Raw genomic sequence first — 57,671 nt, 5'->3', positions numbered from 1 at the left:
GATCTCGGAGTACCGGCCGATTCCTGAGTTCGGATTCGACATGGGATATCCCGATTATACACCCACCGAGGAAGCGCGTAAGTTCATCCGCCGCGCCCGCGAGTTGGGGTTCCACGTCTCAGTGCATTTCAACACCACCGGCATAGACGTGCGCTTCAAGGACCTCATTGAGCGGTTCCGCCCGGGCCTGAAGCAGACGGGGTGGAGCGAACTGGGCGAGCCGCTGTACTGGGGACCGAAGTTCCGCAACGCCTACGGGCAGGTGAACTTCGCCTACTGTTCGACTGCCCACAAGCCCTGGCGAGAGCACTTGATCGCCCAGATGCGCGACGTGGTGGACTCGGGTGCGGACGTTATTTACCTGGACGAGAGCCACACACCTACCGGGGCCTTCCTGGTGGACGGTGAGACCGCGATCCAGGGCGTGATGGCGCTGCAGAGGGAGATCCTCGAAGCGTATCCTCACGTCGCGATCCAGACAGAACAGTTCAACCCGATGAACGCACGGCACGCGGCCTTCGCGCTCACATCAATGCAACTTGGGCACCCGCTGAGCGGCTACCTGTTCCGCCGGTTCGTGAAAGTGTGCTCGTGGTATGGCATGTACCAGCTCAGCGAAGAGGCCGCGCTGGACGGCTGGGAACGCTGGGGCTTTCTGGTGCCGGGTGCCGAGTCGGACCCCGCGTGGCTCGAGATCGCGCGAGCTTTCCAGGACTACGATCTGGAGCCGGACACGGCGCGCCAGTTGGGCGAACACGAACTCTCTGCTCTCCGCGGGGCGGCGGGCGTATCGGCGGCTTTCGTCAAGCAGGATGGGTGGAGGGGGTTGCTTTTGAAACATCCGGACGGAAACGAAAAGTGGTTCGGCAGACGCCAGACAGGGGGATGATCTGGACCAGTGCGGCTGTGAAGACCTGCTCACGTGTGCCGCGCTGCCTGAAGACCGGACTAGGTGCCCCGGCCGGCCGCTGGAGGGCTTGCCGCGTGCCCGAGCAAGATCATTGACCGCCAGTGCGCAGTGATGCGCCTCAGGACGGCCGAGCCTTCTCCTCCTGCCAGCACTGCCCAAATTGATAGAGCCGATGTTGACATCCCGCCGGCAGCCCGGACAATCTCTCTATGCACAGACAGACTCCCCGGGTGTGCCGTTACTCCCATGCAAAGCAGCCAGCACACCAGGCTGGGAAACCGGACCAGGGGGCGAGGAGTTACGTCAACTGTTTTCTGCAAATTGGGCCGTGAGATCCCGCCAACGTCCTTCGCTGGCCTGCGCACCAAGGTTCTTCGCTGCGAACTGGTGTGCGATGCATTGGGGATCCAGCGGCTGACGACCCCGGACTCGGCGACGCTGCATCGCATCTTCCGTCATCTGGATGTGGGAGCGTTTGAGCAGGTGCTGGGCGAGTGGCTGTGCGCGCGGGGCTTGAAGGAGGGCGAAGCGATTGCCCTCGATGGCAAGACGCTTCGTGGCATTCATGGGGATCAGGTGCCCGGAGTGCATCTGGTGGCGGCGTTCAGCCATTGCAGCGGGATCGTGCTGACCCAGGAGGCGGCGCCCGGCAAGGGACAGGAGTTGGCGGCGGTCAAGGCCGTACTGGCGCGTTTGGACCTGCAGGGGCACGTGGTGACCGGAGACGCGCTATTGGCGCAACGGAGCCTGTGTCGGCAAGTGGTGAAAAAAGGGGCACTACCTGTTGCGAGTGAAGGCGAACCAACCGACGCTGTATGAGGGGATTGCTGTGTTGTTTTCTTCGGGCGTGGAGACATCCGCGCCGGTGCGCCGCGTGAGCAAGCATGGCGGGCGAGTAGAAGTTCGGCAATTGGTGGCGTCGACGATGCTCAACGAATGGGCACAGTGGCCTCACCTGGCTCAGGTTGCGCAACTGACCAGTTGGCGTGCCGAGGGTGACCAGGCCACGCAAGAGACCCACTATCTCATCACCAGCCTGCCGCCCGAGCAGGCCGATCCGGGCCGCTTGCTGGAGTTGTCGCGGGGACACTGGGGGATCGAGAACCGGCTACACTGGGTGCGCGATGTGACCTTCGACGAAGACCGCTGTCAGGTGCGCAGCGGTGCGGCACCCCACGTGATGTCAGCCCTGCGCAACTTGGTGATCGGCGTGCTGCGCTGCGCCGGGGCGAGCAACATCGCGGCGGCCCTACGTACGTACGCTGCCCATCCAAATCGCGCATTGGCACTTGCTGCCGCTTGTCCATAGACAATGCAATGACCCTAGGGGGACCTCGCTTGGCCACCTTCATCGTCTCAACTGTCGGAACCTCAATGCTCACCAACCTGCGCCGGCAATTCGGCATCGATCCCGCGGACTACCCGGATGAGCAGAAAGCACTCGCGGCTCTGCGCCGGGTGGATTCCACGGACCGGCTGTGCGGCGCCGAGATCAACTCCATCGCACACTTGTTGGGGCAGAACCTCAGCGTCGGGACTGTCACCCAGCCCCTGCACCTGCATTTCCTCGGCTCAGACACGCAGGATGGCGAATGGACTGTCCACGTGCTGACGCGGTACTACGGAACACGCGGCGAAGTGGAATCCGTATCGTCCCAGTCGATCGCGGGGCTTTCCGGCGATGACTGCGACAAGTTCGCGCGCACCGGTCTGCGCAACCTGGTCAAGGCCTGCGCGCGCGCTCTGACGTCTGGTGTCGGCGGGACGCAGGGCATGACGCGCGTCATCAACGCAACCGGCGGCTATAAGGCCCAGATCAGCTTTGCGGGCCTCATCGGCCAAGTGTTGAAGGTGCCGGTGGTGTACCTGTTCGAGCAGTTCCCTCGGTGCATCGAGCTCCCGCCGCTACCTGTGGGCTTCGACCGCGCCCTCTGGATCGAGCACTACCCGCTGTTTGCGCGGCTGTCCGATGAACTCATGATCCCGGCCAATGAGTTCGCGTCGTGGTACATCGCGCCCGAGGTCGAGACGCTGCTCGACCGCGAGTGCATCGACGGCGTCGAGTACATCGCATTGAGCCCAATCCTCGAACTCCTGCACCAGGGCTTTGCGCTCATTTCGCCCCCAGACCTGACCGAACCGCCAAAGGCAGATACACCCGTTGATAGGCGCATCCGAGTGAGCACGAAGGAGCAGGGACATCCGCCGCGGGGTGTGAACCAGTGCCTGGAACGGCTTGCAGGGCTGCCGTGGGTCTGCCTTGCTTCGAGTGAGGGGTTCGTGAACACCGGGGAACGATGGCGGGTGAAGCCGGGCGGCACACCGCACACGAACGAGATACTGGTCCTGTGTGGCGACGGCAACAAGGCACAGCAGATCCGCCTCACCACCACGTGCACAACGCCCCAGGAGCGCCAGTGGTGTCTGGAGCAACTGAAGGGCATGTTCTGAGAGGCGGCTCATACACCGTGACGTGGCAAGCCGGTTGTCGAGGAACGATCGCTTGCCGGGGCGAATTCGGTCCTATCGCAGGCGCGATAGGCATTTGCACGCGGTCCGACCAAACGGGCCGTGCAGGAGTCCGGCCCGGATTCCCCACGTGTCACCACCACTCGGAGCGGCTCGCTGTTGGCCGCAGAGCAGCGCCCTACCCCCTTCTTTGCGCGGCTCTGGGAACGGTGTCGTGCGCACGAGTTGCGGTAGCGTACATTCGTCAGGATGCCCGATGAGCTGTTGGGCCTTCACCTCGTCGGGACGGCACTGTTGTCTCCAGACGAGGCTTTGCGCGGGGTTCCGCAGTACGGGCAGAAGTTGGCGCCCACGGGCAGACGCTTGCCGCAGCCTGTGCAGTTCGGATCCGCAACCTCAAGGCGCGATCCGCATTTGTGGCAGAACTTCGCCTGGGCCACAAGTTGTGCGTTGCAGTGCGGGCAAACGGCCATGAGCGGGATCGACGTGAGAGAGGCCTCGACCACCTTGCAGATGGCCTCTCGGCAGGCGCGCCCGGCTGCACTCTTGTCCGCTTCTCCCTCCAGCCAACCCCAATCTCGGGAAGTGCGCATCTGAAGGCCTACTGCTTCGCCGCGGCAGTCTGCGTCGCCGACCCTGATCCCGGTCGCGGCGTTGACGAAAGTGACGTGAACGTTCACGATCGCTCGCGTCTCGTCGAAGCTGATAGGGTATTTGACTCCCCAGTCGCCGGTATCGCGCCGGACGGTCTTCTCGGCAAACTCCGTAACCCGGCAGAATAACAGGTAGTCGGCGGCCGCCAGAGTGCCCAGAGTGCGCACTTCACCCGGGTTGCTCACCAGGCCCGAGAGATTGAACCCCTGTTCGGCAATGATGCGGTCTGTGTGAGTGCGGTCCACGAGATCGAACTGGGCGGCCTTGTACAGTTCCGCGGCGAGCAGGTCGGGCAAGGCGGCTTCGAGCCACGGTGGCGTGCGACCGTACTGGGCGCGGAAGTCGAAGGGCAAGATGGCCACCCGTGTCGGTTGCGGCCCCAATGCTTCCTGCTCCTTCGCCTTCGGCCCGCCCACGGTTTCCGCCACGCGGTTCACGAGATACGGGGCCACCAGACGCGCCGTGCTCTCGAGGGCAACTTTGCCTGCGATGATGCGACTCGGATCCGCTCCCCCACCATTGCGCCCATCCACGGCAATTATCTGAGGCGTCCCTCGCGTGACCACGGCGCGCGCCTCGACGCGTGCCCGGGCCGTGGTGGTGCCGCCGACCTGTCTGCCCTTCTCGCTGAAAGCTTGGCCAATCACGAGAATGTCGGCACCATAGATCGAGGTGAGCTGTCTGGCCTTGAGTCCCGTGGGATCCTTCATGGCTTCGGCAAATTCACTGCTGTATCTCTGGGCAGCGTATTGCTGCTGGTCGACAACGATGTAGCCGGCATCCGTGAAGGCCTTCGTGATCTCCTCCTCGGCTGCATTAGTCGGAAACGTGCGGTCGACATAGAAGTCCAGTGGTTGCCAGAAGAAGGGGAAAATGAACTTCTCGTAGTCCTTCTCTGGAATCACGACCATGATCTTGACATTGGGGTACCGAGGCATCTCCTGCGCGATGACACTGCCCAGCGAGCAAAGCACGACAAGTGCGGCAAGACAGGTCCGGCGCATCGGTCGTCCTCCTTCTATCTCAGCATGGAATCCCTCTGCTGCCAAAAGCCCTTTCCCTACCCAAACGCTGCAAAGCCGTCGGTCTGGAGAGACCGGAGCATGCGGATCGCCTTGCGGGCGGTGTGGGGCAGGCGGAACTGCAAGGCGCTAAGTGTCGCCAGCGTGCCGCTGCGTGATGCTTCGTCTGCCTGGATGGCCTGGGTAACCGACAAATCGTCCGGGCTGTCCGGATTGAAGCACCAGGCGAGTACATGGCGCAATGGAGCTTCCAGCCGGGCGCGGGAGCCGTTGAACTTGGGCAGCACTTTCATCAACACCGCTGCGTCGAAGGCCCCGGCTATGCCATCATGTGCGTCGAAGACCCCGTTGTCAGCCGCCCATGACAGGAACATGTGGATCTCGTCGAACACCCGGTAACCAAAGTGCAGGTCGTGGTCGCGAAGGCCCTCGTTCAGCTTCTGGAGCCAGCCTGCGTACGCCGGGTGAGCGGCGACGGTCTTGGCAATGCGCTGCTTGTCGATGACCGCGAAAGCGCCGTCGCCCGTGAACCGAGACAGGAGGTTCTTGCGCACATTGTCCGGCAGGTCCTCGGCCTCCCCCTCGTAGTCGCCGGGGTAATCGCTGAAGTCGACGTGGTTGAACTCGATGGTGAAGGCGCGGTCCAGCACCTTCGGGCTGAAGGCGTGGGTGGTCTCGTCCATATTCACCGTGCCAATGACGTAGAGGTTCGGCGGCAGGTGCAGATCAGTGGGCGGGATCTCCCCTTCGGCATCTTCAGGACAGTCCAGACGCAGGGCCTCTCGGGTCAGCCCGGTGTCGGGGTCCCGCCCGGACTCCATCACGCTTAGGAGGTCGGCGAAGTAGTACTCCACGTGTGCCAGGTTCATCTCATCCAGCAGCACGAACCACGCCAGACCGTCGCCCTTCTGGTGACTCTCCCGGGCGCGCACGAGGAACCGCAGGAACTCGGTCCAGTGGTACGAGTTGTCCAGCGGGTTGTAGTAGCCCAGCAGGTTCTTGCTGTCTCGCCAGTCCGGGCGTACGGGCAGGAAGAGATGATTGGAGCCTTCCTGAACCTCCGCCCCTGGACTGGAAGGGGCATCTGAGCCATCTCCATCCGAGAGACGAAAGCCCGTGATCTCGCCCGTGTCGCTTACCTCGGGTTCCAGGAACAACTGATCGCCTTCGGCGAAATGCGAATTGACCCAGGCCTTGGCCTTCCCGCGAAACAGTATCTGGACATACCGCGTGCTCTCGTAGGCAACGTGAGTCAGGCCGCAGTCTTGCTCTCCACCCGGGAAGCGCACCGTCACGTCACGGGTCTCACCCGGTGCCGGGGGCGTGAACAAACGCAGCGACTGCTTCGGGATGATAACCCGTTGGTACTTGAGCATGTAGGGTTTGACGGTCACAGCGATGGCGTCTTCGGACGCTCGCAACTCTTTTCGGGGCTGAGGCAGCATTTCGGCGAACAGTTGGGCCAGCTTTGTCTTCCCCGTGCCGCTGATGCCGCTGAGTAGCACGAAGCCCTTGGTCTGCAGGGCGGTATAGAAGCAGGCCACTTGCCAGTCGCTAAACTTGAACCCCTGCGCCTGCAGGCGGGACTGGAGGAGAGGCAGGATGTCGCAGGTCTGCTCAAAGGTACCATGGCCATCCGCCCACTCAGTCAAGCCGTAGACGCCGCCTCCGATGCTCACGAATCTCGGGTTTGTCGAGCGACGTATCTCCTTGTTTATGGTGTAGTTGACGGTGTTCTGCGGAGTACCGAGGCTTGAAAGGTCCTCGACCCCAGTTACCCGCTTGGCGATCTCTACGTAATGGAGTGGCTCCCCCGCTTCTTTCAGGACTCTGTAGATTCCGTCGGCCCACGGTTCCCTGGGTGGTTCTTGTTGTGCGGTATCCATCGAAGCCTCCGTTATTGTCCCGGCTGCATGGGAATCGCCCCGATGCCGCTGCAGCCGCCCAAGAGAATCTCGCGCAAGGTAACGTCATTCCGCCGGGATCCATCTGTTGAGCAGAAGAGCGCGGTGTCCCCGGGGTAGATCGCCACCGCGGCGCGCACCTTCAGCGCGTCGCGATAGGTGTGCATCTTGTAGAGGTCCTCGCGGGTCGCCACCGTTTGCCGCTGCAGGGACGGCCCTTCGTCGGTCTCGTCGGGGTCGGTTGCTGCGACCACGTCCGCCCAGCTCATTCGGAACTTGGCATCCAGGACCACCGTGGGCTTCCCCGCAAACAACCACGTGCAGTCGGGCCGCAGCGAGACAGAGTACGAACGCCCGCCGCCGCGGAAGGTCTGGTTGTAGCGCAACTCACCGCGCCCCCCAAAGAGAACGCGGGATGTCCACCCGAGTCCCTCCCTGTCCCCGGGCTCCAGTCTCAGGACCGGGTCCTGCTGTAGAATGTCACCTATCTCCTCGCACAGCCGGAAGAAGACCCAGAACTCGTACAGGGTCGCCACGTCGCGCAAGTCGATGGCTGACTGGAGTGGAGCAAAGAGGGGCCGCCGGGCCTGGTGGAAGAGCTGCCACAGGAGGCGCAGATCCCGGTACCCTTCGCGGCGCACCAGCACCTGCGACGATGCGGGGATGCTCGCCATCTCCCCCACCTCCTCCCACATCGGGTGCAGGCACCCGTGGTTCAGGACGTTGCGCACGTCTTGAATGCGACGCTTGCGATCCGGCGATACATTGCCCCACCAGCGCTGGGAGGGAAGTGCGTCCACGGCCGCCTGCACACTGCGCAGGAACGCCAGGACGAAGCGGTTTTCGGGAGTATCGAAGGACTGGCGCGGGAGACGCTGCCAGACGCGACTGGGTGCATACCCTCCAAGGGCGCGGGCCACAGGAAGGTGCGGCGCGCGCCCCAAGTCGCCGGTCTCGAACAGCAGCGCCTGGATTGTGTCGGCATCCACCTCGGTGGCCTGACCGATGGGCACGCGCCGGCGTTCATCCAGCAGCGCCCGATGGGGCGAAGCAAGGACGGTGCGCAGTGCCGTGTCCAGTGTGCGGGCGTGGTTGCACAGGAAGTGGAAGGTGAACAGCGGGCTGGGAGGCCGGAGTGACTCAGCCACCTGTCGGCTGGTTGCGGCGTCGAACTCGAAAGGCAGTCGCGCGGCGCGCAGGAACAGGTCATCCAGCAGTGCGGTCAGGAAGCTGAGGTGAGCAGCGGGGCTGGGGAACTTGGGCGAGACCACCTCAGCCCTGAGGTCCTCCTTGAGTTGGCGTCCATCCCGCAGGAACCGAATGCGGGTGAGGCCCAGGCGATTCTCCAGCCGGACCCGGAAGCAATCCGCGGTGATCCGCTCGGCGCTTTGGTGGCCGACGAGAAGCTCATCAGCACCCGGTCTGCGCATGGTGTAGTCGCACCATTCATTGAGCACCAGCGTCGCCGGCGCCAGGTCGCGGGCAAGCGCCTCAGGGACCGGGTGCACACGGTCACGCGGCGCGATCTCGGTCCCGAGATCGTCGATAACGACACCTTCAGGTAGGCTGCATTCACAGTGGGCAGGCGCGGGCAGGCCCACCCCCAGCGTCTCCTGTTGCGCCATGCTTCAATCGACCGCTCCCTGAAACATCGTGGGGGACTACCGCCGAGCAATTCGCGCAGCGACGGCGATGGACCTTCCCCACGCGAGGGTTCCCGGCTATGCGGGGGGTTATCCGAAGATGCGTCTGAGAGCGAGGAATGCTTCGAGGAAATCGTGCTTGGTCTGCAGCCATCTCCCACCACACTTGATGCGCAGCAGGGCTTCTACCCAGTCGGGCGTTACCTGGTCGGACCACTCGGGGTCGTCCAACAGTTCGTGCAGTCCAGTAAGGTTCGGCGCATCGCGCACAGCTTGTCATTGGGTAGCGGTAGTGCTAACTCCACGAAGGCGCCTCCTGGCTGGGCGTAGCGGCGTCTTCGGTACGAGATGAACTCTCCAGACAAGCCCTGGATCAGGAACTGATGCGCGCCGTTGCGGGAACGCACCGCGTAGGTCGCGTCTAACACACCGTCAGATGTGTACGGCTCCATGTCGCGCAGATCGCACTCCACTCCCAGTCTGCCCGCCCAGAGCTCCTAGCCGGCCAACGCTTCCTCTCGTGATATGAAGTCCAGGTCGGCGATGCGGTCCGCGTGCGCGCAGCCGGTGAACGACAGGAGCCCCCAACCAGGCCAGCGCGAACGCGCGGCCCGCAAGAGCGGCACCAGCCTTCCCAAGCGCAGCCGCCTCCGCGAACTTGTGGTGCCCCTTCTGCCGGGAATGGACGTGCGGCCGGCCTCTCGCACCGTTCCTCACCCATCAGATCCGATAGCCTCCTGGCAAAACTCGCTCACGCGCCCGGCGACGAAAAGACGGAGCAGACTGGAATCCAGTGAGTTGTAGGTCCCAATGCACCGCTGCAGCAGCGGCAGTTCGAAGGCTCCAGCGAACACGAGAGGCAGACCTCGTCTCGCCCAGGCAACATTGGCCGCAAGTTGAGCCAGCAACAACCCATCCTCCGGCGGCAAGTCAGTCCGCCCCACAAGCGCTGGGGCATGCGCGAACCAGGCTGTCTCAGGCTCAGCGTCCGGGTCCGTCTGGCGCAGTTCCCGCTCCACGTCGTCAATCCGTCTCGCCTGCGCCGGTGACATACCTCCACTGCGTTTCCCGGTCAGACGCCCGGCCACATCGCTGAACAACTCGCCCCAGCTTCCAGCCGCCGCAGCGAGGTCCGGCAAGTGGACCAGGACCTCATACAGGTTAGCGATCCGCAGATGCTCGGCCATGGTGAACCCGTCCACAACGCCGCCCCGCACCAGCACCGTTTCCACTACCGACCGGTCCACCGTCTCCCGCGGTCGCACGTAGTTGCGCACCACCTCCAGAACGCACTGGCGCCGATTGCGCTCAGCCCGAGCCCTGTCGGCTGTGGCCCAATCGCGAAATGCCGCGAGCGCCTCACTGGCCCGGCATTCGGCGGCGTGGACGATCTCCCGCGCGTCTTCCGGCAGGCGCACACCATCCGCCGTCGGCCCCACCGCCAACGCGACTGTTCTCCGCTCAAGCCCGGCAAGAGGATGCGCACCCACCGCGCGTCGCACGTCGTCCGTGGTGAGATGGCAGTACACATCCCCCGTCACCGCAACGCTCGAATGCCCGAGCATGCGACTGGTCGCCACCAGATCCCCGGAGTTACGCAGGACGAGAGTCGCGGCCGTGTGCCGAAGCCCGTGTGGCGTGATGTGCCGATCCGACAGGTCTGCTTCCTCAGCCAGACGCTCCAGCGTGCGGTACAGGCACTTCGTCGACAGCCCCTTGCCGGTACGCGTGGTCAGCAGGCGGTCGTGATCCACCACCGGACGCATCTGCAGCCAGGCGTCGATGTCGGCCGCTAGATCGCCCGGGATCGGCACCAGGCGGGACTTGCGCCCCTTGGACATGGCGACCGTGATTGCACGCCCCGACCGGTCATAGTCACAGACGCGGAGCGCAATGACCTCGCTCCGACGCAGTCCGACCACGCACATCAGCTTGACCAGCACCCGGTCACGGACGCGATAGAGACGATAGTGATTGTGCTCGCAGGCGTTGATGAGCGCCTGACATTCATCGGGAGACAAGACCGTGGGGATCCGGTGATCGGGCTTCGGCGCGCGCAGGGGAAGCGAAGCGTTGGTGCCGAGATCGTACGTCTCGACCACGAAACGCCAGAAACTGCGGATCGCATGCACGTGGCGCCCAACCGATGAGTTCGCTGCCCCAGCGACCTTCAGGGAACTGACAAACCGCCGGAGAGTGGCCGTCGTGACGTCCTCGAAGTCCGGCGCATCGCTCTCGCGATCGAGAAACTGTTGCAGCATGACGAGTGTGGAGCGATAGGCGGTCACCGTTGCTTCCGACGCCCCACGCTCCGTGCGCAGGTGATCGACGAACAGGTCGACGAGTTGGGGGATCTGCATCTCGAGCCTCCACGATAGTAATGAACACTACCGTGGTCAGTCTCGATGCCGGCACCGTCCGCGTAAGTTCCGTTACCGTCCGATAATGGATAACGCCCCGGACGCAAACGTGCGAAGAGTGGGCCTGTAAGCCGGATTATGCACTCAGGTTTTCAGCACCTGTGCGCGTAAGTCCGTAGGGCTTATGGGCTCAGTGTAACTCGGGTTATGTGCTCGTTCTGCGTCTCTGTGCCCCGGCCGTGGTCCTGGGAGGGGGACTTGAACCAAGTCCCCCCTGCGGGTTCGCCGGTCAACTCCCGTCGCTGTTGTCGCTGTGGTTCTCGAACAGTCTTCGGGCCTGTTCGCGGATACGGCTGCGCAGTGTCTGCGGCGCAAGGACCTCGACGCTTCCGCCCATGCTCAGGAGCCAGCCCTCGAACTCCTCGGTCAGCGCTACGTTGAGTTGCAGTTCCAGGGCGTCCTCCGTGCGGTTGAGGATCTGCTGGCTGGGGTGCACGCATGCCTGGGACATGCGCTGGGCAACCTTCCCGGTGAGGCGCAGTCTCACCGTTTGCTTGCGCCCGCCGACCATCTCCCACGCTCCGGCGAAATGCTCCTCGAGATCGTAGTCATCGTCGATCTCCGCCGCCTGCGGCAGCACCGCAAGTTCCCGAAAACGATCTAGGCGGAATGTCCTGACTGCCCGGCGCTCTTCGCAGTAGGCCACGATGTAGTGGGCCTGCGCCCGGTAGATGATCGCGTACGGGTGAAGAATGCGTTCCAGCGTGGTGTTGCTTTCCAGACTGCAGTAGATCCCCCGCAATTTGCGCCGCTCGCGACGCGCCTTCAGGGCAGTTTGCAGGTTCTTGGTCACCGCCGGCCCGTCAGTAAGCCGCGGCCAGATGCGCAGCCCCTCCGTACCCGCGCATATCTGCGCCTCGCGCGTGCCGCACACGGCCGCCAGTTTTCCCACAAGGGCGTCCGAATCGATCGCCAGCGCGTCAGGGAGAGCTTCCTCCAGCCAGTCCAGTGCATAATGGATCGCGCTGAGTTCCGTGGCGCTCAGCTGCACAGACAGTCCCGGGTTCGTGGGCGGCAGGTAGTAGCCTTCACCATCATTACGGACGGGGAACCCGGCCTCCGCGAGAAGCGCCATGTCCCGGTAGATCGTCCGCTCGCAGGCGCCCAACCTTTCCCCAAGGGCGGCAGCTGTGCTCTCTTCGTTCCCGCGAAGCCTCGGCAGTTCTTGCAGGATCCTGAGCAGGCGGAGCGCCTGGTTCATCGGAAATCCCTCCCCGTTTCGATAGCCGCTTAATTGGGTCAAGGACAAGGCCGTGCCTGATACGGTGCGAACTCGACGTCATATGGTGCGCGACTTGTGGGCGTCCCGCAGACAGCTCCCGACGGCAGGAGATCTTCGCCCCGCCAGTAAGAGATGCGAGCGGCCTCGGGAAATGCATTGCGGAGCTTCGCCCTGGCGCGAGAGTACTCCTGCCTGCAATACCCTTCGGTAATCCCCACGATCACCGCAGCCTCCGAATGCTCCAGCCGCTCCACGGCCACCAACCACACAACCTGACGCTGCCGGTCCGACAGCCCGGCAGCGGAGGAGCAGAGCAGCGCCCAAAGAAAGCGCAGGCCATGCTCCCCGCCACCAAAGGGCGTCCGCTGATCCGGCACATCCACGGGCTGCTCCTCAAGCGAATCGATGTCCTTCTGGGGCTTCACCCGGCGCCTGTAATAACCATTGAAGGCATTGTGTGCCACCTTGTATACCCAGGTCGTGAACTTGGACAGCCGCGGCTCGTAGGTGGGGAAGCCCTTGATCGCGCGGATGAGTGCCTCCGATGCCGCATCCTCTGCGTCATCGCGGGAGTTGAAGCGCTTCCTTGCCCAACTCAGGATCAGACTGCTGTCGAGAACTGCCTTCCACAGCGCCTGCCAGGCGGCAGGATCGCCGGCCGCCGCCTGCAGAGCGAGCGCCTGAAGGCGCCTCCGGAGGCTCAACGGTCTCGAAGCCGCCCGGGTAAGGCTGCCGCGCGATTCGCGGATGGGGCAATTGGCGACAGACACGATAGCGCTGACCTGCATGGCGTTCATTGTGTACCAACTCCTGGGTAGGCACGTCCCTTGCTCCCTGGCACGCAAGCCCAAGCCTGCTGGTGCGAGGCCACCGTCGTGAAGCCTTTTATCGCTTCGTTACGGCTTACGGTGACCCGGGAGCTATTTGTACACGTCATGGATGACACGACGTGACAGTCGACGCGCCTTTTCTCACCCGCAGGATGGCGGCAACACGCGGCCATGATGGAGTTATTTGGGCCAATCCACATCTTGCGAAAAAACGGGGCTTTCTTGTCTGAAGAGCCCCGGAATGGTGATAGGTGCCTTTTCTCTCTGTGTGGGGAACGGTTGGCACGAGGAGACGGAGCCAGAGTGACGCGCATCACGCTCAGCCAACCTGCGTCGTTTCCGTTGACCCAAGATACGGCGTGGCTCTCAATGCAGGTACTTCCTGGCTTCTGAATAGTCGAGCCCGATAATCACCACATGCCGGCGCCAGCGGCGCCCGTCCGGACGCACCCGGACCTCACACGCACGAGCACCTCGTCGCAGGCACCAGCCGTCGGCCTCGATACCTGCCTTCTCTGCGTAAGCGCGCAGGCGACGACCGGACAGTTCGGGGGGGACATCGGGGTTTTCGGGGGAAGCTACCCACAAAGTCACCCTGACAGTGGGCAAGTCGCTACTCATGTCGTAGATGCCCAGCTGCCTACCCCTCATCTTCAATTCCGTCTCGCAAACAACTTCGTAACCCTCTCCACTGATCTGGCTGGCGATCAGAGCTGCGGCCACCTCTGCGGAGGCTTCCAGCTCCGCCGGTACCTGCTTTTCCTCCTCAGCCGGACGAGAACAGGGAGTGGGGTTCCTGACTGCTTTCTCGGTCTGCGACGTCTTGGTCAGAAGCATCTCTTCATCCTCGGCCACCATCCCCCGGGGCATCATCTGTTCCCGATCCTCGATCCAGTCCTTCACTTCGTTGAACATCCGCTCCCAGTCCACGGCGCCGCCCTCTGCGGGAGCAGTGATCACCTCATACCTACCGTCCTCCAGAGCGCTCAGGCCCAACCTCACCACTGTGTCGCCGCGCCTGCTCACACGCCCGGGCATCTCGAAGAGCGCGCGTTCCGTGACCTGGGCGAGAATCCGCTTGAGAGCGCGCGCGCCCTGGCCGGAACCGAGCGCGTTGGTGACAATCCTGTCCACCAAATCGTCGGTCAACTCCAGGCTGAAACCCTCCTTGATGGCGTTGCGCTGGTAGATGGCCAGGGGGCCGCACTCCGGATGTAGCAGGATGTCTCGCATGGTGTCGGCGTCCAGGGGACGCAGAGGCACGATGTCGCGCAGGCGTCCCACCAGTTCGGTCATGAACCCGTACTGGACCAAGTCCTCAGGGGTGACCTCCTGCAGCAGATCGCCCTGGCGCCGAGCCCGGTCGTGGTCGAGGGGCTCGCGCCCAAAGCCGATGCTTGTCTTCCCTCGCCGCAGCCTGCGGGCGATGATCTCCTCCAGGCCTGAGAACGCGCCGGCAAGTGTGATGAACAAGCAGTCGGTGCCCAGGGCCACGTCGCGGTTCCGCTGACGTCCGTCGCTGGCGAAGCGGACCTCCGCCCCGTCGAGCAGAGCGAGCAGGCTGCGCTGGACCCCCTCCCCGGTAACATCCTTGCCGGCACTGTCTGGGCGGAAGCGCAGCTTGTCCACTTCGTCCAGGAACAGCAGCGCCGTCGAGGCCAGTGGTGCATATCCACCGGCCTCCAGGGTGATCGCCCGAGCTATGTCGCTGGTGTCGCGCCCGACGTAGCCAGTCTCGGTGAGGCTCGATGCGTCTTCGGAGTGGAAAACCAGAGAGGCCAGTTGGGCGAGAGCGCGCACCAGGTAGGTCTTGCCACATCCGGTCGGGCCCAGGAGCAGGACTCCGCCCAGGTCATCGGTGCTCCAGGGCGCGCGCCGCATGTAGCGGTAGTAATGCATCTCCCGGACCTTGAGCATATGCCGGCGCAGATGTACCGACAGCGCCCGGCATGCATCTTGCTGTCCCACCACGGTCCGGTTCAGTGCTGCAGCAATCTCCTCGGGCTTGAGGTCGAAACGCAGCACCTGGCAATACTGGCTCTGGAGTTGAGGCCGAACGTCGTCTTCCGAACGCACAAGGATAGCTTCGCCCATTTGATCACTCCCCGATTGGATGTGCACTGTCTGTGTGCCGGTCGCCTCTGAGTCGGCTGACTGAGGCAACAACAACTCATGATGGCGTCAGCCCCGGTTGGATATACACTGGATGTACGCCGGGCGCGGCGCCAGTGTGACATCGGCGGCGCAAATCAGCCGGACCAGGGGCCGTCTAGTGGGGAGGAAGGGAAACCATTAAAGGAAGGGTAGGAGGGGATGCGGGCACTCGCGCTATTTACCGGTTGATTGTGCGGAGGCGAGAGTGCTTATCGAACAGTCAATAAGCGCTCTCGTCAGGCGACTCCCGATTTTTCCAGTGGAAATGTCACACTCGTGCCTCAGCGGGTGTACTGTCTCTGGCAGATTCCAGGCGCGCTGCGCATCATACAAGCAGACCGAAGGAGCCAAGCAATATGCCTCACCTGTTCGAGTCTGGGTTCTCAGTGCGACAACCCATGTGGCACGGTCTCGGTGCGGTGCTCGAAGACCACCCCGTTGACGTGGCAGCCACTTGCCGGCTGTCAGGGCTGGACTGGCAGGTGGCGCGCAGGCCCCTCTACGCCGCTCTGGACCCGAGCGATCCTGCCCGAACCGTGGAAGTCCCGGGAAAAGCAATCATCGTCCGGCTGGACCGCGCGAACTCCCCGGAGGGCTTCCTGGGCATCACGACGGACCGTTACACGCCCGTGCAGAACGAGGAGGTCGTAGGCTTCTGCTTCGATCTCCTCAAGGCGGGCCGAGACGAAGGCCACCCGGTGCAGATCGAGACGGCGGGAGCGCTCGCGGGCGGGAAGATCGTCTGGGCACTGGCGCGCCTGCTGGATATGGACGTCACCATCCCAAGCACCGAAGACGTATCTCAGGGGTATCTGCTGATCACCGCAGGGCATGACGGAGAGCACGCCTTCAAGGCGGCGGTCACCTCGGTGCGTGTAGTGTGCTGGAACACCCTGAGCCTGGCTCTGCGCAGGAACAAAGCCAGTTACACCATCCGCCACGTGGGCAATCCGCTGCAACGCATCAAAGAGGCGGCCCAGGCCCTGGGCCTTGCCTGGGCCTGGGTCGAAGAGTTCCGGGAGCTGGCGGGGTGGCTCGCGGAACAGCAGATGAATACCCAGGGCTTTGCCGATTTCCTGGACGAACTCCTGCCCTTGCCGAAGATCCCCCCACGGCACGACGGCGAGTGCAGCGAGAAGGAACGGGATAAGCTGGAGCGGAAACGGGCGCAGGTGCAGGACGCGCGGCACTCCGTTACCGAGCTCTTTGAGAGCACGGGTACGCAGATGCCGGCGATTTCCGGGACGCGCTGGGCAGCCCTGCAGGCGGTGACGGAGTACTCGGACTGGGTCATTCCAGTGCGCAGCCGCGGAAACCTGACCCAGCACAGCCGCCGCTTCCTGCGTTCCATGGTGGACAACGAAGACACACTGAAGCAGAAGGCCCTGACAGTGTTAGGGCGGTAACGCGAAGGTTGACACGTCTGCAGAGACGGTACCCGCAAGAAGAGGGAGCGCGATGTCGGAACCCACCCGGAGCGACAGGGATCAGATCGACGAGGTATCAGAGCAGTTCTGGTAATGGTCTGCTGAGTATGGTGGCAAGGAAGGGGTCACCTACATCGTTCGCAAGGCGACTGAAGGCGATGCACTGGAAAAGGGGGCACCGTACTTCGGGGTGATCGGTGGATCTGAGCCGCCTTCTGGACCATACCAGGGGCTCTCCCTGGTCGTGTTCCCGGCCCTGGACGGCCCCTGGCTGGTTAGCCTCGTGGTTGGCACCGCCGGTTTCGGTGACGACTACGAGCTGGCCACACGGCCGGGAACCCAACGCATCTACCGCCGGCTGACCAGTCGCACGGTGGGATTCTGCTAGTCCAACTTCGCCGACGTCGAGACCAGGCTCCCGGCGGATCAGTCCGACCCATTGCCCCATCTGTCCACCACACTCGAGAAGTACGGCCAGCACATACTGGCGTGTGATGTTGTACGTGATCCCGGAAGCGCAGAGTATGAAGAGATCGTGAAGGGCTATCTTGCTGCCGACGCGCGACTGCGGAACTGGCCAAGGAACCAGCAGCACCGTCGAGCAGTGGAGAAGGCGATTCAGGCCCTTTCTGACCGTAACCGGGGCGACGAGGTCGACGACGAAGCGGAGGTCCTGAGGCTCCTGCGTGCGCGCAAGTACCTGGTTCTGCAGGGCGCGCCCGGAACAGGTAAGACCCATCTGGCCAAGCTGATGGCTGAGAGACTGGGCGTCACCGAGGATCACAGTGTATTCACCCAGTTCCACGCTGAGACCGGCTATTCCGACTTCGTCTGGGGCATCAGGCCCAGACTGGGACGGGATGACGTGGCATATGAGAAAACCGAGGGCCCCTTGCACCGTGCCATCTGCTTGGCCAGAGACCATCCGCAGAGCCCCGTGCTGCTGATCATCGACGAAATCAACCGCGCCAACCTGGCCACTGTGCTGGGGCCAGTATTCTACCTGTTCGAGTACCAGATGGCGGCATGCGGCACGGTGTCGCTCGAGGTCGGCCCCGGCCTATTCGTGGACAGGCTCCTAGACCTCGTGCAGCGGTCCCAACATTCGCATCCATCATGGGATAGGCGCAGCTACTCTGGGCTTTCGAACCACCAGCGCTTTTCGCTCTGATCTCGCTTATCATACCCGTACCGGCCGCGCGCCGTCTCGAGCATTTCCTCAGGGCACGTACCGTCCTGCGTTTCAGCGCCACCCAGCCCGCCCAAGGAATCCAGTGCTGCGGAGAACGCCTTTGCAAAGGGCGACCCGTCCGTCAGCTGCTCGAATCTGCAGCACTGCAACAGTATGTCATCGGCGTACTCCAAGCCACGCTTGCTGATGCGTTCGGCGACCTTTTCTCGTATCTGCTCGATCGACGTTGCTTCACCCTTCGGAATTGGGGGTGCGAGATACAAGAGTCCCGCCCCGGGCTGTCAGGACTACCGTGGCGCGTCAATTCGCTGTCAGGTAAGGCACGACCTGGTGGTCCAGGAACTCATATGCGTCCCCGCGTCGGAGCTGCTCGTGATACCGCTGGTTGCTGAAGGCGCGCAGGCAGCCGTAGCAGCTGGTCTCCGGTTGGCAGCCGCACTCCCCGCCGACACGGTCTCTCGCCGCCAGAAGTAGTGATTCAAGCGCGTTGTCCTCATTCACGATGCGCCAGGTGTGGCCGGCCCCCCCTGGCACATCGTCGTAGAGGATGATGCTGTGGCCTGCAGCCTCCCGGAAGAGGACCCCTCCAATGTCGTCTCGTGAGATGTCCAGAGCCACGGCACACCCTTCAACGAGAGCGTAGAGAAGTGACGGCCAGAACGAGTTGGCCCGGTCGCCTGCGGGGAAGTCGAGACCCGCAAGGGCGATCTGGCAGATGTCTGTCTTGAACTCGTACCCTAGTTGGCAGGGCGCCCTTTGGATGTGTCCACCGCAGGGCTTGCCCCACGGCGTTTCGTGTGCCTTAGGAGGCGTCTCCCATCCCGCGACCCCGTAGCCGCAGCGATCGCAGATCCTGAAACTGTCGCGGGTGATCACTGCCAGGTCCGCGTCGCGCCAGGCTGTGGCCGTGATCTTGCCGCCTGCAACGATTCGGGGGGCGCCCTGCGCGATAGCTTGGTCTTTTCCGGAGAAATACACCTCTGTCGTATGCGCACGTCGGGGTCTGCGCTCGCCCGGGCGGCCGGGCTTCTCATGATGTGTGCTAAAGCCGAACTCAGGCACGATGAACACCCCTCCGGACCCGCTACCTCTTCGGAGTCTTGTCTGACACACGTTGCAGTCGCCGAAGTCCGCTGTCTGTTCGCCCGGCAGGTAGACGCGTGAGAAGTATCGCCCGCACCCATCACACACTCGCCATTCCCGCCGCACCCACTGGCGGTCCGACGGACGATGGATGCCTCGCGATGTCCACACGCTGCCGCCGGCCACGATCTGGCAGCCGGGCGAATACTCAGCGAGAGCGATTCTCAAGTCGCGATCCAGGTCCAATTCGAGAGGATCTTCCGGATTGGTGTCGCCTCGTGGGATGTTCGTGTTGTTGATCTGCAAAGGAACGACGTCCACCGGGAAACCGTACTTAGGCAAGACACCCTTACTCGCGAGGTAGCCGATCAGCCTCCTCTTCCAGATTGTCTCCCGCACTCTTTCCAAGTGCCCATAGCGCCCTGTCCAATTGGGGGGCTTCTCGCTCTCGAGCTGGTCCATAAGGTCCTTGATGCTCATCAACTCTCCGGTATAGCCCTCGGATGCCTTGGTCAGCACCCCAGGCGTCTCGGAGTCGCCCTCGGCGAGCAGATCTTCTACCCACCGACCCCAATCCCTAACGCCGATATAGTCATGAAAGAAGAGGCCGGAACGGATCTCGAAATCTGGGACTATTCTCGTGAGAGCGTCTCTCACGTGTTCTGGCTTCTGGGCGATAAACCGCCGAAAAGCCTCCACGCCGTCTGCGCGATCACCAGACCCAAAGAACGCCCTGGCTCGTTCGGACGTGGTGCCCGCATCGTAGAAATACTGCGGGTGCTCTCGCCAGAAGGCTGCCAGCGCGACGGCATTCATGTGGCGCTTGATGATCTTATCGTTGGCCACCCGCACGCGGGGAGCACGCATCTGCCCGTTGACGATCCGCTCAGGGTGTTGGAAGAAGAATAGATCATGGGTGCGACGTTGGGCGTAGGTGAGTGCAAAGCCAACAGAATCGAGGCGCCGCCCTGCCCGGCCCGCTCTTTGCACGTAGTTCGCGGGCTTCGGCGGCATGTTGCGAAGCAATACGGACTGCAACTCACCGATGTCCACACCGAGTTCGAAGGTAGTTGAGCAACTCAGAACGTTCACGCGCCCGGCAACGAAGTCGGTTGCCAGCCGTGCAGCGCGCTCGTTCGAAAGCTGCGCTGTGTGTTCGCGCACTGACATCGGGATGATAGGTACGTCCTCGTGTGGCGTCGAGTATTGGCGACGGTAATGGTTGTCAGCTAGAGCCTCATTGGGGTGGCATGGGACCAAGACACCGTTGCAGCCTGTCTGAAAACACACGCCGCGAAGATTGTGAGTGGTCAACTGTTTGCACAGGTTGCACTGGAACCATTGCGCATTGCCGATCTCGGGGCCGGCTAGCAGGAGGCGTTCACGATCGATCTGGTAGTAGTACGCACCGCGCCTATCGCACCGAAAGCGCAGTACGGACGTGCGGGGTGATGTCAGGTCGTCCCAGATGGCATGGAGCGCTTCCTCGATCTGTTGGTGGCCGATCTCGGCTCTGCCTTCTGAGAGCCTTTCCAGCACGCGAAACCGGCCGTTCGTGCGCCCTTCGGACGGAAGCCACTTCACCACATCGCGACGGGCGCCTTCTACCTGGTAGACGAGGAACACCTCACGATTTCTTGGCGCGAAGCATTCATCGTTGGGCTGCAGCGTAGTGTTCGGGAACGTCACAGCCCCGTGTACGCGTGCCGTGTCGAGCAAAGTCTCATACAGTGCCCAGACTTCGTCATCTGTTAGCCCCCACGGATCATCTTTGAGCAGGGACGGCGCTGTCCAGCTTGCAGGCCGTCGATACCTGTATGCAATACAGCCTGTAGCCTCCAGGTCATTGTGGCGGTCGAAACGAAGACACTCAAGAAGCAGGTTACGCCACGTTTCGTTAATCAGTTCTTGCGGTCTTTCGGTCGCGTCCAGTAGGCCGAGCTCCACGGCGGATCGTTGCACCAAGGGCTGCAAGTCATCCAACACCCACTCCCCGTCACGCGCCATAGAGGAACTGCGCAGCAGTGTCTGGTAAATGATCCTGCGCCATTGGACGCGGTTGTGGGTACGCTCAAGATACGCAGCAAAGAATGCCGCGTCTTGACGGCTGTCTGCGAAGGAAAGAAACTGCCGTGCTCTCCGCTCCTCGGTCTCTTCTTGGCCCCCGAAGGTCGTCTCCGGCAGATGAGCGTACAGCGTGCTGGCCAAGACGGCGATCGGTGCGTCGCGCCCGAGTGTGAACCGCGAAATCATGGAGCGGCGCTGAGCAGTCTTCTTGCAGGCCGGACATTGGCGCACCATGTCATCCTTGGACTTGGCAGCCCTGATCAGTCTCACGAACTGTTGACTCGCGCCGCAAGTGCACACTAATGGGGTGGTCTCGCTCTGTGGTCGCACGTCCCCGCACGCAGTGCACAAAGCGAAGGACTCCGGGTCGACCGTCGCCAACGCATCACTCTCGCCTTCCAGGTCCTCATCCTCATCGTCCGCGTTGCCAGGGCACATTGCGTCCGGGGTCACCCAAAAGAGCTCCACATTGTCACCAATGTGGTCAGCGGCCTTGAGGGGTGCCTGACAGATCCTGCCACTTTGCCAGTCGCCTACGAGGAAGAGCGAGCCGCAGTTGGTGCAGACGGCAGCTTCGAACACTGGGACTTCTCGGCCCTCTACTTCCTCGGTCTCGCGCGGAGCGAGGTGAAGCCTCGCCCCTTTATAGAGCCGAACGAAGCCTCCCTCAAGAGCGCGAACGAACACATGGTATCTTGCAGGAAGCAGGCTGGTCTCTGACGACGATGGGCGAGCACGAGCAGCGAGGGCGACAAGCCCCACGAGGGCCTCTCGCCCCGTGTCCGGGTCAAGCTCACCAAAGACTTTTCGCCGGGCAGCTTCCAAGCTCTGGACACGGTGCTCATCCAGAGTGGCTCGCAGCTTCCACAGGTATTCCTCGCGTTTCAGAAGATCATAAAGGAAACGACTGATCCGCGCGCGAGTGTCGTCCGAGCTTTCTGTCATGGAGAGCTGTTCAGCATGCCCCTTCGCTTCGGCAACGATGTCTGCAGGCACGCCAAGATCAATTGCATGGACCGCGAGATCGGACAAGTCGCAGGGCTCTTTCTGGGCCGCCTCCGCCAGAGATGCAAATGCAGATGGTTTCATGGTCCACAGAGCCTGACCATCTTCGCACAATGCCTGTCTCTCACCCATGACCACATCGTCCGCACAGAACTCCTCGCTGAACAGCTCCCCTGCGAATTCGGCCACCTTGATGTCTGACCGTTCTTCGGTACCCAAAGTAGCGCTGGTTGCAATGTAGCGCAGTCGGTCTGGTTCGCTGCGCACAACCCGATCCTTCAGGCGGCGCAGCAACATTGCGACCTCGATACCTCGTGCACCGTCATAGGTATGAGCTTCGTCCAGAACAACAAACCGCCACTGATCGCGTCCGAAGAGTGGGGATGCCTCGGGACGGAGGAGCAGGTACTCCAGCATCGCATAGTTCGTCAACAATAGATGGGGAGGGCTTGCGTGCATCTCTTCTCTGGAGAGGAGCTCGTTCTTCAGGGGTTCGCGGAACCGACTTTCATTCCGGTGCTCCTCAATGTATTGCTGTCTGCCTTGGTCGCGTTGATTCTGCGTGTCGCCTGTGTAACGTCCGAAGGTGATCGTCGGCAGATGCTGCAACAACTCCCGCATTCGCTTGAGCTGGTCATTGGCCAGCGCGTTCATCGGGTACAGCAGCAGCGCACGTACACCCGGCCCAAGCTCCCCTTTTTCCTGTTGCCGCAACAGATAGTCGATGACCGGCACGAGAAAAGCTTCCGTCTTGCCGCTACCCGTTCCAGTGGCAACAACCAGGTTGCGGTTCCGCCGAATGACCTGTTCATATGCTAGGTACTGGTGTCGATAGGGGCGGCGCTCGGGGGGAAAATCGGGGCCAAAAACCGCCTTCCAGCCCTGGCACAGGAGGCCCTGCTCCACCAGCTCAGAGTAGGTCTGATCATGGTGAACGAAAGGAGGCGTCGCCTCCAGATAGGGGCCCTTGACGAAGGTATCGGGGCTGGCCAACTCACGGCGCAGGTCGTCCATTAGACCGTCATACCGGATCGGCAGCGTCGTCGTCACGTAGCTCTCATACTGTGAACGCAAGTCTAGAGTCACTTGGATCGGGTCGAACATGGCGAAGCGGACCTCCGGAGTCAGCAGCGCTGGAAACATCTGATGAGCACGCCCTGAAGTCGACGGCAGATCTCGCGGGTCCTCGGGCATGCGACCTGTCTGAGCTCATCGAGCCGATCGGTGAGCATTCCGAAGAGGTTGGGTGCGTGAGTGCACTGCCTAAGCAGCCTGACCGTCAGAAGCACCGCCCGCTCCCAGTACTGCGCAGACATGGCCTGCTTGCAGCGGACAGACTGGCTGCCCCAGTACACCATGAGCACCAATGTGTGGCGGAGATCGTCGGCTTTGAGACGCAAAGCGGGGTGCGTGCCCTGCGCTTCTCTGACGTACCGGGACATATCATGGTCCGCCCGGTCCGCGCTCTCCTCGTCCAGTTCCCATTGGCCGCCGCGCTGACGCCACGTTCCGTCCCAGATCTGCGCGGTCTTTCGAAGCAACGCCTCCCAACCATGTTGCTGCGCCTCGTCGTGGGTCAGCAGGTCCAAGCACTTCATGCCGTCGAGATCAGGGATGATGTCAGCCTGACTGCACGGGTCTCCCACGGGCTCGATCGCGTACGCCCCCGGGGCCATATTGGGCAGCTCGATCTCGCCTCTGTGCCGTCCGGGAACCTGGATCTCGATGGGTGACAGCCAAGGGTAAGAGGTGCTGACCAGGCGCAAATTCGCCGCAGGGCCGTGGGGATCGAATTCGTAGCGGAGAATTGCGCCTCGGCCACCTAGAACGAATTCAGCAGTGGCATTGACCAGTCGGCACTCCGATGATATGAGAGCGACAAGAGTTCCTTCAGCTATCTGCAGGTCGGCGCGATAGGCATCGACACGCAACTCGACAGCCCTGTTTGCCGCGAGAATGGCGTCTCTCCACATCGCGAGGTCGAACCTTATGCGCGCGCTGGAGGTCTGCCGGCCCGCCGGCTGCGTAACGGCGGCTTGGAGGGCATCCGCGCGCAGAGTCGCATTCCATCTAGTCGGATTAGGCTGCATCAAGAGGTCCAGGAAAACGCGGGGCGTGTTCTCAATTGACTGCTTCGGTATTCTCGCCACAGCCGGAAGCAAATTGGGCTCACCACCGGGCGTGGTCACTCCCACCAGTAGCCTGGGGACAACCACCGCCAGATCGAACTGGCGCGCTCCCCCCCCTGGCGGCAGGTGCACCAATTGCAGATTTAGCCGGCGCGCATCGGGACTAACTACCATCGGGTCATGGCCGGATACACCCGGGTGTGCAGACTGGGGGTTTCTGCGCACCTGGCAATGAGGCGCTGAGACGTCAACTACCGTGTGCCCATTGTGCCCGGGGAGTACGATGGGGGGAGTGAAGCGGACCTGCAAGCCGGGGATCAGGGCGACCGTGACTGGCGTTCCGCGTCGCCCCAGACGACCGCGAACACGGAACCGAAAGACCCCAGACCGTCCCTGCAAAACTGCCCGCAATTCTGACGCCTGAACGAACGCAGGAAGTGGCGGTCTCGCCATGCCGTCCAGCAGTTCGATCTCCACGACTACACCATTGTTGTCGCCAATACAGTCAACTTCGGGAACCTCTGCGCACACCGGCACTCCGGCGATCGACGCCCCCGGGACCTCCCCTACCAGCCTGAGTTGGGGCATCAAGTCCACTGGGATGTGTTCTTCGGCCGTCTTGCCGTCTGCCGGACTCATCTCAAGTACGAGGCCGGAGCAACGCATGGTATCAATGAGGCGTGCTGACATCCCGCTGATCCCATCCAACCCAAAGCTCTCTGGGCATTGGGCCGGCTCGACCACTCCGCCGTCTATTTGGACTGCCTTCACGCATGCATCTGTCGGGCACACCAGCCAGACTTCGCCCCGTGGCAGGTACTGCTGTCGGATCAATCTGTTCTCCGGGTCGTTGGCCGCGAATGCCGCCCAGCGGACTCCGTTACCCAGGAACCCCCGCACATGTTCGACGGTGGAGCATTCGTCGTCAGTTTTCCGCCATTCCACACGGTAGCGAGAAGCCAAAGTCTCGAGCGGCAGCTCGAGCCGCGACTCCGTCTGTCTCACGAACGGGTCGACCTCGACGCGTTGCGCGGCCACCAGAGTGGAATCATCGGGCCCGTTTTCGGCGTATACGTTCATCGTCCGTCCGGAACGCCACTCTGAGGGCAGTTGCGCGACCACCAGCGTAACCGCTGCACTGTCAAGAGATAGCCGAAGATGTATCTGCGGGCGTTCCGCATGGCCCTCCAACGGGATGCGGTGGGAGGGGTGCCCGTCTATCCATTCGCGAAAGGCATCCACAAGCCACTGCGGCAGGTCGAGACTGTCATCGCCGACAGACCCCTGTACCGATCTTCGATAAAGGGTCATGCAGCGTCCGAGCAGGTCATCCGCAACATGTCCCCCGTAGTTCAGGAAGTTCTCCTCAGGCCTATGCAGTTGAGGGTATGAGACTCCCAGTTCGCGAAGGATCTCTGCGGCTGTCCATTCGCCATCATCAAGACCACGCATGACCGCTGGACGCACTACGTGCTCGAAGAGCCGCCCGACCCCGTTTGCCGGGATAAGGGCGTGAATGCGCACATGCCTTAGAAACCTCTGCCCGTCTACGTGGTGAAAAGCGGGCAATCCAGTGCGCCTCAGGAAGCCCTCAAAGGCATCGCGCCATTCGGTCTCTTCTGCACCAGACAGCTGCAAGTACTGGTCCCTAAAATGTGGCCAGTACTTGTCGTCATAGAAATGGGAGAAAACTCCGGTGGTGAAACACGCAGCGCAGAAAGGGAACCGTCGCCAAATCGTAGCCGGCGAGTCCATAAGGCAGAAGAGCCTTCCCAGCTTGCAGACATCTTCGGCTTCTAGTGGCGCTTCTCCTAAGAGTGTCTTGCCGGATAACTGGCTCGCCAGCGCTTCTTCACACTGGGCCAGGTCCATGTATTGGTCGAGGATCAAGGCTGCTCCCCCCGTTTGTGCATCACGTTCAACTGCGAGCGATGCAGATATGACGGGTCGCAGAGGACGGCGGCGTCCAGCACCCGTGCAGATCGTGTTGCGGCTTCGCCCATGCCTGCCACGAGTCCTCCCGTGTGCTGCACATGCTGCCGCGCTTCATCTGCACTGATGCTGACGCTGCAGCTGTGATGCGGCTTACCTCTCAGACATGCCAAAGACCGACGCGTGGACAAGGTGGTCTCCAACGGTCAGGCATGCGCCGGTGATGCCCGGGCCGTCGATGCGGACTGTCTCCCCCACTCCCGGCGATGGATACTTCTCGCTCGCCGTTGAAGCGGCACTCTCGAGAAAATGCGCGACGGTGGAAGTGCTCAGTTCGCCAGGTTCTTTGCCACTCGTTCGGTCCAGCGCGCAGAGCGCGTAACCTCGTGCCAGCTTTGGCCAGAGCAGCTGCAAGGTCCGGGGGCGGTCGAACAGATCCGCCGCCTCGATCCTCCCCCGGCAGGTGACCACCACGCCGAGCGCATCTTCGGGCAAGCGGATTTCCTCCAGACGACCAGAGCGCGTCTCCTGCAGACGCCCCACGGCCTCGTGGACCCCTTCGTAGTCGCAGGTGGGTGAGACGGCGCCGAGGCGCGTCGCCACCCGGTCGACCTCCTGCCAGACCGCATGCTGGTCAGACCGGAAGCCCATGCGAACACGCAGGGAGCGGTTGACGCTGCGCGACTTCTGGCGGCGCATCTCCGGGTGCGAATAGTTCCTGCTGGGGCCGAAACCACGAGAGACGTAGTGCCAGCGGCCAGACTCGGTGCAGCTGACGGGGATGTTGACCGCCTGTCCTGCCCCCAGGAGAACCGAGGTATTGAGGGTGCGGTTCTGTTTGGCGCCGACCAGTTGCTCGCCCTCCACGATCAGAACGAGTGTTGCAGCCAGGTTTCTCGCGATCACCTCCCCCACGACGCCCGAAGCATCAACCTCCGATATCACCACGGCGTTCTGGGCCACCGCTTCGTCAAGGGTCAGGTAGTCCGGTCCGGGCTGCGGCGTTCCCAGTAGCGGGAATACCGCCAGATCTCCAGCGGAGATCGGTTCGCCAACTTGCAGCGTGGCGATGCGGTCCTTCAGTGCGTTCATCTGTGTAGCCTCCTGGGATGTGCGTCTCTTTCCTGTATATAGCTTGCGGGGGGCCGGAGTGTGACAACCCATCTTGTATCCGCAGATCGCCGGGCAATTATGGGGCCGCTACTGCCGGAGCTGAACCATCTCCGACTTGTTCCCGCCGTAGTGGCCCCAGCCGAACCGTCACTGAGTACCTCCTGCCATTCGTCACTCTCCTGCGGGTAGACTGGTGTGAGGCGTTCAACGAAATCTCTGAAACTCATTGTCGCTCCTCCAAACTCTCCTTGTCCTGAAATGGGTGCCGGTGTTCGAAACGGAGATTCACTTGCCGCGAAACCGCTGTTCCCAGAGCATCTGTTCCCGGGCATCCGCCTGGTCGCGAGCAGCCTGCGCCTGGCTCTCCGCAGCCTCCGCAGCGCGCTCGGCCGCCCGGGCTTGTTTCTTTGCCGCCTTCGCCGCCTGCACTGCTGCTTGAGCGCCCTCGTTGTAGTTGAGCTCCCAGTCCTCCCACCCGCAACTCAGGCACTTCAGCATCATCCCGCGACGGGTGCGATCGAGCTCCTGCACTTCCTCGGTCTCTTCTGCTCCGTCCGGAAGGGGCGCCTGCTTCGGGAGGGTCAGCTCGGTATAGGCGTACTTGCAGAGCACGTACGCTGCCCCGCCGAGTAGACAGTAGACCCCGACCTGCGTCAGGAAGCCCCCGCCGCCACTGACCCACATCAGAAACAGCCCAAGTGCTGCCAGCGAGCACCCGCAACCCCAGCCCGAATGGGCCGCCCGGTAATCGCGCACCTCCTTGGCATGGGCAGCCTCATGTTCGGCGCGTATCTCCTGGGCTCGCCGGGTGTACCGAGTCTCAGTTCTGAAGTAGTCTCGTTTCTCGGGAACTTTCACCAGCGCCGAATAGCAAGTCGGGCACACGCAGCCGGTTTTCCCGACGTCGCCTATGGGCGCCGGTGGCCGCCCGGCTCCGCAGTACGGGCAACGGTCCACCTTCGGCGGGAAACTGGCACCGCACGACTTGCAAAGCATACGGGTCCCTCCCGGCCCAAGCCGAGCGCTTCATCCTCTGGCATCCAGCAGACGCGCAACGGTCGGACGAACAATTGCTTTTACATTCTCCGAGAGCAGACTGTGACAGTAAGATGCACAGCTTTCGCGCACCGCAAGATACAGACCGACATCATGCAGCGAAACGCTTCAGACACGACGGCACCAACTGTCACACTTCGAACTGCCGGGGCGTAGAACACGGTGAAGCAAGACAGGCCAGTGGCGGTGCATGGGAATGCAGACCGCCATGCGGGCCCAGACATCACCTGAAAAGAGGAACACGCCGCATGTCCAACAACCAGATCGCCAGCCTTCAGAGCCGCAAGGCCAGCCTTTTGCAACGCAAAGCGAACCGCACCAGGGATCTCCTCCGCTATCGGCAGTTGACCGGGTGGGAGTACCAGGCGTCCGTGGCGGAGCGCGACATCGCAGACCTGGACCGCCAGATCGCCGACATCGAGCGACAGATTGCCAACGCAATGCGGTGAGCGCCCAGCACACGAACCGAGAACAACACGTAATGGGGAAACTCCAATGCTTGATCCCACGAGACCGTCCGAAGGCCAGCGTTCCGATGTCCGGCGCCGCGTGCTGGACCAGTTGCCCAGTCCGCGTGAGCTCGCCCTGGCGGTCCAGCGCAGCGTGGTCGGGCAGGATGCGGCTGTCCGCGACCTCGCAGCAGTGATGCGACAGCATCTTCTCCGGGTCAGGGCTTCGGAGCTTGATCTCCCCTGCGTGCCACGATGGCGCGACACCGTGCTCCTCATCGGTCCCACCGGCAGTGGGAAAACCCACATGGTGAGAACTTTCGCGCGGATCTGTGGGCTCCCGTTCCACGCCGAGGACTGCGGCCACCTCAGCGGCACCGGCTACGTAGGGCGTTCGGTTGTGGACGCCGTTCAGGACCTGATCTGCTCCGCTGGAGGAGATGTCGCCGATGCCCAGCGCGGTGTCCTCTTCCTGGACGAACTGGACAAGCTGCGCACCCAGGAGGGCGATGGCCGAGACATTCGAGGCGACGATGTTCAGGTGGAACTGCTCGCGTTGGTCGAAGGACGCAAGCTCAATCTGGCGAGCACCGGGTCGTCCCGCGAACGCCGCGCAGTCTACCAGGGCCAATTCGAAACACACGGACTGTGTATTATCGCCGCCGGTGCTTTCGAAGGGCTCGACGAGATCGTGCGAGAGCGACTACGGCCGAGGTCGGGCCGCATCGGGTTCGGGCCCGGCAGTGCGACACATGAGTTGTGCGAACTGTCTCGCACGAGCCTGCTGTCCGAGGTGACGCCGGATGACCTCATCGCTTACGGTATCCGCCCGGAACTGGCAGGGCGCCTGAATACCGTGATTCCCCTCCGCGAACTGGACGAGAGTGATCTGCAGAGGATCCTTGAACAGGAGGACGGCGGCCCCATCGCGCGCCTGCGTGAAGCCGCTTCTCTCGAAGGGCTGAGTCTCGATTTCACGCCGGATTTCGTGTCGCGTGCGGCGCAGATGGCCTCCGCCGCAGGGCTTGGAGCGCGCCCGTTGGACAGTCTGGTGTCGCGGGCAACTCGGCGGGCGATGTTCGAGGTCCCCGGCACAATGGAGACCGGCGCAACGCTTCGCTTCCGGGCCAATGCGCTGGATGACGGAGACTATGAGGTCGTTCCCTCGCGAGCGGGCGACGTTCTCGACAGCCCTGCGCCGGGGCAGTCGTATATTGAGGAGCCCACAGCGCCCCACTGGCTGGACCTGTTTCTCCGCGAGGATCTGCCGGAAGATGATTTCCCCGAGGACGAAGAGCTGGAGTTTGAGGCGGATGAGGAAGCGCAGACGGCCGACGCTGACGCCCCCGAACAACACTCGCTATGGGACGAGGATGATGACGAACTGGACTTCCTGGACGAGGATGACGAGGAGGCTCTGAGCGCGACGATTGAGGCCGATATGCGAGCATTGCGCTTTCTCGCAGCATTCGACACGCACCCATTGACTCCGGGTGACAGGCGAACCGAGACCGTCTTCTCAGCACTGGTTTCCCCGGACCTGCACGAAGTCGCGCGCATCGTGCTACTCCGTGCGGGAGTGTTCATTCTGCCCCGGATCCTCGGACTTACTGGACACCCAGACCCGCGCCGGCGCGAAGCCGCGGCCTGGATACTTGGGCGCATGGACAACCCGGTGGCCCGGGAGATGGTAAGCCACATGATCACCCACGATCCAGACCGATCCGTGCGCCTCTATGCCCGGGAGCAACTCGGCAAATACGCACAGGACGAAGACCCCGGCGAGGAAGAATGACGGGAAACCACCTCGGACAATGGACAAGTCGTCTTGCCCCCAGGCCGATCGGCAACTCGAGTTGACTCGCAAACTCGTCGCCTGCGTTCGCCGGGATCCCCAGCAGGCCAAGGTGCGGCACACGGTCGCGGAACTGCTCTCCCGGCCCGCCGAAATCCCCTCTGTCAGTGTCCCCGGAAGCCCATGATCTTGCGCCGAGTCGGCGCTCTTGGCCCCAAATCCTCAGCGCCACGCAGCCGCCCAGCTTCGCCGGCCTACTGCCTGACCCGGAAGGTCGATGGAGTCATGGCGTCGAAGAACCCTGGTAACGAATAAGGCGTCATTGCATGGGCGTGCCGCGCCCAAACTCGCCGCGCGTCGCACGTTGACGCCCAAATGACTTCCAAGCGCCGAGGCCACGGAGGACCGTTTCATGCCTGACGACCTGCGCAGCCAGCTCAAGAACATGATCGTCGAGCGTCTCTTCCTCAACGTCAGCCCTGATGAGATCGACGATGATGAGAACCTGATGGACGAGTACAACATCGACTCGGTGAACCTCTTCGAAATCATCGTGGGCCTCGAAGACGAGTTCGGTATCCAACTCGAAGAGGAAGACCTCAACGTGGAGACCTTCTCCACGGTGTCCAACATCGCGGGATTCGTGGAAAGCAAGCGCGGAAAGTAGCATTACCCATGGAGAGAATCGTCCAGTTCGACAGCGGAGGATTGCTCCTTCACGGCATCCTGCACGAGCCGGATGAGGGTTGCGACCGCTGCATACTCGTCTGCGACCCCTTTGCGGAAGAAAAGAAGTGCGCGCACAGGCCCTTGGTGGACATCGCCCGGGCACTGTGCGCAGGTGGTTATACGGTCCTGCGCTTCGACTACCGCGGCTGCGGTAACAGCCCAGGCGATTTCGTGGACTATGGCCCATCTGACTGGGAGGAAGACATACGCCGGGCGACCGTGTTCCTGCGCGCCGAGAGCGGGCGGGCATGGATCGGCCTGGCCGGCCTGCGACTGGGAGCCACTCTGGCATTGAGGGTCGCAACAAGCATGGCAGACATCGCCGCGGTGATTCTCTGGGAGCCGATCCTGGACGGGCAGACCTACGTGCGCCAGAATCTGCGACGCTCGATGATCAAGGCGATGCTCACCGACGGGCAGAAGTTCGACGCGGACGCGGTTGCTCAGAAGCACCGGTCGGAGGTCGTGGACTTCGACGGCTACGAAATCAGCGCACGGGCAATGGGCGAACTCCAGGCCCTGAAGCCGCCCGAAGCCCTCTTCCCCGGGCAGGCGCTGGTGCTCAACATTGGCCCCCGGGACGAACCACACCCGGACATGACCCGCCTGGCTGAGGCGCTCCCGGCGGGCAGCGCTCTTGGCATCCGCCTGGAGCCTTTCTGGAACCGAATCGGCCTGGTGGACATCCGGGCGCTGGCTGACCTGACCCTGGGCTGGCTGGGTTCCTGCCCGCCCGACGGGGGCGAACAGGCATGAACACTGAGCGCCACCTCTATTTTGAGGTCCAGGGAGACCGCTTGCTGGGGACCTTGAATGTCCCGGACGCTGCCGGCGATGCGCCAGTGGGTCTGATTCTTCTTCATGGCTGGGCCGGATACCGCGCCGGAGCCCACCAGATGTTCGTCAAGCTCGCCCGTGAGGCCGCTCGCCGAGGCATTCCGTGCCTGAGATTCGACTTCCGTGGGCGCGGTGACAGTGAAGGCGACATGAATGCTGCGAGCCTGTCCACCATGATTCAGGACGCGCGCGAGGCAGCCCGGGTCCTTTGCGCCGAGACCGGGGTTCAGCGCGTCGCGCTGGTCGGCGATTGTTCGGGCAGCGAGGTGGCCATCGGCGCTTGCAGGGACATCCCCGGTTGCGACCGCCTGATCCTGTGGTCGGCGCCTATCGTGGCCGGAGACCGCCAGACAGCCCAACAGGCCAAGAAGCGCTACATCATCCGCCAGTACCTGGGCAAGCTCTTCCGGCGCGAGACGTGGGCCAAGCTGGTGGGCGGGAAGCTGCAACTGGGCATGATCCGACGGGCCCTGGTCGGCGGCGGAAGGGGCAAAGGCGAAGAAGGCAGCGCATCCGATAAGGACATCGACTGGTACAAATGCTTCACCCGCTTCCAAGGCCGCGTGCTGTTTATCTTCGGCGCCCAGGACCCCACCACCGATCCGGCCGTCGCCCATTACCGGGACCTGTCCGATGACGCGCAGCGGGAATTCGAACTGCACCTTGTCGAAGGCGCAAATCACGCCTTCTACTCCGTTGCCTGGGAACGCGAGGTCATCCATACCACACTGAACTGGCTCACCGGGTCGGGGGAGACCGGCGGCGGTGGTGACTAAGACGCCGCTGAGGGTTCTGTTCGTCCACCATGCCGAGCTGATCGGCGGGGCTGCTGCCAGCCTGCGCTGCCTTCTCGATTACCTGCCTGCGGACCGTGTCACAGCAGCGCTGTTGAGCCCCACCGTGGGCCTCGCGGCACCCCTGAGCGCTCCGGCGCTGGAATCACACTTCCCCGCGCCATGGTGGGATGTCCGGTTGTCGCTGAACCCTGTCGCGCTCCTGGGCCAAGCGGCTTCGCTCGGCGACCTGACTCGCCGCATCCGGCATGCTGTCGCCGAGTTCCGGCCGGATTTCATCCATGCCAACACGTGGCCCGCGGCCATGGCCGCAACTCGGGCCCGGCTGCCTGTCCCTGTCATCTGGCATGTGCGCGATGTGCGGATCCGCCCGATGGTTACATGGGCGTTGAAGGGTCGCTGCGATAGGGAAATCGCTATTTCACAGTTCGTCGCCGATTTCTTGCACCAACGGGGCTTTCCCCCCGACCACGTTGATATTGTCTACAACGGTGTGGATGTGAAGCGTTTCGTCGCGAAGCGCCTCCCTGGCGAGGTCCGCGCCGAACTGGGCATTGCATCGGATGCGCCGCTAATCTGCAGCATTGCGCGGCCGGCCCCCTGGAAGGAACACGGGCTTCTCCTGGAGTCGGCGGCGCTGCTGCTGCGCCGTTTTCCCGACACGCGTTTTCTGTTTGTCGGAGCGTGGGGGCCGCGGGAAAGCCGGGCTGCTGATCGCCTTCGCACCCGGGCGCGGGACCTCGGTCTGGAACGCAATGTCACATTTTGGGGACACCGCGAAGACGTGCCGGACTTGCTGGCGGCCTGTGATGTCTTCTGGCACGCGGCGGCGGGCGAGCCACTGGGGCGCGTGGTGCTCGAAGCGATGTGGATGGCTCGGCCGGTGGTGGCTGCGAATGTCGGGGGGCCCGCTGAGCTGGTACAGCACGAGCGCACGGGGCTTCTGGTACCACCTCACGATGCCGGAGCGCTTGCCGAAGCCGTGGGCAGGATGCTTTCAGAACCGGGGCTCGCCCGATCATACGGGCTCGCGGGGAAGGAACGGGTATTGGAGCACTTCACGGCCGAGAAAACGGCACGGGAGATACTGGGGATCTACGACCGGGCCCTGAAGGGGGCCTTCCCATGAGAGTGGCTGTCGACGCCATGCTCCTGGGGGGCGCTCACTCGGGCGTTGAGGTGTCCATCGAGGGTCTCTGCGAGGGCCTGGCGGCGGTCTGCGAAGACCACCGATTTCTCATCACTCATCGGCCCGGATACACACCGGCCGACATAGAAGACGGGCCCTTCGACTTTCGGCTTGCACCCGGCTGGACGGCGGGGAAGGCGGGCCGCATAATCTGGGAGCGCATCTGCCTGCCCAAGGTGGCCCGGGAGTGGGGAGCCGAAGTGCTCCATGGGCCGGGCTACCTCCTGCCTTCCGGCTGGAGGGGCCCGTCAGTCGTCACTATTTACGACATCCTGGCCATCACCCACCCGGAGTGGTGCAGCCGAGCCAATGCCCTGCATTACCGCTTCGCCCTGCCCCGGACTGTTCGTCAGGCCCACGCGATCCTGGCGCCTTCGGAAGCCGTGCGCGCAGAACTCGTCGGGCACCTGGGTGCTGATCCACGAAGGGTTCACGTCGTCCATCTCGGCATCTCCGCAATCATGCAGCCGCCTGACAGGCAGGCTATGGACCGGGTCATGGACAGGTATCATGTCGAACGACCATATCTCCTGTGGGTCGGCAACATCGAACCCAAGAAGAACGTGGCCGGGATCGTACAAGCCTTCGAGCGGATCGCAAGGGCTATTCCACACCGGCTCATCCTCGTTGGTCGCGCGGCCTGGAAATCCGAGCCTGACCTGCGCGCCATCGAGACCAGTCCGGCAAGAGCGCGCATCATCCGGCTGGGCTACGTGCCCGCCGAAGACCTGCCGGCACTGTACGCGGGGGCCGATCTGCTGGTACACTGGTCCCTGTATGAGGGCGCGGGCCTGACACCCATCGAGGCCATGGCGTGCGGTACGCCAGCAATCGTGTCCGATTCAGGCGCACTGCCTGAGCTTGCCGGACAGGTGGCGCCGGTAGTTCCGCTGGGCGACCCTGACCAACTGGCCCATGCGATGACGTCATTGCTGGCAGACCGAGACCGCCTCGCACAGCTTCGCGAAGCTGGCATAGAATGGGCCCGGCAATTCACCTGGGCCCAGCACGCCCGGCAGGCGCTGGGGATCTACCGGGAGGCAATCGAGCTTGCGGCGAAGACGACGTAGAACGGGCAATCTCGGGGTAGTACTCGGAGAGTTCCCGTCTATCTCCGAGACGTTCATCCTGCGCGAGATGCTGGAACTCGAACGCCGGGGCTTCCGTCTCACCCTGCTCGCTCTTGAACAGCCCTCAGAGGAGCCCCATGCAGACACCGCTGCCTTCGAGGACCGGACATTCCACAGGCCCCGACCGCTGTCTTTCCGCAGCCTGATCTCCCAGGCCATAGCCTTCATGCGGTTTCCCGGCGGCTACATCAGCGCCCTTTCTTTCGTCACGAAGCATGGCCTGCGCCATCGGGGGGCTCTTCGTGAATTGGTGTCCTCCCTGCTGGCGGCCGGCTACTTTGCCACTCGCGTTCCCCGCTCCGAACGCCCGGTTCACGTACATGCGCAGTTCGCGAGTGCTCCGGCGACCACCGGACTGCTCCTGGCTGAGATTATCGGCGTTACCTTTAGCATGTCCGCCCACGCCCGGGATATATTCACAAACGAGTCAATCCTGCTGGGCGTGAAGCTTTCGGAGGCCGAGTTCACTGCAGTCTGCACCCAGCACGGTTTTGAACGCTTACAGCGCCAGAACCCGCTCACGGTCGGCGACAGGCTCCATCTGATCCACCACGGCGTCGATATCACCCGGTTCATTCCCCGACCCGAACCCCGCGAAAAACCGCCATTGGTGATCTCCGTGGGCCGCCTTGTGCCGAAGAAGGGCATGGATATCCTCCTGCGCGCCGCCGCAATCGCCCGCTCCAACGGCGCCGAATTCCGGCTGGAGATCGTTGGCGACGGTCCCGAGCGTGAAGACCTGGAGCGGCTCACGGCCGGCCTGGGCCTGCGCGATGTCGTCAAGTTCCACGGAACCTTGACCCAGGAGCAACTCGCGCCCGTCTTCGCCCGAGCCCACGCCTTCGCTCTTGCATGTATCGTCACGGAAGACGGCGACCGGGACGGCATACCCAACGCGCTCATCGAGGCCCTGGCCCTGGGCGTCCCAGCGGTGGCCACCAGTGTCGGCGGCATTCCTGAACTCATTGAGCATGAGCAGACCGGTCTTCTCGCCAGGCCCGGACATGTGGGCGAACTTGCGGCGTGCCTCGAACGGATCATCTACGACGACGAACTTCGCGCCACGGTCAGCAACCACGGCCGCGGCAAGGTTGAGCGCGAGTTCGATATTGCACGGAACATCGAAGACCTGGCGGCGTTATTGCGCAGGTACGTCGCCCCGCGCGAGGCACCCGACGCAGCACGGGAACAAGGCCGCAGCATAGAGCCCTGACCACGCGCATATGCGCTTACAGTCCTGCAGCCCTGCAAGCGCCCAGAACAAGAGTGGAGCACCCCATGCACGAAGATGACTTGAGAACCACCGAAGAGCTTCGCCAGGCCGACCAGCAGTCGGATGCCACCGCCGGGCGTCGTATGAGCATCGCGGCCCTGGTCATCACCGTGTTCCTCTCAGTGGGCAAGCTGATGGGCTACGTCAAGGAAATGCTCATTGCCAGTCTCGGCGCCAGCAGCAGCACTGATGCTTTCAAGGTCGCCTACAACAGCGTCATCTTCACCATCTATACCAAGGTGGAGAAGACACTGCGGCCCACATACCTGCCCCAGTTCGTCAAAGTGCGTCGGGAAGACGGAGAGCAGCCCGCGTGGGAACTGGCCAGCGCCATGACCGGTTTCCAGTTCCTGGTGCTGGGTGCACTCGCCCTCATCTGCGTGGTTTTCGCCGAGCCGATTCTTCTCTTCGTGGGCAAAGGGCTCGCGAACGATCCCGCCGCGTTGCACCGTGGTGTCGTCGTCCTGCGGATTATGGCCCCCGCGTTGCTCCTTTTCTCCCTGTCGGTAATGCCCGAACTCACCCTCCACGCCTACAAACGCTTCTCCCTCCCTGCAATCGCTGAAGCGTCCTTCCGGTTTGCAGTGGTAGTCATCTCCTTCATGCTGCTTTATCTCGTCTGGCCGTACCGGGTGGATGCCGACCCGCACCGTCCTGACGAGGCCATCTACGCCTTCGCGTTCGGGGTCATGGCCGGCGGTTGTCTGCGCTTGCTGGTGCAGATTCCCGGCCTGTGGAACCATCTGCACCGCTTCCGGCTGACAGCCAACGTGTTCCGCAACCCCAACGCGTGGAAAGTCATCACCCTGATGCCACCCGTACTGATCGGGGTGGCTTTCTCCACCCTTCGCACCTGGGCCGACAGCCGCTTCGGCACAGATATCGGCAGTGGCGTGTACACCTGCCTGGATTTCGGCCGGAAGATCACCGACTTGTTCTTGCAGACGCTCCCCCTGGCAGTCAGCTTCGTTGTCTACCCGTACCTTTCGGAATGGGCTCTGCGCGGCGAGAAGGACAAGATGGCCGACGCCCTGGTGGCCACCACACGCGCTATGGCTTTCGTTTACGTGCCGGTCAGCGTGGTATTGATGGTCGCTTCGCTGCCCATCATCCGCCTGGTGTTCCAGGCCGGAGAGTTCACCGCCGAGCATGCCCGGCTCTCTGCAATGGGCGTCTATTGGTACGCGCCGGGGATGTTTTTCTACTCGGTGGAGGGTTCAATCAACCACTGGTTCTTCGCATACCAGGACACGATGACCCCGAATATCGTGGGGGCTCTGTTTGCCATCCTCCACGTGGTCATCGGTTACCTCGGCGTGTACGTGTTCGGAGCCACTCCCGGCGCGAAGCTCTCCTGGGTGGCTGCCGCGCTGACCATCAGTAAGAGCACCAAGGTCATCGCCTTGTACGTCCTGATTCGCCGGCGCATCGGCCACATCGACGTGGCGAAACAGGTTCGCTTCACCCTGCAACTCGCCGTCTGCGTGGGGCTCATGGGGCTGGTTCTCTACCTGCTGGAACAGCAGATGGCGCCTGTGCTCGAGGGCTGGGACGGTGGACTGAAGATCAAGGCGGCAGCGCACATGGGCAGCAGTTTTGTGGTGGGCGCGCTGGTGTTCCTGGGCTGTGCCGCACTGCTACGGATCAACGAGATCAGTCTCGTCTGGGATGCGGCACGCAAGGTCGGGCGCAAGATCAATGCCAGACTCAAGAGCGGCCGTGGTCAGTAGGCGGGTGCGGGTCACACAGGTGCTCGAAGCCTGCGTGGGCGGGACGCGCAAGCACGTCCTGGACCTGTGCACCGGGCTGGACCCGGAGCGCTTCGAACTGTCCGCGGTGCTTTCGCCCCTGCGCGACCGAGACTTTGCGACAACCTCGCGCATTCTCAAGGACGCAGGCGTACGGGTCATCGAGTTCCCCGTTCACCGGTCCATGAACCCGGTATCGCTGGCAAGTGCCATCGCGGGCCTTGCCCCGATTCTGCGCGAACTCCGCCCGCATATCGTCCATGCCCACAGTGCCATCGCGGGATTCATTGGTCGGAACGCAGCCCGGCGAGTGGGAGTTAGCAGGGCCGTCTACACGCCCCACGGTTTCCCCTTCCTGATGGACGTTCCGGCCCCCGTGAAGACGCTTCTCGTTACTGCCGAACGCCGCCTGGGACGGGTAACCGACCGCATCATCTGCGTGTGTGAAAGCGAGCGCGATATCGCCCTGAAGTACCGCGTAACGCCGCCGGAGTCCTGCGTCTGCATCCCCAACGGAATCCGTCTCGGCCCCGTTCCGGAGGTGAACAGCTCCGAGGTTCGCGCACGCCTGGGGCTGCCGGAGCAGTGCAGGCTGGTTCTGTCCGTGGGTGACTTGCGCCGTCAGAAGGGGTACGACACGGCGGTGCGCGCCATCAAGCTCCTGCAGGGCGTAGTTCCTGATGCACACCTGCTAATCGCGGGCGAAGGCGACCAGCGACCGGCGCTGGAGCAACTCGTCACCCGGGAGGGTTTGGGCGATGTCGTCCACCTTCCGGGACACCGCTCCGATGTACCCGAGCTCCTGTGTTCCTGCGACGTCTATTGCCAGCCCTCACGCTGGGAGGGTTGCCCCTATGCCCTGATCGAGGCCGCATCCCACGGCTGCGCGCTGGTTGCCACGGCGATCCCCGGCAACATTGACGTCGTGCGCCACGGAGAAACGGGCTGGCTCTCCCCGGCGGACGATGCAACCGGCCTGGCGCTGGCTTTGCGGGATGCGCTGGGTGATGCGGGAGAACGGCTCAGGCGGGGAAGAGCGGCATCAGCTCTTGTGCGCGAGCGGCACGACATCATGTATATGCTTCAAGCTACTGCGGCACTTTACGAGGAACTGGCGACGGACCTGCAGGACTGATGTGACGCAATCAGTCAGCGCCGTTCCGTGCCTGTGGAAGAGCTCGATCCGCAGCCCCGGAAAGCTGCGCAACACGCTCTCGCAGCTCTTTCAGGGTCTCGGCAGATAAGTCGTCCACAGCCGTCTCACTGGCATCCAGCGCCTCTTCCAGAGCAGCCGCGATGCGAGCCTTCACCGGTTCCGTGAGCACCCAGGCAGGACTGCGCTGCATCTGGCGCAGGGCCTGCTCCACCAGCTCCAGGCTACGGTCCCAACCCCCGAAGCGAGCGGCGATCAAGGCCTGCGCGGCGTACCCGAAAATGCAGTCGAGGTCGTCTCCCACGCGTTGGACGGTGAACAGTCGGCGCGCCTGCTCCGGCTGATGCTCAGCCAGCAATGCCAGCGCGGCCACGCCGCCAACAAGGGCGCTCGTGCTGCGCTTCTCCAAGGCTTTCCGGGCCAACCCATCCGCCTCGGGCCAGTCTCCACGCACCGCTCGCACCCGGACGGCCTGCTCAAGCACCGCCCGCGAGGTCGGGGCGCGCTCAAGGGCGACCCGCAGGTGCTTCACTGCACCGGCAGCATCCCCACGCCTGAGTGAAACTTCGGCCCTCAGCATCGGAGCGAGGCACGAGCTGGGCTGGGCGATTTCGTGCTGTTTCAGGGCCCAGACTGCGGTGGTGTAGTCTGCCAGACTGATGGACTTACGCGCCATCATTTCGTAACCCCGCCGGGCCAGAGTCTCCGGCAGGCAGCGCAGAAGCTGGCGCGCCAGATCGTACTTGCTCTGTCCCGCAAGCTGGTGGGCGAAATCCAACACCATCGGCACCGCGCTGGCCCGCAGGCGCACAAGCTCCATGAGTCGGTCGCGCTGCACGAAACCGTGGACAATCGCCAGCGCCAGGACGCGGATCACCCGCAGTTCAGGTGACACAGCATGGCTCTCCTGGGCGCGATCGAACACATGCGAGACCTTCGGGGCTCTGCCCGATCGCAGGTACGACCAAGCGAGGCTCGTCCACACCTGGGCTTCGCCGGTGATGTCCGTCTCGCCCCGGAGCGCGCGTTCAAGGGTCTGGATCGCTTCCTCGTGCCTGCCTGCTGCGGACAGGTCCACGCCCAGACTCGCGATCACGAGGTCGTTGCCGGGCATGTGCGCCCCGGCTTCCCGCAACAGGGCTATCGAACGCTCGATATCGCCCTCGGAGCGTGCCGCCGAAGCCTCCAGCATACAGCGCCAGCCGCGGACTTCCGGCGAGCGCGGCGACAGCAGAACCGCGTGATCCAGAAGCCGCCGGGCAAGACGCACCCCCGGCCCCCCCAGTGCCGCGAGGAACTGGGCCGCGGATATCAGGACCCGGGTTGTAGGGCGGGTCTGCATTGGCGCTACCTGTCTGCGTTCGCTCGCGACCGGGAACCTCACGTTCTCAGTGGGACGTCACCGGGAAACACGCTTCCGCCAAAACAGTCGTAGGCCACGGTGATCGGGAACTCGCGCACCGTCAACCTGCGGACGGCCTCGGGCCCGAGGTCCTCGTATGCCACTACTTCTGAATAAACAACCGCTCCCGCCAGAAGGGCTCCCGCACCACCCACCGCCACGAAATAGACCGAACACGTTTCAACGCAGGCTTTGCGCACTTCCAACGTACGGTCGCCCTTGCCGATAGTGCCTTTCAGTCCCAGCCGATGCAGCTCCGGCGCGTAGGCATCCATGCGGTAGCTCGTCGTCGGACCTGCCGACCCGATGGCGTGCCCCGGAGGCGTTTCGGATGGGCCGCAGTAATAGATCACCTGCCCCACCAGGTCGAAGGGCAGACCATCTCCGGCAGCGAAGCCGTCCAGCATCCGCTTGTGCGCAGCATCCCGCGCGGTGTAGATCACCCCGGACAGAAGCACCCGGTCGCCCGCTCGAAGAGAGCGCACCATCGCTTCGTCCAGCGGGGTGCTGATTCGCTTTGCGTCAACGGTCATTCGCAGGTCATCCCTACTGGCAAGCGACTCCTGCCAAGAATGAGGCACTACAGTACCCGCGACACGTGCCGGGCCGCGTGACATTGCACATTCAGGGCCAGCGGCAGGCTAGCGATGTGACACGGGTAGCGTTCCACGTGCACCGCAAGCGCGGTGGTGCGCCCCCCCAGCCCCATGGGACCGATACCCGTAGCATTGACCGCCTCGAGTAGGCGGCCCTCCAGCGCGGCCACTTCCGGGATCGGGCTCGGTTGGCCCACGGGCCGCAGGAGGCTCTCCTTCGCCATGAGTGCTGCTTTCTCCAGGTTCCCGCCCAGTCCCACGCCCAGGACCAGCGGCGGGCAGGGCTTGCCGCCCGCTTGCTGGATGCGCTCGACAATCCTCTGCACAACACCGTCTTCGCCCTCGGAAGGGACCATCATCCACACCGCGCTCATATTCTCGCTCCCGCCGCCTTTGGGGGCGAGGGTGAGCGTGAGGCGGTCACCCTCCACCAGCTTGAGATGCACGATGGCCGGGGTGTTGTCGCCCGTATTCGTATCCCGGCGCAAAGGATCGAGCACCATGGACTTGCGCAGGTACGCATTGCGATAGCCCTCGCGCACACCCCGGTTGATGGCCTGATACAGGTCTCCGTCCAGGTGCACGTCCCGGCCCAGTTCGGCGAAGACCACCGCGATCCCGCAATCCTGACAGAGCGCTATCCTCTGTTCGTGGGCGATTCGGGCATTTTCGATGAGCTGACCGAGCACGTCTCTTGCCACGACGCTGGTCTCAGCATCTCGTGCAGCCCGCAGTGCTGCCAGCACATCCCCTGGCAACTCGAAGTTCGCTTCCGCCGACATGTCCGCCACCGCTGCGGCAATCGCTTCGACACTGATCTCCATGACCTTTCGGCGCGGAGCCATGCTTAGCCTTGCCCGCCTCTCATGGCATCGCGCAAGTCGCGGTAGCTGATGAGCTTGATGCCGAGTTCATCGATGAGCGCCCGGGTAGCCGGATTGATCAGCCACTCATAGTCCGCATGCCGCCGGGCATGGCTGCCACTGATGGATTGCATCTCCGGGCCGTCTATGGCCGGGTGCAGGTAGAACTCCGTCAGCCCGGGCTTCAGGTTCCGAAGGATATTATTGTAGGCTTCCGCGAGATCGGCCGGGTCTGGCGGAAGGGGTACGCCGTGGATCAGCACATCCGGCCCCAGCACGCCGGCCTCGCGCTCCCGCTTCTTCCGGTCGGGGGCGCCAAAGAGCGCGTACATCTCTGCGGAGGCCTGCCGCTGGGGAAGCCTGTACTCCTGAGAGAGCTTCAGGTAGACATCGGCGAATGCCGGGTTCAACTGCATAGTGCCCATGTGGGAATCAATGTGGGTGGGATCGATGCCCATTTTCTTGGCCAGCTCAATCTGCGCCCGGGACTCGATCTCAGCCTCCTCGGGCGTCGCATGCTCCCAGGCTGGCTCGCAGTCGGGCCACATGTATCCATCGGGCGAGACCAATCCCGGAACTTTCTCCCTTCCTGCAACCGGCCCCCACTTGTAGTTGCGCCACTCGCTGGTATGGGTCAGGTGGATGCCAACATTGGCCTGCGGGTGCGCGCGCACCCAGTCGGCGACTTCCTTGACCCATGCGGTGGGCATCATCACGGTCGCCGAAGTCAGAACTCCGCGTTCGAAAGCGTCGAAAACCGCGAGATTGGTGTTGTGACTCATGCCAAAATCATCGGCATTGATGATGAGCAGACGGGCGTCCGGCGGGTATCCGAGCATGGCGTTCACCGTACCGGGCTGGTCCTGGGCGCATACCCAGGTGCAGTGAACAGCGAGGGTCATTGTCAGGACAATCAGCACGGTCTTCATGGCGCATCTCTCCAAGAGCCACCGAGGGATGAGCAGCGCGGATAGTTGACCACGTTGGGCACGTTTTGTCAACGCCAGGACACCGATCGGCAGGTCGGCCCCATCCAGGGAAACTCACACTTGCACGGTGACCCGGCGCGCTGCATAATACAGTTGCGAACCAGCGCCACCCTCGCGACCTCGTACGGACGTCTGGGACGGTTCTTGCCCCCGGGAGGCTTCGCCGTTATGTCCGAGCTCATTGAATTCGTCAGCAACTATTCTGACCACAGCACGGACCAGGGATTTCAATTCGAATTCTTCTGCAATCGCTGCGGCTCCGGCTATCGCACGCCCTTCCGCGCCAGCGCCACCGGAACCGTCGCCAACGTACTGGATACCGCCGGCAGCATCTTCGGCGGCGTCCTTGGCCGGGCTGCAGACGTGAGCGAACGGGTACGTTCCGCGACCTGGGAGCGCGCCCACGATTCGGCGTTCAAGCAGGCCGTCGAGGAGATCAGGCCCCAGTTCGTGCAGTGCCCGCGATGCATGTCCTGGGTCTGTCGCAAGAGTTGCTGGAATAACAAGCGCGGCCTGTGCAAGGAATGCGCGCCCGACCTGGGTGTGGAGATGTCCGCCGCCCAGTCGAGCCGCTCCGTCGAAGAAATCTGGCGTCACGCGGCAATGGCTGAAGAAGACAAGAAGCTCGCCCGGGAGAACTGGCGCGAGACCATTCGCGCTTCCTGCCCAAAGTGCGAGCACCCGCTGGAAGTCAATGCCCGCTTCTGCCCCAACTGCGGCGAGAAGCTCAAGGCTGTGGCTTTCTGCACCGGTTGCGGCGAGAAGCTGCAGCCGGATGCCCGGTTCTGCGCGGGTTGCGGCAAGAAGGTCGAAGACGCCGAGTAGAGCCTGATAGTTGGTCACTCAGCCCGCTCATGGTCGTCGCGTGCACGGACCCGTCCGGGCGGGCCCCAGGCATCCCTCAGGGCCCTGCCCGAAGCGACGGGAAAGCTGCGGGTCATCCAGCGCAAAGCGGGCAGAACCCGTGCTGCCCCATAAGCTCGGTACTCAGAAGTCGAAGTCCGCGATGTTCTCCTTTGTGAATCGCATGGGCGCCCCGAGCAACACCTGGCCGTTGCGCACTTCCACTTCGCCCAGCCGTCCGGCCGACAGCGTCGTGCTGTCTGCGGTCAGCTTCCCCTCAGAGATCGCCTTCGCCGCCTGGATTGCGAGATAACCCAGATCCACCGGATTCCAGAGGATCACCGTTTTCACCGTGCCGCTCTCCACCCATTGCTTCATGGGCTTCGGCGTCGCGAGACCCACCACCGCCACCTTCCCCGATGCTCCTGCCTGCTGGATCGCATCCGCCGCGCCGGGTAGCGCCACCGATGATAGCGCGAAGATCCCCTTGAGTTCCGGGTAGGTTTTCAGCAGTTCCTGGGCCGCGCGGAAGGCCAGGGTCTGGTCTTCCTCGCTGGGCTTCGGCTCGCTGACCAGCTTCATCTTCGGGTACTTCTCGGCCATGTAGGCCTTCATCTCACGGATCCACGCGTTTTGGTTGGCAGCGGTGAGGGACGCCGTGATAATCGCCACGGGCGCGTCATCGCCGACCTGATCCGCCATCTCGTCCACCAGCGCCTTGCCTACAGCATCCTCGGAAGCCTGGTTGATGAAGAACTCCCGCCCCGACTTCTCGGGTGACGCGTCGGCGTCGAAGGTCAGAACATGGATGCCTTTGTCTCGCGCCTTTTTCAGCACCGGCGCGATGGAATCCGGGTCATTGGGCGAGACGATGATGACATCCGTGTCCTGGGCGATGTAGCCCTCGATGAGCTGGATCTGAGCGTCCACCTTGTCCTCTGTAGGGCCGTCGAAAACCAGGTCCACGCCGCCCAGCTCGTCGGCGGCTTCCTTCGCACCACGCTCGCAGGCATTGAAGTAATCTGTGCCCTTGATTTTCGGCACCATCAGGACACTGATGCTTTCGGTGCCCCCGCCGCCGGTGAGCTGTTCGGCGGGCGGCTGAGTGGCATCTGTCGCCTGGGTGTCGGTGGGGGATGTCTTTGTGCACCCTGTGAGGAGCGCAGTGACACAGATCGCGACCACGTAGGGGACGAGACGCAGGGACATGGTTCTCAACTCCTGATGTGTTGTTCGGGACAAGGCGGCAGAGGAACGGCCGCCTCGACCCCTCGGTCCCCCTCTCCCTCGCGACGACCGCAGGCGGTCGCTTTGGTCAGGATGAGGGGTAAGAACGGCCGTCGGACGAGACGTCCGACCCAGGCGATGCGGTAATGGATGCTCTCGCGCAGGCCGACCGTCCCGGTCGGCGGCTCGACCGTGTGCCGATGCTTTCCACGAGACGACGGCTTCCTGTCGCCAAGAGGAAGCAGTTTTCTCGATGCCTCACTGAGCGGGTTCGCTCTTCGCGGCGGGAGTCCTCGCCCTCGCAGCGCGCTGGGTTAGGAAATGCTGGGCCACTGCGGCGATGAGCAACACCGCACCCAGGATGATTTTCTGGTCCTCGAAGGGCACCCGGCCCAGGGTCAGCCCCCGGACCAGGCTGCTCACCACCAGCAACCCCAACACCGCGCCCAGGATGCTGCCCCTCCCGCCGTAGATACTCACCCCGCCCAGCACGCAAACGGTGATGACATCCAATTCCACGAGAGTCCCCGCGTCCGCCTTTGCAGTGGCGACCCGCGACAGGAACACCGCACCTGCAAGCGCGGACATGAGCCCGCTGAAAGTGTACAGCACCAGCCTCACCGTGGGAACAGGAACTCCCGCGAACCACGCCGCGCGCTCGCTGTGGCCGATCGCGTACACCCAGCGACCGAACACCGTCCGGTGCAGCACAATCGCCGCGAACACGCCAAGAACCACCAGCAACGGCAACTGCTGCGGGATCTGCACTGCTCCAAACACCGTGTAGTAGGCCTGCCCCAGTTCGTAGTACTCCGGCGGGAAGTCGCTAACCGGCGCCCTCGCTCCGAGGCCCAGTGCGACGCCCCGATACAGCGCCATCGTCGCCAGAGTCACGATGAGCGGCGGGATGCGCACTTTCGCGATGAACAGGCCGTTGATGAACCCCGCGAGACCGCCCGACACCAGTCCCAGCGCGATGTCCGGACCCGGCCCCAGACCGAGATGTCGCCAGCCCATGCCCATCACCACCACGCTCAGGCCCAGTATCGAGCCCACGGACAGGTCGATTCCGCCGGTGATGATGATCGGTGCCATCGCGAGGGCGATCAGCCCGGTTTCCACGAAGAAGCGGGACATCTCCAGCAGATTATTGGGCTCGAAGAAGCGCGGGTTCAGGGCACCCATCGCGCAGAAGGTGACCACCAGCAGCGCGAGCACCGCCGCTTCCTCCGGCCCAAGCAGTCCCCGCAGGCGCCACAGCATCATCGTCGCCTCCGGGCAGTCTGCACGGCGTCCACAACCACCGCACCGAGGATGAGCACGCCCTGGCAAGCCCGCTCCCAACTTGGGTCGATGCGCAGGTGCGTGAGCGACCCTGCAATCGCACCCAGCAAGAGCACGCCGATGACAGTCCCGGCAATGGTCCCCGATCCACCAAAGATATTGGCGCCGCCCACAACCACCGCCGTAATAACCACCATCTCCAGCCCGCCGCCGGCATTCGTCTGAACGGCGCTCAGGCGGGTGAGATACACGAAGGCCGCAAGCCCCGCCAGCAGGCCCATCACGAGATACACGTGCCCTCGCACCGCCTGCACTGCGATGCCCTGGTGACCGGCGGCGTCGGGGTTGCTTCCTACCGCGTACACGCTGCGCCCAAAAGCCGTCCACCGCGCAACCACAGCCGCCAGCGCAACCACCACCGCGGCGATCCAGACCGCCACGGGTACCCCCAGCGGTTCGCTCAGACCGAACTCGCGAAACCCGCCGGGCAGATTGATCCAGCGTCCGCCCGTGAAGTGGATCAGGGTATTGCGAAACAGCGTGAGTGTGGCGAGAGTGGCAATGATCGGCGGGATTCGCACCCGGGCCACCAGTCCGCCATTCACTGCCCCCAGCACGCCGCCTGACAGAAGCGCTGCAAGAAGCACACCGATCACTGGTGCGCCGCGTTCCGCCGAGAGCGCAGCGACAGTGGCGCTCACGGCAAGAATCGCTCCCACTGAGATGTCAATTCCTGCGGTGAGGATCACGAAAGTCATCCCCACCGAGGCCACCAGCAGGTAGGCGTTGTTGATGAGCATGTCCGCGAAGTTCTGCCTTGTGGCGAAACTCGGAGCAGCCAGGGAGACGCCCGCCAGGAACAGCACCAGCAGCACGCCAAGCCCCAGTTCCCGCTGCAGCACCGGTGTGCGTGGTGCCGTCTCGTGGCGCACTCCCTCCTGCGCGGTGCCCAGTGCCAGGTCCAGCACCGCCTGCTGGGTGGCCCCTTCGGCCGGGAACTCACCCACCATCCTCCCCCGGTGCATTACCAGAACCCTCGTGCTCAGGGCCAATAGCTCCGGCAGGTCAGACGACACCAGGATAATCGCCACACCGCGCTCCGCAAGCGCGCGCATGAGCCGGTGTATCTCGGCCCGCGCACCCACATCGACTCCCTGTGTGGGCTCCTCGAGCAGCAGCACACGCGGCTCCCCCAGAAGCCGCGAGGCCAGTGCCACCTTCTGCTGGTTTCCGCCCGAAAGCTGGGCGACCGGTTGCTCCAGCCCTGCCGACCGCACTCGCAGGTCTCGGGCGAGGGTTTCGATCCGCTCCTGCTCCTGTTGCCGTCGCACCAGTCCCAGCCGGCCGGCAAAGTCCCGCAGCCGAGGCAGGCTGATGTTCTCCCGCACCGTCATGGGCAAGACGAGCGCTTCGTGGTGGCGGTCGGCCGGGACGAGGGCCACGCCCAGGTCTCGCATCCGCGCCGGGCCCACGCCGCACGCATCCCGGCCCAGCACAGTCACATTCCCCGCACTCGCTTTCTGCACCCCGGCCAGCGTGTGCAGCAATTCGTTCCGCCCCGACCCGGCCACTCCCGCGATGCCCACGATCTCCCCGGGTCGGACGGCGAGGTGGATGCCCTCGAACTTTCCTGCGAGAGTGAGCCCGCAAGCCTCCAGATAAGGAGTATCTGCGTCCGTCCCGTCTCGGGAGGCGCCCGGCGTGAGGTCTTTCCTGCCCTGCGGCGCATCCGACGCCACCGAGTGTCCCACCATCAGCTCAATGAGGTCGTCGCGAGTCACCTCTGCGATCGGGCAGGTGCGAACCAGCCGGCCGTCCCGAAGGACGCTCACACGATGCGCCAGTTCAAACACCTCGGCCAGCCGGTGGCTGATGTAGATGACCGTGGCCCCGCGGGCATTGAGATTGCGCACGAGACCAAACAGCCGCTCGGTGTCGTCATGTCCCAGCGGAGCGGTAGGCTCGTCGAGGATCAGCACCTGCGCGTCCACCAGCATCGCCCGGGCGATCTGGAGGATTTGCCGGTCAGCCACGCTGAGGCTCTCCACCGGCACATCCAAATCGAGTTCCGTCTCCAGCCGGGACAGAACGTCTTGCGCCTGCCGTCGCATTTCGCGCCAGTCCAAGAGCCCGATCTTCGAACGCGGCCAGTCGCCCACGAACAGGTTCTCCAGGGCGGTCATGGAGTGGAACAGATCAGGGTGTTGGGGCACCATCGTGACGCCGATCTCACGAGCGGCGCGGGGTGAGAACTGGCTCACGCGCCGCCCGAAGACCATTAGCTCCCCCGAGTCGGGCGCGAACTGCCCCGCGATGATGCGCACCAAGGTGGACTTGCCGGCGCCGTTCTCGCCCACCAGCGCATGAATCTCCCCCGCTCTGATCTGGAGGGACACGTCGTCCAGTGCCAGCACGCCGGGATACTCCTTGCGCAGACGCGAGCACTTCAGCGCACAGGGGTCGCCGGGCGCGGGCTCAGACGGGAGGGGAATGCCGTTGGAGGACATTGGCCGAATCTACTGCCCTCCTTCGGGCTGTCGAGGCATGATTCGGTACACGTGAACATCGAAAGGCTCATACACGTCGCTGAACTCCAGACTGTCCTCAGACAATTCCAGCGGCTCGCGGTTCTCAAACAAAGGTGCCGCGCTCGCCAGGCCATCTTGGAACCGATACGTTGCGTCCAGGACCGCGTCGTCCAGGTTCACAGTGAGCAGCACGAAACCACCTTCGGGGTGAGGTTTCAGGACACACCGCAACGGGTCGCTGGTCACCGGTTCGCCTTTGAAGGTGACCCCGTACTTCACGCTCGCGGGAGCGGTCGGCGAGAGGAGTGACGGCGTCAGTTCCCGGATCTCGCTGTTGATCTGAGTCGCCGCCATCCACAGGGCTTTCGATTGGGCAAGCTGCATGGGCTTCGCCGGGGATGCCTTGGGTCTGCCGGGGCCCGGCTCAAGGTACGCGGGCCGGGGGTCGGGCGACATGCCGACTACCTTCCCGTCCCGGCAGACGTAGGTGTCCCAGCAGAAGTAGATAATCCCCGTTGCCCCATGCACCAGTGCCGCATACACCTGAGCGCGCAACTGTACCGGGGTCGCCATCCGGAAGGGGAACGCACCCCGTTCCTGGGTGGTGAATGCTCCCACGATGAACCACACCGGCTTGCGCTCCTCGTTGGCGGCCACCGCGAGGGACACCGTCTCGGAGATCCCGGTGGAAGGCGGGTCGGTGCCCAGCGTCCGTGCCCGGCGCTTGCGGTCCAGGAGAGGGTAGTTGTCGTGGCAGGCCACGTCCCCGGAAGTGTTCCACTTCACCCACCAGGTTGTCGCGGGTGGAGTGACCCACGGCACATCATTGATGAACACCGGGACGCCCGGCACGAGCTCGTTCATTTTCTTCTTGTAGGCAAGGAATTCGGCGAACTTGCCATCCATGTCCTTGCCCCAGAAGCCCCCGGTGGGTTCGTCATGCCAGCAGTTGCCCAGCCATGCCGGGTGGTCCTTGAAGGCAGCCACCGCGGCGAGATCGTGCTTCTGCATGGTGACCACCTGCAGGCCGCTCTTCAGCCCGGTCTCAAGCTGATCTTCCAGGCTTTTCGAGGGCCATGGCCACATTGTGTTGAAGCCCGAGTCGGTGAGAACCTTCAGGTCATAGTCATATCCGTAGGCCGTGCCGTATGGGTTGCCCCAAATGGCAATCTGGAAGAAGGAACGCTCCGGGTCATACTTCGTCAGCAAGCGTCCCCGTCTGTCCGTATGCGGCACACTGTTCCGGTAGATGACCTGCACCGCGTTGAATTCGCTCATCTTGCGTAGCAGTGCGTCGGGGTCCTCCACGGCAAAGGCGGTGGCGGCCAGCGCAGCAAGCAGCGAGGTCATCTGTAACACAGTGGATACGCGGTTCATCGGCGTGTCCCTTCAGCGTCCGTGGCTTCCCTCGCACAGCCTATTCGACAGACGGACGAACCAAACCTGTCTGCCTTTCGATTGCAGGAAAGTGCTGCTCCAAAGGCGAAGGCCACTGCGGCGCTGGATGTCTGGAACTTCGAGGGAGGGGCTGCCGGTGGCACGGCGGCTTGTTGTCCGCAACCCCGCAAGACTGCTCTGGACGCTGTTCGTTCTCATCCTGATCTTCGCCGGGCTCCTCGCCTGGCGCGCTCGGCCTCAGTACCCTCCCAGTTTCTCGGAAGATGGCACCGCCACATCATCGCTGTCCCCCGTGACGCCGCAGCCAACGCAGGCCCCCATCGAGACCGAAGCCGCGCGAAAGAAACGCATCGCGGAAGAGATCGCCCAGATCCGAGCTGTGAGGAAGGCGCTTGCTGCCGAGGACGAGACGGCTCTCGCGAAACTGCTGGACGAGGGCCTCCCTGCCGCTCTCCTCGTACCCGACGATCCGGAACAGGTCACGCGGCAGACTTCGCTCATCTACATGGCCGCCGACGCCGGGCGGGTGGACCTCGTGCGGCTTCTCCTGGACAGGGGAGCGGACGCCCAGCAGCTCAATTTCCCCACCATGGTCACGCCCTTGTTCTGCGCCGTGGAGAACCGGGACCTCGAACTGGCAAGGCTCTTGCTCAAGCACGGCGCCAACCCGTACTGGGAAGCCAAACAGGGGGTCAGCGCAATTGGCCGGGCACTGGGAAATGATGAGATGCTCAAGCTGCTGGTCACCGAGAGCAAGTACGAACCTGAGTCCAATCCATCCCACCCGCCTCTGCCGGAGGCCATCGAGAGGGGTCGGGAGTCCGCGGCGCGCATACTGATCGAGGCCGGCGTCGGCGTACAGGGGGAGAACTGGGAGGGTGATACCCCGCTGCATCTCGCAGCGGAGCGGAACATGACGGACATCTGCGAACTGCTCATCCGAAAGGGCGCAAAAGTCAATGAGCCAGATCGTGAGGGTCGCACTGCGCTTGATCGAGCCAACGCGCGCAAGGCTTACGGGGCCGCGCGCTTGCTCAAGAAGCACGGTGGCCGTACCGCGTATTCCGGGAGGGCGAACCGAACATCGCGGTGAAAATGCCCCACATTCAGTGAACCACCCGGCGCCTGCAAGCGCCCGCGAAAGATGGTGCTCCGGATGCCGAAAATCGCGTCTTTCACAGCTCTGCTGCTCGCAGCCGCAGTCCTCTGCCTCGCGCAAACGCAGAAGGGCATCACGACCGTGGTGCTTGACCCGCCGCTGGAGGTCGTGGAGCTGCAGCCCATTGAACTTACCATCCGGTACGCCGTGCCCGGAGCGATGGGCGTCGTTCCGCTGCGTGTGGAGCTGAAGAACCTTCAGAACATCGTGCTCAAGAGTGAGACGGCCAACGTTTCCGGTGAGGGCCAGCGGCACTTCACATTCACGGCTCCCGGGGTCACCGAGGAGAGCTTTATCACCTTTGCCATCTGGTACGGGACCGACTGGCGCACTCCGCTTGCGCCCATCATTCACACGGAGCGGATCAGGATCATGTCCGCCGGAGACGCCGCGAAGCTTGCGGTCCAGAAGGAGCTCGCCCAGGCGTGGCTCGCACGACACCCGCAGCTGTCGGCCGAGAGGAAGGCCACCGGAATCCTTCTGGATGACATCCCGGGCCTTGACTCTGAACGGGCGAACCGGATCATCGCCGCCCTCGCAGCACGGGGTATCGAGGCACTGCCGTTGACCGCCGAGGACATCTGTAACCGGCACATCCTCAATGCCGACAACTTCCAGACCCTCGTCCTCCCCAGCGCCCGCGTGTACCCCAATGACGGCGCCGATGCGCTGGGCATGTTCCTGCGAAGAGGCGGAAACCTCGTCGCACTGGAGACGCCGGCATTCACAAATCCCGTGGGCATGGTCGGCGGGAAATGGATGGACTCGGCCCAGGCCCAGGAGCTCATGAGCCAAACCCGGGCGCAGAAGATCCTCTGGGACATGGAATCGGGCACTGCGCAGGACTGGGGATACACGGGAGGGCCCGGACCCAACGCGGAGTGGGATCTGAACTCGCCCGGCGCGGACGGCACCGGCAGGGCGCTGCACTGTGTGGTGCCCAGCTTCCAGAGCTGGAACACCATCATCGCCCCCACCATTGAGCAACCTTTCGGGCCCGGCCAGACCCTCACCTGTTTCTGGGCCAAAGGCGGTCCCCAGACCCGGTACATCGCCATCGAATGGGTAGAGAAGGACGGGTCACGCTGGATCGGCACTGTTCCCCTGTCTCAGGAATGGCGTCATTACGCCATAACACCGAAGCAGTTCAAGTACTGGCACGACAGCCCCAGCCAGGGACGTGGAGGGGCCACCGACAGCTTCAACCCGCAGAACGCAGCAAGGTTCACCGTGGGCATCGCAATGACCCATACCGCCCTGCCAGGCGGCAGGCACGAGTTTTGGATCGACCAGATCGGCACCGCGCAGAGCCCCGTGGGTGACGTGACGCTGCCCGAGGGCTTCGACCTGGAACCGGTGGAGATGATCTGGCCCACGTACAAGTTCCACCCGGTCACCACCGCGCGCACAGTCAGGGTCAGCGACAAGCAATGCATCCTGCAGCCTGCTGACCTGCCCGTCTACCCCGGTCTCATGTCAGTTCAGCCGCGCCCGCAGGGCACCGGATATAACAAGAACCGCAAGTGGCGCTGGATCCCCCTCATCGAGGCATTCGACGAGTCAGGCGAAGTCTGCGGCACCCCCGCATGTCTCATTATCAACCGCACCGGGCCCTGCGCAGGCTCAATCACCGCATCTTTCGCCCTCCCCGCGCCGGCCTATGAGGATCCGAAGGTGCTGGATATGGTCGCGGAAGTCACCCGGCGCATGAACGCCGGCACCTTCTTGTTTGAAGGCGGGGCCGAGTACTACGCCTACTTCCAAGGTGAATCGGTAAGACTCGGAGCGCGAACCATCAACACCGAGACCGGAGCGGTACCCGACTGTACCGCGCGTGTCAGCCTCCAAGCGCCGGATGGCAGGGCCTTCGAAGCCACCATGGACGCAGGCACGGGCGAGTGTGAGACCCTGTGGGAACCTGGGACATTCACATCCCGGGATTACCAGGTCACCTGCGAACTCATCGCTGACAGTGGCGAGGTCATCGACCGCCTCACTCACCCCCTTGTGGTCTGGGAGCCTTCCCCGGAGCCGAAGTTCATGGAGATCCGCGACGGGGATTTCTATCTCGACGGCCGGAAGTGGTATGCCCACGGCACCAACTACATGCCCTCCAGCGAAATCGGCATCGAGGACGGCGAGTACTTCGAGTTCTGGATGGACAGCCAGCCTTACGATCCGGTGGTCACCGAGCGTGACCTGAAGCGCACAAAAGCAATGGGCATGAACATGGTCAGCATCTTCTGCTACTACCGGTCCATTAGCAGCCGCAATCTGCTGGACATCCTCGAACGCTGCCGGCGCCACGGGCTCATGGTCAACCTCAGCCTGCGCCCGGGAACCCCGCTGGACTTCCGCTGGGACGAGATGAAGGCCCTGATCGAGGCATACCGCCTCAAGGAGCATGACATCATCTTCGCCTACGATCTGGCCTGGGAGCCAGTTTTCGGCAACTACCCCATGCGAGCGCGGTGGGACAGGGAGTGGGAAAAATGGATCAATGAGCGCTACGGGAGTGTCGCCAATGCCGAAGAAAGCTGGGGCTTTCCCGTGCCCCGCGTGGACGGAAAAGTTGCCCAGCCCACAGACCAGCAACTATCCGAAGAGGGGCCGCACCGGATCATGGTCTGCGCCTACAGGCGATTCCTGGACGACCTGCTGGCGAAGAAGCACGCCATCGCCAATAGCCTCGTGAAGAGCATCGATCCCAACCACTTCACCAGCTTCCGCATGAGCGTTGCCGGCGACCCCACCGTGGGTGCGTCCTGGATCGCCTACGACTTCAGGGGCCTGGCGCGCAGTGTGGATATCATGGAACCCGAGGGCTACGGGCGCATCGGCGAATGGGATCGGGTGCGGCCGGGGATGTTCACCGCCGACTACTCGCGCTGCATGGCCCCGGGCAAGCCGGTGATGTGGGCCGAGTTCGGCTATTCCACCTGGAACCGCGACCTCATGGAACCCGACCCCAAGGCAGAAGAATGGGCCGGCGGTTTCTATGACCGATTCTTCCGCATGGCCCTGGAGTCCGGCGCGAACGGCACCATCAACTGGTATTACCCCGGCGGCTATCGAGTCAATGAGCGCAGCGACTACGGGATCATCACCCCGGATGGAAGTTGGAAGCCGGTGAGCCACTCCGTCCGCAACTGGACCCAGGTCATGACGACTCCCCGCGATCTGCCGCCTGTGGACGAGTGGATCCTGGTAGACCGCGATGAGAGCGTGAAGGGACTGACAGGCGTGTATGAAGCTGTTCAGGAGCGCTACTGGCAGCTGCGCGAAGCCGGAAAGCGACCCGCGCTTCGCACCGCCGGGCACGGAATGACCAGCGACACTGCTCCCCGGGTCGCCGTGGGCAATGTTCCATACTCACCCGGGCGCACGCCCCACAAGTACCTGAACGCGGAGTTCGATCGCATCGAGATCAAGAACGCCGCAGGCCAGTGGCAGGAGATCCTCGACGGCTCTGAAGTCCACGTCAAGCGCGGAGATCCGGTGCTGGTGCGGGCGACCATCGGCAATAACGGCGACGCAGCCTGGATCGCTCGGCAGGATTTCGGCGGTGTGGCCCTCACCTGCGGTGAAGCCAACTTCTTCCTTCCCCAGAATGTGCCCTCACTCGGGACCATCCGGATCGACGGCTTCCAGGTCTGCGAACTGCAGGAAGACATGGACCTGACCTTCGAGATGAGCGTCTGGCCGGACGTGCCTTTCGGGGAAAAGGTGGATTTCAGGCTGATCGCGGACTGACAGGAGCGCGCCATCGCGACCAATAGTTGAGACCGTCTCATGACCCAGCGCGCCATCATCATCGCCAATCCAGCAGCCCGCGGGATCGCTAACCGTCCTGGTGCCATCACCGAGGTTGCCGATCGCCTGCGGCGTGACGGAATCAGCGCCGACGTCCTCCTGACAAAGGGGCCTTCTCACGCGGCCTCCGCAGCCCGGGAAGCCGCTGAGAAGGGCCTTGATCTCGTGGTGGTCGCCGGCGGGGACGGCACCATCAACGAGGCCGTTCAGGGTCTCGCCGGCACCGACACCGCTCTGGGCATCGTTCCCCTGGGAACCGGCAACGTCCTGGCCTGGTACATGGGGCTCGAGCGTGAGGACATTCCGGGCGCCTGCCGCGTGATCACTCAGGGCGCACGGCGAGAGATCGATCTCGGGCGTCTGAACGGCCGCTATTTTATCAACATGGCGGGCATCGGCCTGGACGCCCAGGTCGCGGCGGATGTGGACCCCACGATCAAGCGGTCCATGGGCCGCCTGGGATTCATCTGGCAGTTCATAGTCACCCTGGTCGTCCGTCGGCCCTGGCCCTTCGATGTGCGCGTTGACAACCAGCATGTCTCCGGCAGACTCTGGTCGGTGATCATCTGCAATACCCCGGTGTACACGTGGCGCGTATCCATGGCTAAGACCGCACATCCGGCTGACGGCCTCCTGGACATCGTGCTTGTCCACAGGTGCACCCGCGGGCAACTGCTGGAAGACCTGTCGGCCATGTTTCTGCACAGCAACTCAGCCGCGGATTCTGAGCACATGCAGGTTATCCGTGGGCGGCATCTCGAAGTCCGCAGCCTCCCCGACGCCCCATGGCAGGTGGAAGGCGAAGTCGGTGGCTGGACGCCCGTGGTCTGCGATGTGGCGCCACTAGCATTGAGACTCGCGGTCCCGCCGGACCTGTGGGAGTAAGCCTTTATCGGCAGGAGAATCATGAAGAACACTCGGTACCTCGACCCCAAGCGCGGAGAACATGCTTTTGCGGCAGACCCCGACGCCCAGCGCCCCAACCTCTTCGTCATCACTGTGGACATGATCCCGCCCGAGGCATACCAGCCCGAAAACCCCTTGCGGGAATATCTACACACGCCGGCCATGGACCGGCTCATGCGTGACGGCGTGCGCTTCTCCAATGCCTTCACCGCATCTCCCCTGTGTGGCCCATCGCGCGCCTGCACCCTCACCGGCAGATACCCTTATCTCACGGTGAATGAAGAGCGGGCTCACGACGGCTGGGAGACTTCTCTGAGGCGCTCTGACGCCATTTTCCCGGAGTACCTGAGGGCAGCCGGCTACCTCACCAAACACGCAGGCAAGTGCCATGTGGGGGCAGCCAAGTTCCTGGATGCCTTCGGCGAGAACGATGCGCCCTGGGACCGCTGGGCCCCGCCTATGGCCGATGATGACGGGTACCTGCGCTACCTGGACGGCCTGGGAGTGCAGCCCCCGGTCTGGCCCGACCCGGTGCGCGGCCTGAGACCTGATCGCGCCACGCCCGGCAATAGCTACGGCGGCTGGATTACCCAGCCCGACGGCTCCGAGTTCCCGCTGGAGGCCACCTACTCCCGGTACCTTGCATGGCTCGCAGAACAGAAACTCGACGCGGCCATGCGCCAGGCGTCCCCCGGTCAGCCTATCTACTTGCAGCTCGACTTCTTCGCTCCGCACCAACCATTCTTCGTCCCCGAATGCTTCCGCGACAGGGCGCGGGAACTTGCGCCTCACATCGAGTTGCATGGCAGCTACCTGGAGGCCCTGGCCACGCTGGGCAGCGAATGGCCCCGGGTCTACGGTTTCTACCTGCGCAATTGGGGCCTGTACGAGGAAGAGACCGCCCGCCAGTACATGCTCATGAACCTGCTGCAGGTCGAGGCGCTGGACACCGCAATCGGCGCGTTCATCGACGCATTGGACCGGCGCGGCCTGTATGGGGAGTCGGCAATCATCTTTTCCGGCGACCACGGAGAGATGAACTGCGAGCGCGCCCTGGTGGACAAGGGCGTCTATGGCCACCCGAAGACCGCGCGCGTGCCCCTATCCCTCAAGTTCCCGGGCGGTGCGTCAGCGGGAACGAAGGTGGATGATCTGGTCTCGCTGGTGGATCTTGCCCCGACGATTTTCGAACTGGCCGGCGTCATGCCTCTGGACCGTCTGGACGGGGAAAGCCTGATCTCCGTGGCTCGAGGTGAGGGCTGGTGCGCGGAGCGTCCGATCCTCATGGAATGTGGCTGGCACGTCTGCCCCAATCCGGCGGTGGCGACCTTTGC

General features: G+C 63.4%; 42 protein-coding genes (2 of these 42 cut by a window edge). 22 read left to right on the top strand and 20 right to left on the bottom strand.

Annotated features, from left to right (window positions below):
- The 4 genes from HPY44_20115 to HPY44_20100 form a co-directional block, all read left to right on the top strand.
- On the top strand, positions 1 to 889 hold the end of the coding sequence (locus HPY44_20115; GenBank protein NSW58320.1) for a hypothetical protein. 944 nt of this gene lie to the left of the window's left edge; only the last 889 of its 1,833 coding nucleotides appear in the window; its start codon lies beyond the left edge, outside the window; its stop codon occupies positions 887 to 889.
- A gap of 342 nt (positions 890 to 1,231) precedes the next feature.
- Positions 1,232 to 1,729 carry an ISAs1 family transposase gene (locus HPY44_20110; GenBank protein ID NSW58319.1) on the top strand — a complete coding sequence of 166 codons (498 nt, stop codon included), beginning with the start codon at positions 1,232 to 1,234 and terminating at the stop codon, positions 1,727 to 1,729.
- On the top strand, positions 1,695 to 2,219 hold the full coding sequence (locus HPY44_20105; protein NSW58318.1) for an ISAs1 family transposase: 525 nt from the start codon (positions 1,695 to 1,697) through the stop codon (positions 2,217 to 2,219). Before HPY44_20110 ends, HPY44_20105 begins: the two co-directional genes overlap by 35 nt.
- Before the next feature lie 29 nt (positions 2,220 to 2,248).
- A complete protein-coding gene (locus HPY44_20100; GenBank protein NSW58317.1) occupies positions 2,249 to 3,361 on the top strand; it encodes a putative CRISPR-associated protein in 1,113 nt (370 codons plus the stop codon).
- 290 nt (positions 3,362 to 3,651) lie between these two features.
- Here the strand turns inward: HPY44_20100 and HPY44_20095 are convergent, their stop codons facing one another.
- The 8 genes from HPY44_20095 to HPY44_20060 form a co-directional block, all read right to left on the bottom strand.
- The gene (locus HPY44_20095; GenBank protein ID NSW58316.1) at positions 3,652 to 5,037 is read right to left on the bottom strand and encodes a zinc-ribbon domain-containing protein; all 1,386 of its coding nucleotides are present in this window, start codon (positions 5,035 to 5,037) and stop codon (positions 3,652 to 3,654) included.
- A gap of 56 nt (positions 5,038 to 5,093) precedes the next feature.
- Entirely contained in the window at positions 5,094 to 6,941 is a 1,848-nt protein-coding gene (locus HPY44_20090) for a hypothetical protein (GenBank protein ID NSW58315.1), read from the bottom strand.
- A gap of 11 nt (positions 6,942 to 6,952) precedes the next feature.
- Positions 6,953 to 8,584, bottom strand: a complete 1,632-nt coding sequence (locus HPY44_20085; GenBank protein NSW58314.1) for a DUF2357 domain-containing protein — start codon at positions 8,582 to 8,584, stop codon at positions 6,953 to 6,955.
- A gap of 108 nt (positions 8,585 to 8,692) precedes the next feature.
- Entirely contained in the window at positions 8,693 to 8,833 is a 141-nt protein-coding gene (locus HPY44_20080; GenBank protein ID NSW58313.1) for a hypothetical protein, read from the bottom strand.
- Between the two features lie 482 nt (positions 8,834 to 9,315).
- Complete coding sequence (locus tag HPY44_20075) at positions 9,316 to 10,962, bottom strand: tyrosine-type recombinase/integrase (protein NSW58312.1); 1,647 nt, start codon at positions 10,960 to 10,962, stop codon at positions 9,316 to 9,318.
- 289 nt (positions 10,963 to 11,251) lie between these two features.
- The gene (locus HPY44_20070; protein ID NSW58311.1) at positions 11,252 to 12,223 is read right to left on the bottom strand and encodes a WYL domain-containing protein; all 972 of its coding nucleotides are present in this window, start codon (positions 12,221 to 12,223) and stop codon (positions 11,252 to 11,254) included.
- A 38-nt stretch (positions 12,224 to 12,261) separates the two neighbouring features.
- Positions 12,262 to 13,041: a sigma-70 family RNA polymerase sigma factor gene (locus tag HPY44_20065; protein ID NSW58310.1), complete on the bottom strand. Its 780-nt coding sequence runs from the start codon at positions 13,039 to 13,041 to the stop codon at positions 12,262 to 12,264.
- A 399-nt stretch (positions 13,042 to 13,440) separates the two neighbouring features.
- Positions 13,441 to 15,168, bottom strand: coding sequence for an AAA family ATPase (locus tag HPY44_20060; protein ID NSW58309.1), 1,728 nt, complete (start codon positions 15,166 to 15,168; stop codon positions 13,441 to 13,443).
- Between the two features lie 416 nt (positions 15,169 to 15,584).
- Between HPY44_20060 and HPY44_20055 the strand changes: the two genes are divergently transcribed.
- From HPY44_20055 to HPY44_20045, 3 genes are all read left to right on the top strand, one after another.
- Positions 15,585 to 16,634: a DUF932 domain-containing protein gene (locus tag HPY44_20055; GenBank protein NSW58308.1), complete on the top strand. Its 1,050-nt coding sequence runs from the start codon at positions 15,585 to 15,587 to the stop codon at positions 16,632 to 16,634.
- 211 nt (positions 16,635 to 16,845) lie between these two features.
- Positions 16,846 to 17,043: a hypothetical protein gene (locus HPY44_20050; protein ID NSW58307.1), complete on the top strand. Its 198-nt coding sequence runs from the start codon at positions 16,846 to 16,848 to the stop codon at positions 17,041 to 17,043.
- Positions 17,044 to 17,094: 51 nt separating this feature from the next.
- Positions 17,095 to 17,826, top strand: coding sequence for an AAA family ATPase (locus HPY44_20045; protein ID NSW58306.1), 732 nt, complete (start codon positions 17,095 to 17,097; stop codon positions 17,824 to 17,826).
- 321 nt (positions 17,827 to 18,147) lie between these two features.
- On the opposite strand, the gene HPY44_20040 is transcribed toward HPY44_20045, so the two are convergent.
- The 4 genes from HPY44_20040 to HPY44_20025 all read right to left on the bottom strand — a co-directional run bounded on the left by HPY44_20040 (position 18,148) and on the right by HPY44_20025 (position 28,172).
- Positions 18,148 to 23,106, bottom strand: coding sequence for a DEAD/DEAH box helicase (locus tag HPY44_20040; protein ID NSW58305.1), 4,959 nt, complete (start codon positions 23,104 to 23,106; stop codon positions 18,148 to 18,150).
- A 20-nt stretch (positions 23,107 to 23,126) separates the two neighbouring features.
- Positions 23,127 to 26,021 carry a hypothetical protein gene (locus HPY44_20035; protein ID NSW58304.1) on the bottom strand — a complete coding sequence of 965 codons (2,895 nt, stop codon included), beginning with the start codon at positions 26,019 to 26,021 and terminating at the stop codon, positions 23,127 to 23,129.
- A gap of 195 nt (positions 26,022 to 26,216) precedes the next feature.
- Positions 26,217 to 27,155 (bottom strand): hypothetical protein, encoded by a 939-nt coding sequence (locus tag HPY44_20030; protein NSW58303.1) that lies wholly within the window; start codon positions 27,153 to 27,155, stop codon positions 26,217 to 26,219.
- Between the two features lie 306 nt (positions 27,156 to 27,461).
- Positions 27,462 to 28,172, bottom strand: a complete 711-nt coding sequence (locus tag HPY44_20025) for a hypothetical protein (protein NSW58302.1) — start codon at positions 28,170 to 28,172, stop codon at positions 27,462 to 27,464.
- A gap of 308 nt (positions 28,173 to 28,480) precedes the next feature.
- Between HPY44_20025 and HPY44_20020 the strand changes: the two genes are divergently transcribed.
- From HPY44_20020 to HPY44_19975, 10 genes are all read left to right on the top strand, one after another.
- Positions 28,481 to 28,681 carry a hypothetical protein gene (locus tag HPY44_20020; GenBank protein NSW58301.1) on the top strand — a complete coding sequence of 67 codons (201 nt, stop codon included), beginning with the start codon at positions 28,481 to 28,483 and terminating at the stop codon, positions 28,679 to 28,681.
- A 46-nt stretch (positions 28,682 to 28,727) separates the two neighbouring features.
- Positions 28,728 to 30,476, top strand: a complete 1,749-nt coding sequence (locus HPY44_20015) for an AAA family ATPase (GenBank protein NSW58300.1) — start codon at positions 28,728 to 28,730, stop codon at positions 30,474 to 30,476.
- Positions 30,477 to 30,888: 412 nt separating this feature from the next.
- Positions 30,889 to 31,143 (top strand): acyl carrier protein, encoded by a 255-nt coding sequence (locus HPY44_20010; GenBank protein NSW58299.1) that lies wholly within the window; start codon positions 30,889 to 30,891, stop codon positions 31,141 to 31,143.
- Between the two features lie 8 nt (positions 31,144 to 31,151).
- Positions 31,152 to 31,961: an alpha/beta fold hydrolase gene (locus tag HPY44_20005; GenBank protein NSW58298.1), complete on the top strand. Its 810-nt coding sequence runs from the start codon at positions 31,152 to 31,154 to the stop codon at positions 31,959 to 31,961.
- A complete protein-coding gene (locus HPY44_20000) occupies positions 31,958 to 32,818 on the top strand; it encodes an alpha/beta fold hydrolase (GenBank protein NSW58297.1) in 861 nt (286 codons plus the stop codon). The genes HPY44_20005 and HPY44_20000 overlap by 4 nt, the downstream gene beginning before the upstream one ends.
- Positions 32,811 to 33,965, top strand: a complete 1,155-nt coding sequence (locus tag HPY44_19995; GenBank protein NSW58296.1) for a glycosyltransferase family 4 protein — start codon at positions 32,811 to 32,813, stop codon at positions 33,963 to 33,965. The genes HPY44_20000 and HPY44_19995 overlap by 8 nt, the downstream gene beginning before the upstream one ends.
- A complete protein-coding gene (locus HPY44_19990; GenBank protein NSW58295.1) occupies positions 33,962 to 35,095 on the top strand; it encodes a glycosyltransferase family 4 protein in 1,134 nt (377 codons plus the stop codon). The genes HPY44_19995 and HPY44_19990 overlap by 4 nt, the downstream gene beginning before the upstream one ends.
- Positions 35,076 to 36,368 (top strand): glycosyltransferase, encoded by a 1,293-nt coding sequence (locus HPY44_19985; GenBank protein NSW58294.1) that lies wholly within the window; start codon positions 35,076 to 35,078, stop codon positions 36,366 to 36,368. The genes HPY44_19990 and HPY44_19985 overlap by 20 nt, the downstream gene beginning before the upstream one ends.
- Before the next feature lie 65 nt (positions 36,369 to 36,433).
- The gene (locus tag HPY44_19980; GenBank protein ID NSW58293.1) at positions 36,434 to 38,158 is read left to right on the top strand and encodes an oligosaccharide flippase family protein; all 1,725 of its coding nucleotides are present in this window, start codon (positions 36,434 to 36,436) and stop codon (positions 38,156 to 38,158) included.
- Positions 38,127 to 39,311: a glycosyltransferase family 4 protein gene (locus HPY44_19975; GenBank protein ID NSW58292.1), complete on the top strand. Its 1,185-nt coding sequence runs from the start codon at positions 38,127 to 38,129 to the stop codon at positions 39,309 to 39,311. The genes HPY44_19980 and HPY44_19975 overlap by 32 nt, the downstream gene beginning before the upstream one ends.
- Before the next feature lie 10 nt (positions 39,312 to 39,321).
- On the opposite strand, the gene HPY44_19970 is transcribed toward HPY44_19975, so the two are convergent.
- Genes HPY44_19970 through HPY44_19955 form a run of 4 tightly spaced genes read right to left on the bottom strand, consistent with a single transcriptional unit; the run spans position 39,322 to position 43,119 of the window.
- Complete coding sequence (locus tag HPY44_19970; GenBank protein ID NSW58291.1) at positions 39,322 to 40,671, bottom strand: hypothetical protein; 1,350 nt, start codon at positions 40,669 to 40,671, stop codon at positions 39,322 to 39,324.
- A 38-nt stretch (positions 40,672 to 40,709) separates the two neighbouring features.
- Positions 40,710 to 41,264: a fumarate hydratase C-terminal domain-containing protein gene (locus HPY44_19965; protein ID NSW58290.1), complete on the bottom strand. Its 555-nt coding sequence runs from the start codon at positions 41,262 to 41,264 to the stop codon at positions 40,710 to 40,712.
- A 47-nt stretch (positions 41,265 to 41,311) separates the two neighbouring features.
- On the bottom strand, positions 41,312 to 42,172 hold the full coding sequence (locus HPY44_19960) for a fumarate hydratase (protein NSW58289.1): 861 nt from the start codon (positions 42,170 to 42,172) through the stop codon (positions 41,312 to 41,314).
- Between the two features lie 2 nt (positions 42,173 to 42,174).
- A complete protein-coding gene (locus tag HPY44_19955) occupies positions 42,175 to 43,119 on the bottom strand; it encodes a ChbG/HpnK family deacetylase (GenBank protein ID NSW58288.1) in 945 nt (314 codons plus the stop codon).
- A gap of 228 nt (positions 43,120 to 43,347) precedes the next feature.
- Here HPY44_19955 and HPY44_19950 point away from each other — a divergent pair, with 228 nt between their 5' ends.
- A complete protein-coding gene (locus tag HPY44_19950) occupies positions 43,348 to 44,004 on the top strand; it encodes a zinc ribbon domain-containing protein (GenBank protein NSW58287.1) in 657 nt (218 codons plus the stop codon).
- Positions 44,005 to 44,166: 162 nt separating this feature from the next.
- On the opposite strand, the gene HPY44_19945 is transcribed toward HPY44_19950, so the two are convergent.
- The 4 genes from HPY44_19945 to HPY44_19930 all read right to left on the bottom strand — a co-directional run bounded on the left by HPY44_19945 (position 44,167) and on the right by HPY44_19930 (position 50,438).
- Positions 44,167 to 45,231 carry a substrate-binding domain-containing protein gene (locus HPY44_19945; protein NSW58286.1) on the bottom strand — a complete coding sequence of 355 codons (1,065 nt, stop codon included), beginning with the start codon at positions 45,229 to 45,231 and terminating at the stop codon, positions 44,167 to 44,169.
- Between the two features lie 276 nt (positions 45,232 to 45,507).
- Entirely contained in the window at positions 45,508 to 46,515 is a 1,008-nt protein-coding gene (locus HPY44_19940) for an ABC transporter permease (protein ID NSW58285.1), read from the bottom strand.
- The gene (locus HPY44_19935) at positions 46,512 to 49,040 is read right to left on the bottom strand and encodes an ATP-binding cassette domain-containing protein (protein ID NSW58284.1); all 2,529 of its coding nucleotides are present in this window, start codon (positions 49,038 to 49,040) and stop codon (positions 46,512 to 46,514) included. The genes HPY44_19940 and HPY44_19935 overlap by 4 nt, the downstream gene beginning before the upstream one ends.
- A 9-nt stretch (positions 49,041 to 49,049) precedes the next feature.
- Complete coding sequence (locus HPY44_19930) at positions 49,050 to 50,438, bottom strand: hypothetical protein (protein ID NSW58283.1); 1,389 nt, start codon at positions 50,436 to 50,438, stop codon at positions 49,050 to 49,052.
- Between the two features lie 157 nt (positions 50,439 to 50,595).
- Here HPY44_19930 and HPY44_19925 point away from each other — a divergent pair, with 157 nt between their 5' ends.
- The 4 genes from HPY44_19925 to HPY44_19910 all read left to right on the top strand — a co-directional run.
- Entirely contained in the window at positions 50,596 to 51,552 is a 957-nt protein-coding gene (locus tag HPY44_19925) for an ankyrin repeat domain-containing protein (protein ID NSW58282.1), read from the top strand.
- 63 nt (positions 51,553 to 51,615) lie between these two features.
- Positions 51,616 to 55,371 carry a beta-galactosidase gene (locus HPY44_19920; GenBank protein ID NSW58281.1) on the top strand — a complete coding sequence of 1,252 codons (3,756 nt, stop codon included), beginning with the start codon at positions 51,616 to 51,618 and terminating at the stop codon, positions 55,369 to 55,371.
- A 39-nt stretch (positions 55,372 to 55,410) separates the two neighbouring features.
- Entirely contained in the window at positions 55,411 to 56,316 is a 906-nt protein-coding gene (locus tag HPY44_19915; protein ID NSW58280.1) for a diacylglycerol kinase family lipid kinase, read from the top strand.
- 21 nt (positions 56,317 to 56,337) lie between these two features.
- A protein-coding gene (locus HPY44_19910) for a sulfatase-like hydrolase/transferase (protein NSW58279.1) crosses the window boundary here: on the top strand, positions 56,338 to 57,671 show its 5' portion. It continues 268 nt past the right edge of the window; 1,334 of the gene's 1,602 nt are visible here — the first part of the coding sequence; its start codon is at positions 56,338 to 56,340; its stop codon lies off the right edge, out of view.

This window comes from Armatimonadota bacterium, assembly GCA_013314775.1.
GTDB lineage: Bacteria > Armatimonadota > Zipacnadia > Zipacnadales > JABUFB01 > JABUFB01.
The sequence above is the reverse complement of the archived record's forward strand: the minus strand, read 5'-3'. Positions and strand labels throughout refer to the sequence as shown.

Excerpts from the sequence above, each read along its gene's own strand:
- HPY44_20000 (NSW58297.1), top strand. The coding sequence starts at position 31,958 with ATGAACACTGAGCGCCACCTCTATTTTGAGGTCCAGGGAGACCGCTTG.
- HPY44_20040 (NSW58305.1), bottom strand. The coding sequence starts at position 23,106 with ATGTTCGACCCGATCCAAGTGACTCTAGACTTGCGTTCACAGTATGAG.
- HPY44_19950 (NSW58287.1), top strand. The coding sequence starts at position 43,348 with ATGTCCGAGCTCATTGAATTCGTCAGCAACTATTCTGACCACAGCACG.
- HPY44_20015 (NSW58300.1), top strand. The coding sequence starts at position 28,728 with ATGCTTGATCCCACGAGACCGTCCGAAGGCCAGCGTTCCGATGTCCGG.
- HPY44_20055 (NSW58308.1), top strand. The coding sequence starts at position 15,585 with ATGCCTCACCTGTTCGAGTCTGGGTTCTCAGTGCGACAACCCATGTGG.
- HPY44_20060 (NSW58309.1), bottom strand. The coding sequence starts at position 15,168 with ATGGGCGAAGCTATCCTTGTGCGTTCGGAAGACGACGTTCGGCCTCAA.
- HPY44_19975 (NSW58292.1), top strand. The coding sequence starts at position 38,127 with ATGCCAGACTCAAGAGCGGCCGTGGTCAGTAGGCGGGTGCGGGTCACA.
- HPY44_20025 (NSW58302.1), bottom strand. The coding sequence starts at position 28,172 with ATGCTTTGCAAGTCGTGCGGTGCCAGTTTCCCGCCGAAGGTGGACCGT.
- HPY44_19930 (NSW58283.1), bottom strand. The coding sequence starts at position 50,438 with ATGAACCGCGTATCCACTGTGTTACAGATGACCTCGCTGCTTGCTGCG.
- HPY44_20065 (NSW58310.1), bottom strand. The coding sequence starts at position 13,041 with ATGAACGCCATGCAGGTCAGCGCTATCGTGTCTGTCGCCAATTGCCCC.
- HPY44_19980 (NSW58293.1), top strand. The coding sequence starts at position 36,434 with ATGCACGAAGATGACTTGAGAACCACCGAAGAGCTTCGCCAGGCCGAC.
- HPY44_20010 (NSW58299.1), top strand. The coding sequence starts at position 30,889 with ATGCCTGACGACCTGCGCAGCCAGCTCAAGAACATGATCGTCGAGCGT.
- HPY44_20030 (NSW58303.1), bottom strand. The coding sequence starts at position 27,155 with ATGAACGCACTGAAGGACCGCATCGCCACGCTGCAAGTTGGCGAACCG.
- HPY44_20070 (NSW58311.1), bottom strand. The coding sequence starts at position 12,223 with ATGAACCAGGCGCTCCGCCTGCTCAGGATCCTGCAAGAACTGCCGAGG.
- HPY44_20020 (NSW58301.1), top strand. The coding sequence starts at position 28,481 with ATGTCCAACAACCAGATCGCCAGCCTTCAGAGCCGCAAGGCCAGCCTT.
- HPY44_19945 (NSW58286.1), bottom strand. The coding sequence starts at position 45,231 with ATGTCCCTGCGTCTCGTCCCCTACGTGGTCGCGATCTGTGTCACTGCG.
- HPY44_19960 (NSW58289.1), bottom strand. The coding sequence starts at position 42,172 with ATGGCTCCGCGCCGAAAGGTCATGGAGATCAGTGTCGAAGCGATTGCC.
- HPY44_19940 (NSW58285.1), bottom strand. The coding sequence starts at position 46,515 with ATGATGCTGTGGCGCCTGCGGGGACTGCTTGGGCCGGAGGAAGCGGCG.
- HPY44_19955 (NSW58288.1), bottom strand. The coding sequence starts at position 43,119 with ATGAAGACCGTGCTGATTGTCCTGACAATGACCCTCGCTGTTCACTGC.
- HPY44_19915 (NSW58280.1), top strand. The coding sequence starts at position 55,411 with ATGACCCAGCGCGCCATCATCATCGCCAATCCAGCAGCCCGCGGGATC.
- HPY44_19965 (NSW58290.1), bottom strand. The coding sequence starts at position 41,264 with ATGACCGTTGACGCAAAGCGAATCAGCACCCCGCTGGACGAAGCGATG.
- HPY44_19920 (NSW58281.1), top strand. The coding sequence starts at position 51,616 with ATGCCGAAAATCGCGTCTTTCACAGCTCTGCTGCTCGCAGCCGCAGTC.
- HPY44_20005 (NSW58298.1), top strand. The coding sequence starts at position 31,152 with ATGGAGAGAATCGTCCAGTTCGACAGCGGAGGATTGCTCCTTCACGGC.
- HPY44_20090 (NSW58315.1), bottom strand. The coding sequence starts at position 6,941 with ATGGATACCGCACAACAAGAACCACCCAGGGAACCGTGGGCCGACGGA.
- HPY44_20095 (NSW58316.1), bottom strand. The coding sequence starts at position 5,037 with ATGCGCCGGACCTGTCTTGCCGCACTTGTCGTGCTTTGCTCGCTGGGC.
- HPY44_19970 (NSW58291.1), bottom strand. The coding sequence starts at position 40,671 with ATGCAGACCCGCCCTACAACCCGGGTCCTGATATCCGCGGCCCAGTTC.
- HPY44_20085 (NSW58314.1), bottom strand. The coding sequence starts at position 8,584 with ATGGCGCAACAGGAGACGCTGGGGGTGGGCCTGCCCGCGCCTGCCCAC.
- HPY44_19990 (NSW58295.1), top strand. The coding sequence starts at position 33,962 with ATGAGAGTGGCTGTCGACGCCATGCTCCTGGGGGGCGCTCACTCGGGC.
- HPY44_19935 (NSW58284.1), bottom strand. The coding sequence starts at position 49,040 with ATGTCCTCCAACGGCATTCCCCTCCCGTCTGAGCCCGCGCCCGGCGAC.
- HPY44_20075 (NSW58312.1), bottom strand. The coding sequence starts at position 10,962 with ATGCAGATCCCCCAACTCGTCGACCTGTTCGTCGATCACCTGCGCACG.